Raw genomic sequence first — 56535 nt, 5'->3', positions numbered from 1 at the left:
GGAAGTAGATGTCGGGGTACTCGGCGTCGTCGACGACGTAGGCCGCGCCGGACGCCAGGAGTTTCTGCACGAATTCGACGACTTCGTCGACGGATTCGACGGCGCCGATGTAGTCGCGCGGCGGCACGATGCGCAGCGCCGACATGTCCTCGCGGAACAGGTCGATCTCGGCAGAGCCCAGGTCTCGCCAGTCCACGCCGTCGCGGGCGGCCCGCTCGAAGAGCGGATCGTCGACATCGGTGACGTTCTGCACGTAGTGCACGTCGTGGCCCGCGTCTCGTAACACCCGGTTGACCAGGTCGAAGGTCAGGTAGGTCGCGGCGTGCCCGAGGTGGGTCGCGTCGTAGGGGGTGATCCCGCAGACGTACATGGTGGCTGTCGCACCGGGGGTAACCGGTCGCACCTGACGGTCCGCGGTGTCGTACAACCGCAACGGCGGCCCTGCTCCGGGGACGGTCGGAAGGGCGGTATCGGACCAGGACTGCATGATTACGAGGGTAAGGGTGTGGTCGAGATCATCCGCCCCCGGCCCGGCCTCGCGCCGCGCGGGAGTCGTCGGGCGGCCGGTGCCGAGCTGCGTCTTCCAGCGAATCGTGGGATGTCAAGGTTTTTGGTTTCGCTGAATCAGCTGTCGGCGCGGCAGGTGGGATCGGTGATCGTGTTCCGGGTGATCGCGAATGTCCCGTCCAGGTCCGGAATGTCCGGGTCGGTGTCGGCGAGGGCGATCTGGGTGAACTCGCCGCGAGCCACGTCGAACTCGAGTTCATGGTAGGCGACCGTGTCGCCCCAGTCCGGTGAGGGCAACGAGATGAACCGGATGGTGAACCGGCCCGAGTCCACCGACCCCTCGGTGAGGACGTAGACCCCGAAGTGGTTCTCCCCCTCCGAACTGAGCCAGTAGATGCCGTTGTCGTAGAGATGCAGGTCGGTGTCGGGGTAGGGCTTCTTGTCGTAGAGATGCACGTAGTGCAACGCGAATTTGTAGGTCGGCGCGCCGATCCCGATCTGCACGGTCGGTGCCGCACGGTCTCCGGTGGAGTGGGTCATCGGGTTCTCCTCGTCGTCGCGCCGAGCATCGAAGCTCAACTGTGCCAGGAATTCCGCGACGGCATCGCCATCGCCGCGGAATCGGCCGGCGAGGTCAGAAGGCAGGCCACGGGATCGGTCGTGCCGTACGCGGCACGGGCATCACCGGGTCGTCGAGCACCCGCCGGGTGCGTTCGGTGAGCGCATCGATCTCGGCGTCGGTGATGTGTTCGCTGAGCGTGTCCGCGAACGCGCCAGGCAACTCTTTCGCGAATGCGGTGAGGTCGGCGATCAGGCCGTCGGAGATCGGCTGACCGGCCCACCCCCACAGCACGGTGCGCAGCTTGTGCTCGGCGTGCAGACAGATGCCGTGGTCGACGCCGTACACCTGCCCGTCCACGCCTTCCAGTGCGTGCCCGCCCTTGCGGTCGGCGTTGTTGAGCAGGACGTCCAGCACCGCCATCCGCTGCAGTCGCGGATCGTCGGCGTGGATCAGTGACACCTCGTTGCCTTCCTGGTCGAGCGCGCGCAGCACCTCGCAGAAACCCTCCGGTATCGCACCCGCCGGGCACAGGTCGATCAGGTCGAGCCGGTTACCCTGCTCGGTGTGGTTGTCCACGCCCTCGACCCAGCGTTGCACCATGCCCGGTCCGAAGGGCCCCTCCCGCAGGATCGTCTCCGGGATCAGGGCCCAGCCGATTGCCTCGGAGATCAGATACGACGCCACCTCGCGTCCGGCCAGGGTGCCGTCTGGGAAATCCCACAGCGGCTGCTCGCCACGGATCGGCTTGTACACCACCCGCAGCGGAAGGCCGTTCGCGTCGTCGGGGGCGGTGCCGATCACCTCGCAGACCAGGGTCACGTTGCTGGCGGTAGTCACCCGCCCGATCACCGTCAGCTCGCCGCTGCGGAATCGGTCCCCGGCCCCGACCACCGACTCACTCCTCTGCTTCGGCCGCGCCGAAGATGTCGCCGCGCTTGTATCCGTTGGTGCGCACACACATGTGCCCCCGCGCCGACAGTGGCTCACCGCACAGCGGGCACGGTGGACGCCCGGCCGCGATGACCCGGGTCGAGCGCAGCGCGAACTCGCGGGCCTGGATCGGGGTGAGGAACACACGCACCGCGTCGGGGCCCTCCTCGGTGTCGTCGAGTACCACCGACTCGTCGACCTCGGTTTCGGTGATCGCCAGCAGTTCCACCACCACCGCGCCCGCGTCGGCGTCCCAGCCGAGACCCATGGTGCCGACCCGGAATTCGGCGTCGATCGGGGTCACCAGCGGCGCGTTGTCGCTGACATCCTCGGCCTGCGGCGGCACCTCGGCGCCGAAGCGGCGGGCCACCTCGTCCAACAGCAGACCCATCCGGTCGGCAAGCACCTTGACCTGCTGCTTCTCCAGCAGCACGCTGACGACGCGCGGTTCCTGAACGGCCTGTAGATAGAACGCGCGATCGCCCGGCTCACCGACGGTCCCGGCGACGAAACGATCGGGGGTGCGAAATACATGGATTGCGCGTGACACATGCACCTCCTGATACGTGACCCTGATCGACTACCCGCGGCGCGCGGCTTCCATACAACGGTTGCTACATCGTTTACAAGGAATCTCAGCGCTCCGCATTCCCATTATCCGCACTTCCGGTACCACCAAGCTCCCCGCCGGGAACCGGCCCGGAGGCGTCGGCGGTCGCGGCGCCGGCGTCGGCGGCAGATGTCGGCGCCGAGCGTTGCGGTCCGGTCGCCGCGAGGGCGGAAAGATCGGTGCCGGTGTCGTTGAGCCGCCACACGTAGGGTGCGGTCGGGGTGTAGCGGATCACGCTGATCGAGGCGGGCTCCACCATGATCCGTTGGAAGCCGTCGAGGTGGATGCCCAGGGCGTCGGCGAGCACCGATTTGATCACGTCGCCGTGCGTGCACGCCACCCACAGTGCGTCGCGGCCGTGTTGCTCGGCCAGTGCCCGGTCGTGGTCGCGGATCGCGGCCACCGCACGGGTTTGCACCTGCGCCAGGCCCTCGCCCCCGGGGAATACCGCGCCGGAGGCGTGTCGCTGCACGACCTTCCACAGCGGTTCCTCGAGTAGTTCGGCGATCGGGCGCCCGGTCCATTCGCCGTAGTCCACTTCGATGAGTCGTTCATCGAACACCGGCTCGAGCCCGAACTTCTCCGCCAGCGGCGCTACCGTGCGCTGGCAGCGCAGCAGTGGGGAGTGCACGATGCGTTCGATCGGTAACCCGGCCAGTCGTTCGGCCACCGCCCTCGCTTGCTCGTCGCCGCGCTCGGTGAGCTCGACGCCGGTACTGCGACCGGCCAGAGTGCGGGCGAGGTTCGAGGTCGACGCCCCGTGCCGCAACAGGATCACCGTCATGCGGCCAGCCTAGCGATCATGTCGCCGAGACCACCCCGCCCGCCAGCAGACCCATGATGGTCAGGCCCAGCACGATGCGGTAGCCGACAAACCAGTCCAGTGAATGCCGCGCCACGAACCGCAGCAGCCACGCCACCGACGCGTAGCCGACCACGAACGCCAGCAGCGTCGCCACCAACAGTTGCGGCCCGCTGGCATGGAGTCCCTGGCCGGCGGGTTCGAACGCGTCCGGCAGGCTGAACAGGCCCGAGGCGGTCACGGCGGGAATGGCGAGCAGGAACGAAAACCGCACGGCCGCTTCGCGCTCGAGACCGAGGAACAGACCAGCCGTCGACGTCGCGCCCGAACGTGACACACCGGGAACCAGCGCGAGGCACTGCGCGAAACCCATCACGAGACCGTCGCGGGTGGTCAACTCCCCGATCGGACGCTCTTTGCGTCCGTAGTATTCACCGGCGGCGATCACCAGCGCGAACGCGATCAACATGAACGACACCAGCCACAGATTCCGCGCCCCCGTGCGGATCTGGTCTTTGAACAGGAATCCGAGCACGCCGATGGGGATGGTGGCGAGGATCACATACCAGCCCACCCGGTAGTCCAGTCCGCGGTGGGCCTTGTCGGCGAGGCCGCGGAACCAGGCGAGCACGATCCGCCCGATGTCCTTGGCGAAATACACCAGCACGGCGGCCTCGGTGCCCAGCTGGGTGACCGCGGTGAACGAGGCGCCCGCGTCGTCGCCGAAGAACACCGCCGACACGATGCGCAGATGCGCCGACGACGAAATCGGCAGGAACTCTGTCAATCCCTGCACCAGACCGAGCACCAGTGCCTGTACCCAGGTCATCGACTCAACCACGAACTACCTCTCCCTGCTGCCCGAAACCTTCGATCCGACTGGGCAATTGGTGTGCCGGCGGTTGCACCGACGTGATCATCGCCGCAATCTCGCAGCGACAGTACCGTGTCGGGCCGTTGCCGACATGTCGGGCCGTTGCGCCGCGACCCACGGTGCGCGTGGACGCCGACTCGAGGCGGCACACTCTAGGCTTGGCGCCGTGACGAATGCGCGGACACGGTGATGGAACAGCGGACGGTCGGACGCAGCGGCCTCCGGGTGTCCCGGATCGGCCTGGCGACCCACACGTGGGGATCGCACACCGACGCCGAGGACGCCGCGGTGCAGCTGGTGGCGTTCGTGGACGCGGGTGGCACGCTGGTGGACACCTCCCCCGCTTACGCGGGCGGTGGCGCGCAGCGGATTCTGGCCGAGCTGCTGGGGGATCTGGTGTCGCGTGACGATGTGGTGCTCAGCGGATGCGCGGGGATCGCGCTGCGCCGCGCTCCGGCACCGACCGGGCCCGCGGTGCCCGGGCCCGAGGTGGCGCGGACCACGGTGGACACCTCTCGGCGGGCGCTGCTGGGACAGTTGGATCGGACGCTGCTCGAGTTCGGCACCGACTATCTCGACATCTGGAATGTCGCGGTGTGGGATCCGCGGACGCCGCTCGAGGAGGTCGCCGCGACCCTGGAGCAGGCCGTGCGTTCCGGGCGGGTCCGCTACGCGGGGGTACGTGGGTTCGGGGCCTGGCAGCTGGCCAGCTTGGCCGCGATCGTGCCGGTGACCGCTGCGCAGGCACCGTATTCGCTGCTCGCGCGCGGAGCGGAGGCCGACTTCGTGCCGGCGGCCCAGCATCATGGTGTCGGTGTGATCGCCTCGGCGCCGCTGGCGGGCGGCATCCTCACCGGCAAGTACCGTGACGGTGTTCCGGCCGACTCTCGTGGCGCCGACGAGGCTACCGCCGCGGAGATTCGCAGCGGGCTCGACGACCGCGCCACCCGGGTGGTGGACGCACTGGTGACCGCCGCGGATGGGCTGGGCACCTCGCCGCTGGCCGTAGCGCTGGCCTGGATCCGGGATCGGCCCGCCATCGCAAGCATGATCGTCGGCGCCCGCGATATAGGGCAGCTCACCGGGGTGCTGGCTGCCGAAACGCTCGAACTGCCGCGCGCGATCGCGGCCGCACTGGACGACGTCAGTGCACGCACCGAATGAGGCGGATTAGCCTTGCCCGCATGAGCACTGCAGCAACCGTGGGTGGGCGTCTCCGTCGAGTCCGAACCGGGGGGTTGCGTGCCGTCTCGGCTGTGTTCGCGGTGGGCGTGCTGGTCGGTGCGGTCGCGTGCGGTGCCGACAGTGGGACCTCGCACGCGGGACACGGGCCGTCGACGGCGACGTTGAGTGATCTGGACCCGGTGCCGATCGGGTCGGAACCGACGCCCGCGCTGCCGGTGACGGTGCGCTCGTTCGACGGCACCCAGGTCACCGTCAGCGACGTGGGCCGCATCATCGCCGTGGACCGCTACGGCACCCTCGCCCAGATCGTCTACGCGCTCGGTTTGGGACCGAAGCTGGTCGGGCGTAGCACCTCAGCCGCGTTCCCCGCGGTGCGGGATGTTCCCAACGTGTCAGGCGGCAACGGGTCGCTGAATGCGGAATCGGTTCTCGCGCTGCGGCCTTCGGTGTTCCTGACCGACACCACCAGTGCCGCGCCCGCCGTGCGAGAGCAGCTGCGCGCGGCCGGTGTCACGGTCGTCTACTTCGATCCGCAGCGCACGATGGAGGGGGTGGTGCCGCAGATCGAGGCTGTCGCGGGCGCGCTTGGCGTGCCGGATCGTGGGCAGGCGCTGGCGCAGCGCACCCGAGACGAGATCGCCGCCGCGAGCGCCGCAGTGCCCGCCCGGGATCCGCGACTGACCATAGCGTTCCTGTATCTGCGCTCTACCGCCATTACGATGCTGGCCGGGCCTGGGTCGGGCGCGGACGCGTTGATCGCCGCGCTCGGCGCACGCGACGCGGGAACCGTCGCCGGGTTGGCCGAGCCGTTCACCGCGATCACCAGCGAGGCCATGATCGGGGCGGCGCCGGATGCGCTGCTGGTGATGTCGGACGGTTTGAAATCCGTCGGCGGAGTCGACGGGCTGCAAAAGGTGCCCGGCATCGCCCAGACCCCGGCCGGCCGGGACAAGCGCGTGGTGGACATGTCCGATGCGGTGCTGCTGAGCTTCGGACCCAACACCGGGCGGGTAATCGCGGCGCTGAGCAAGGCCGTGTACGGTACCGAGCCCGCATGAGCTCCTCGGCCACGAAGCCGGCGGGGCCCACGGTCACGGCTGCGCCGAAGTCGCGGCGCCGCTCGCGGGTGACGATCGTGTTCATGGTGGCAATCGCCGGGCTGATCGTGCTGGCGCTCGCGTCGGCGGCGATCGGTCAGGTGCCGACGACACCGGCCGAGGTGGCCGGCAGCGTTCTGCACCGTATCGGGCTGGAGTGGGGGCCGATGCCCGCGCATTCCGCCGGGGAGGTGACGCTGTGGCAGGTGCGGTTCCCGCGGGTGGTGCTGGCGATGCTGGTCGGGGCCGCGCTCGCGACAGCGGGTGCGCTGTTGCAGGGGGTATTCGCGAATCCGCTCGCCGAACCGGGGGTGATCGGGGTATCGGCGGGCGCGGCGGTCGGTGCGGGAACGGTGATCGTGGTCGGCGGCGCGTTCGTCGCTGCATGGTCAGTGGCGGCGGCCGCGTTCGCCTCGGGGTTGGCGACCACGTTGCTGGTGTATGTGCTGGCGCGTTCCAACGGTCGCACCGAGGTCGTCACGCTTGTGCTCACCGGTGTGGCGATCAACGCGTTCGCGGGCGGGTTGATCGCGTTGTTGTTGTTCGTCGCTTCTCCGGCGGCCCGCGACCAGATCGTGTTCTGGCAGTTGGGGTCGCTCAACGGCGCCAGGTGGGAATCCGTCGGCGTGGTCGCGTGCCTCACTTCCGTCGGTGTGGCCGCGTCAGTGCTCATCGCGCCCCGGCTGGACCTGCTCGCGCTCGGTGAGTCCGCGGCGCGCCATCTCGGTGTCGATGTGGAGCGTTTGCGCCGCAACGTGATCGTCGTCGTCGCTGTTCTGGCCACCGCCGGTGTCGCGTTCACGGGAATCATCCTGTTCGTCGGCCTCATCGTCCCGCATCTGGTGCGCATGCTTGTCGGCCCCGGCCACCGTGTCCTGATCCCGCTCAGCGCCATCGTCGGCGCCGTTGTCCTGCTCGCCGCCGACGTCGCCGCGCGTTCCCTGGTCGACAACGCCGATCTCCCCCTGGGCATGCTTACCTCCCTGATCGGCGGCCCCTTCTTCTTCTGGCTGTTGCGCCGCACCCGAGCCCGCTCCGGAGGCTGGGCGTGACCGCCCGCGCTCTCCGTCGAGTGGCACAGAGCTGCGGCAAACGCCGAGTAAGCCGCTCCGTGGTGTACCCCTCGATCGGTGGCATTCGTGCGGAAGGTGAGCGGTGAGCGGGGTGCGGCACGGGTTGGGCGGGGTGTTCGCTCGAGGGCAGGAAGTGCCGGTGGCGCCGGAACGCGGGGTGGTGACGGTGCGCGCGGTCGGGGTCAGTGTGGATCGGCGCGGCGGCGGTGGGGCGCACAGTCGGCGTGTTCTCGAGGGGGTCGACTTCGACGTGGCCGCGGGGCAGGTCGTGGCGCTGGTGGGCCCGAACGGTGCGGGCAAGTCGACGCTGCTGGCCGCGCTGGCCGGGGAGTTGACGCCCAGCGAAGGAGTGGTCGAGCTCGACGGGCGGGCGTTGGCGCATTGGTCGCCGTTGGACATGGCGCGGCGGCGGGCCGTGCTGCCGCAGAGCCACACCGTCGGATTCCCGTTCACCGCACGAGAAGTGGTGGCCATGGGCCGCGCGCCGTGGGTGCGCACCGAGCGCCGCGAACGCGACGAGGTGCAGATCGCCGCCGCGATGGCCGCCACCGACGTGGAACACCTTGCCGCCCGGGCGTTTCCGACGCTGTCCGGCGGTGAACGCGCCCGTGTGGCGCTGGCCCGTGTGCTCGCCCAGGACACCGGCACCCTGCTGCTGGACGAGCCGACCGCCGCACTGGACCTCGGCCACCAGGAAGCCGTGCTGCGTCTGGCCACCGCTCGCGCCGCCGCAGGCGCCGCCGTGGTGGTGGTCCTGCACGATCTCGGTATCGCCGCCGCCTATGGCGACCGCGTCGCCGTCCTCGAATCCGGTCGCATCGCTGCCGACGGCCCACCCCGCGACGTCCTCACGACTGCCTTGCTCACTCGCGTCTACCAGCACCCGGTGGAGGTCCTCGACCACCCGGTCACCGGCGCCCAATTGGTCCTTCCCGTCCGCCGATGAATGTGCCCCACGGCGGCCTACGCGACGTGGAGCTACCGCCAGATCATTTTCAGGACGGCGGGCGTCAAAAGCATGCGGATAACGGTGGCATCCAGGATCAGTGCCGCGATCATCCCGTAGGCGATGTATTTCATCAGCACCAGGTCGGAGAATCCGAACGCGCCGGTGACCACGATGAGAATTGCGGCCGCGGAGGTGATCACGCCGCCGGTGTGGGCGATGCCGTAGCGGATCGCCTCCGGCGCGTCGGCGCCTCCGGCGCGCGCCTCCGACACCCGCGACAGCAGGAACACCTCGTAGTCGGTGGACAGCCCGAACAGCACTGTCACGATCAGCGCGAGCACCGCGAACATCAACGGTCCGGGCGTGAAATGCAACATTCCCGCGCCATGCCCCTCGACGAACACCCAGGTCAGCACGCCGAGGGTCGAGATGAGGCTGAGTGCGCTCATCGCGACGGCCTTCAACGCGAGCACGACCGACCGGAATGCCGCGTAGATCAGCGCCAGCGCCGCGGACACCAGGATCGCCAGCAGTGTCGGCAGACCCTTCAGCAGACCGTTGATGCTGTCGCGTTCCAGCGCGGGCACCCCGGCGACCATCACCTCGACCCCGGGTGGTTCGGGCAGAGCCCGCAGCGCCGCGATCACCCGGTCCGCTTCGCGTTTGTCGGCGAGCCCGGCGGCGAGCACGTTGATTCCGTCTGTGGTCGGCGCGGAGGGCTCGAACCGTCCGGTCAGCCCGGCGACCTGGTTGGCGGCGAATCGGATGTCGCTCAACTGCTGCGGGTCCGCGCCCACCACGACGAGTTTCAACGGCTCGGTACGGAAGCTCGGGAACAGCTCGTCGAATCGTTCCTGCGCCACCCGCGCCGGATTGTCGTCGGCGAGATACCGCTCGCTGAGTCCGCCGAACTCGATGTGCCGCAAGGGGATACTCAGCGCGAGTAGCCCGAGCGCGATCGAGACCACCACCGCGAGCGGGCGCCGCATCGCCCACAGCGCGAGCCGGGAGAAGAACCCGGCGTCGATCTGCGCCTCGGTCCTGGTTCGGGAGAACCGCTTCCACCCGAGGAAGTCGATGCGGTGTCCGACGATGCTCGAGGCCGCGGGCAGCGCGGTCACCGACAGCAACGCCGCCAGCAGTACCGAACTGATGCCGCCGTAGGGCACCGAGCGCAGCACCCCGATCGGGAAGATGAACAGCGCGCCGAGGCTGATGGCGATGATCGCCGCCGAGAACAGCACCGTGCGTCCCGCGGTCGCGACGGTACGCGCAGTGGACTCCTCCACCGTGTGTCCGGCCGCGAGCTCCTCCCGGAAACGGGTGACGGTGAACAGCCCGTAATCGATCGCCAGTCCAAGACTCACCAAAGTCATGACAGCGTTGGCGAAGACGTTGACGTCGATGTAGTCGGTCAGCAGTCGCAGTCCGCCCTGCGTGCCCAGGATCGTCATGCCGCCGATCAGCACCGGTAGCAGCGCCCCGATGACGCCGCCGAACACGAAATACAGCAGGATCGCCACGATCGGCAAGGCGATGATTTCCGCGCGTTTGATGTCGTGCTGCATGCCGCTGTTGATGCCTTCGACGACCGGCTGCAATCCGGCCGGCTGCACCGTGGTGCCGCCGGGGCCACCGCCGTCGCGCTCGGCGCCGAGATGGTCTTTGATGGCTGTGTAGTTCTCCACGGTCGCGGTGCCCGCGCCGCGCAACCCTATGCTGGCGAACGCGTGGGTGTGCGAGGCGTCGGTGGCCTGTGTGGAAAACGGGCTGTCCCAATAGCTGTCGATCTTCAGGATGCGGTCGGGATAGGTCGCCAGCAGGTGTGCGAGTTGTTCGGTCACCGGTCCGCGGACGGTGGGATCGTCGACCGTCTTCCCGTCTGGAGCGGTGTAGAGCAGGATCAGGTCGCTGTCGGTGTCGCGCCCGAAGGCGTTGTCAGCCAGTTCGGCGGCCGCGACCGATTCGCTGTTCTCGTCGAACCAGCCCTCCTGGGTCAGCCGCCCGGACAGGTCGCGGCCGTACCAACCCGACACCAGTACGAACAGTACGAACGCGGCCAGCACGAGATAGCGGTTGCGGTGGACGAACCGTCCCCACCGCAGCGATCCGGATCTCAGCATCGAGTCGCGGAGCCCGGTTCAGCCGCAGGCCGGTGTGCGGTAGTCGGCGGAGCGCAGGATGCCGCACAAGTCGGTGCGCGAGATCTTCCACTTGCCGTCGACGAGCACGAAGTGCATAACGGTGGTGCGCACGGTGGTGCCGGTGCCGTCCTTGTCCAGCCGCATGGTCGCGGTGAGCGTGCCGTCGTGGTTGTCGAAGACGGGGTCGGTGACGCCGTAGACGGCGCGGGGGTTGTCCTGCAGCGCTTTGTACATGTCGGGGATAGCCTGGCGGAAGGCCTCGCCGTCCTCGATCAGGTCGGTGCGTTCGCTGTCGGGCAGTGCCGGGTCCAGTGCCCGTTTGATGTGGGCGTCGAGCTCGGCGGCGGTGGGTAGCGGCCGGTGGGCGGCGCTGGCCGAGGCGGTGACCGACGCCGACAGCGATGCGTTCGCAGAGGAGCGCGCGGCGTCGACGGCGGCCTCGTCCGGGCCGGTGCTGCAGGCCGCGGCGACGGCCACCCACAGCAGGCCTGCCGCGATCCGGGCGGCCCGGGCGAGCGGTGTGTCAGTCATCACTGTCTACATACCCTCGATTACGGCGCTGATTCGTCCCAGCAGGGCTCGCACGGTCGTGACGTCCCGGTCCGCGGCGGCTTCGACCGGTGCGGCGTCGGGGATCATATCCCGCACCAGCGCGATGACACTGCGTTCGTCCTCGAGGTCGATGTCGGTGACTCTGGCCTCGGCGACCGCCACCACGTCTTCCGGGGCCGGGACGGCGCTGTCGAGGTCGCGGCGGTAGATCTCGAGCATCAGGGTCGAGCGGATCGTGCGGAACGCGTAGGGGCGGCCGTCGGCCGTCGTGCCGAACCCGTGCGCGTAGCCGCCGACGGTGATGTCGTCGATGGTAAATCCCGACGGATTGTCGGCTTTCAACCGGAACTCCCTGATTCGGACAGTGTGTGGAGTCCACCGTAACCCCGATCACCGACATTCTGCTCGAGTAGAGACCCGGTCGGTCGGTCGGTTACGTCATCATGGTCAGATGGTTCGGTTGCGGAAGATTCGTCGGTAGAAGGAGTTCGGTGGATGCGCCCTCGTGGCTCGGTCTGCTCGGCATTCGCAGGTGTGGCGTTGCTGGTGCTGCTGGCCGGATGCTCCTCCGGCACCGGCGGTGACGATCAGCCGACCAGGGAACCGGCCACTGCCGCGGTCGCGCCCGCCGCGAGCGCGCGGCCTGCGGGCGAGGTCTTCGCGCTCGCGACTCCGGTCGGCGGACTGCTCGCCGAGGTGGGCACCGGGCAGCTCGTCGCGCTCGACGCGAGCAGCGACACCACCGCCGTGCTCTTCGTCGTCGATCCCGCAACGCTCACCCGCGTCGGCCGCGGAGGCATTCCGGATCCCGGCGTGCGCACCCTGCAGCTGCCCGCGCACGGGGCGGGTCTGGCCCAAGGCAAGCCGGGGGAAGTCCTGGTGCCCGCGGCGAACCGTGTCATCCGTGTGGACCTCATGACCGGCGTGATGAGCGAGATACCGGTCGACGGCGACGCCGAGTCGGTACAGCAGCGCCAGGACGGGTCGCTGATGGTCGGCACCGCGGACGGCAGGGTCCGCACCGTCTCCCCCGACGGTAAGGTCGCCGCGACCGTGTCGGGACTTGCCTCCGCCGACGCGGTCGCGCTCACCGGTGAACACGTCTCTGTGCTGGACCGCCGCCAAACCTCTTTGACCCAGCTCGACCTCGGTGCAGACCGCCTCGGTCCGGCGCTTCGCGCGGGCGACGGCGCCACCAACCTGGTCACCGATCCGTTCGGCCGTATCGTCGTCGCCGACACCGCAGGTAACGAACTGCTGGTCTATAGTGCTGGACCGCTCGTGCTGCGTCAGCGGTTCCCGGTAGGATCGTCGCCTTACGCGCTCGCCTACGACCAGCGGTCCGACACCGTATGGGTGACGTGTACGCAGAGCAACGAAGTCGTCGGATTCGACCTGTCGACGGGTATACCGGAGGAAGTGGGCCGCTACTCGACCGTTCGGCAGCCGAACTCGGTGGCCATCGAGCAGCGCACCGGTGACTTGTTCGTGGGGTCCGCGACCGGCGACGGTCTGCAACGGATCGGTGCGAACGATCGGAAGAGAGGGCACTGATGGCTCGGACACCGCGCGCGGGCGACGATTCCGCGGCATCTCCCGATCCGGCGGCGCACCGGGCGCGTCAGCGTGCCCTACCCGCGGGCTGGGAGACCAGCAGCGACGATTACGAGTATGTGCCGCTGCGCCTGCCACCCGACGTGACGCGGGTGACCGCGTCCATGCGGCTGACGATCCAGGCCGAGTTCGGCGGCTGGGAGCTGTCGCGGGTGCGGGCCTACACCGACGGCAGCAGGCGGGTGCTGCTGCGCCGACGAAAATCCGCAATACCTCAGCCCGAACCCGGAATGTGAGCCGATGTACGCCCTGCTACTACGACTGATGTTCCTGGTCCCGCCGGAACGCATCCACCACTTGGCCTTTGCCGCCATGCGGTTTGCCGCCTGGTTCCCGCCGCTGCGCTGGGCGATGACCGAGCTACTGACCACGAATGACCCCGTCCTGCGCGGCACTGCGTTCGGGGTCGAGTTCCCCGCGCCGCTCGGCCTGGCCGCCGGTTTCGACAAGAATGCCGACGGCATCGACGCGTGGGCCCCGCTCGGGTTCGGTTTCGCCGAGATCGGTACCGTCACCGCCCAGGCCCAGCCGGGCAATCCCGCGCCGCGGCTGTTCCGGCTGCCTGCCGACCGTGCCCTGATCAACCGAATGGGTTTCAACAACCACGGGGCGGCCGCTGCCGCCGAACAGCTGCGCAACCGACGCGGGGGCGTGCCGATCGGCGCCAATATCGGCAAGACGAAGATCGTCGAACCCGACGACGCTGCCGCCGATTACGCGACCAGCGCCGCCCTGCTCGGTCCGCACGCCGACTTCGTCGTCGTCAATGTCAGCTCCCCCAATACCCCCGGCCTGCGTGACCTGCAGGCCGTCGAATCGCTGCGCCCGATTCTGCGTGCGGTTCTGGACCGTGTGCGCGTGCCGGTCCTGGTGAAGATCGCCCCGGATCTATCCGACGAGGACATCGACGCGGTGGCCGATCTCGCCGTCGAGCTCGGTCTGGCGGGCATCGTGGCCACCAACACCACTATCCGTCGCGATGGGCTGCGCACAGGTCCCGCCGAGGTTGCCGCTATGGGCCCGGGAGGCCTGTCCGGCGCACCAGTCGCCGACCGTTCCCTCGAGGTTCTGCGCCGCCTGTACCGCCGCGTCGGCGACCGTCTCGTGCTCATCTCGGTGGGCGGCATCGAAACTGTCGACCAGGCATGGGAACGCATCCTTGCCGGTGCCACCCTGTTGCAGGGCTACACAGGCTTCATCTACGGCGGCCCGTTCTGGATGCGCAAGATCCATCGTGGTCTCGCAGATCGGGTGCGCGCCGATGGATATCGCAGTATCAGCGAGGCCGTCGGCGCGGAGCACACCGCCGACGCCTGAGTCGCGTCGGCAGCGCGGTCGATCTGTCAGCCGTGCACGAATGGCGGTTCGATGCTGTGGGTGCGCAATCGTCGGGTACGCGGGCCGGGCCCCGGCGGCGCTGTGTCGCCTTTCGCTCGCTGGTCGTGGCTCAATCTCGCCGCCATCCGCTTGGCCAGCAGGATCACGGCGTGTTCGCGCAGTATGCCCAGTTGGTCGGCATAGGTGTCGGCGCGGGCCTGGATCATCCGGTCGTGTACCCCGTGCGGGTCGCTGAGCAGTTCGTCGAGTTCCATACCCGCCTGCGCCTGGGCGCGGGTCAGTGACCGGTTCGGCAGCCAGCTCAGCCGCCATATGTCGGTGCCCTCGATGTCGCGGTAGGCCGACTCCGGGGTGATGTCACTGGTCATCGTCCATTCGGTGGTGTGAACGGTCATTGTTGTCTCCGGTGCAACAGGTGGAGTGAGGCCGGCTCCAGGGGTGCTGGGATCGATGGTCACGAATGCCTCCTGTCGTGCATCTGCTGAGCCAGCGCGGTCGATTCGTGCTGCAGGGTGATTCCCTTTGCGTCGGCGCACTCGTGGGCCGACAGGTCCGTTGCCGAGCCGAAGGCGCTGAGCAGTTCGCTCAGGTCCATTGCGGCTCGTGTCTGTTCGCGGGTGAGGCGAGGAGTGCACCAATTCAGTCGCCATGCCTGTTCCTCGCTGCCTGCCCGCCCGCCACGCCCACTTCGCGTAGGTCGCCACGGCTGGCTCCGTGGCGGACGAGTTGGCCGAGGCGCACCGATCGCAGGAGGCGGTGCTCGGCCCGGCGGACGCACAGGCGACCTGTGGGCGCTTCTTCGCTGCGGTGGAGCGGACGGCGGCCAGGCGGATTGCTGCGGGTGAGTTGGGCGGCTCGTTCAGTCCACCACCGACTTCGCCACCAGCTCGGTCTCTGGTCCGGCGGGGCGGTGTTGCCGTCGCCGTCGAATCTGCCATATCAGGAGAATCACTTTCATCACCAGCCCTCCCGAATGCCTGGTGCTGCGATGGGGATCGCCACATCCAGTGTGGCATTTGCCGTTCCCCGCGCGCAATTGCCGTTGTAATTTGGTAATTGACAGTTCGTTGGTTGACTAAACCCGAGTGGCTGACGTGAGCGCGGCGCACCGACGGCGCGCCGATCGAGGAGGGGGGCATTCGCCATGGTTGTCCCGCAGGACTCGGGAATGGTTGCCGTTCGCAATATCCTTACGCGGTTGTGCAAACGGTCCGGGCTGAGCTCGGACCGCTTGCGCAACACCGAAATCGACGTGCTGCCGCTGCTGGATCTGCTCGCCGTGCGCCAGTACGCGTGGCGTGCCGACATCGCACGGGAGGAGGCGGTGCTGCCGCTGGTGCAGGAGCTGGTACTGCGGTTGGAGCCCACCCACCGGCTGATCGTCGATGCGGAGCTGTCATTGGGTCTGCTGCGCGAGCGTCCGCCGAACGGCGTGGACCTCGACCGTCTGTACGCCTCGGATTTGGGTGAGCGTCGCGAATATCTCACCCAGCGCTGGGATGTGCTGCACGAAGCCATGGGGGCGCAACGGATTCCCGCCGCGCCGACGGTTCGGTCGCTGCGTGCGGCGCCCGAGCACCGTGCGTTCACCGAACTGGCCTCCCTGCTGGCCACGGCGTCGGTCTTCGACGGCGCGCACGCCGTCGATGCCGTCATCGGTGCGTCGGAAGTTACCGTGCGCCAGTCGGTTTCGGCGAAGTCCCGCGGTGCGGTGACCGTGATCGGTGACGCGGTCATCGACCACATGTACCTGGTCGACCGGATTCCCGGCCCGGGCGGCACCGCCCGGGGCAGCTATGAGGAGCATCCCGGCGGTAAGGGCCTGACCCGCGCGGTCGCGGCCGCCCGGCTCGGGCTGGACGTGCGCCTGATCTCGGCGGTCGGCGACGACGACGCCGGAAGTCGCATTCTGGAATATCTGCGCAGCGAACGGGTCGACACCGAACTGGTCAAGGTGGTGCCTTACGCGCCGACGCCGGTCACGTCGGTGATCATCGCCGGCACCGGCGCGGCCAGCACGATCGGATGCAAGGATGAGCGAATCCGGTTGAGCGCCCAGGATTTACGCAGTGCGGGCATCCGCAACGCGCTGGCCGGCTCCGATGCAGTACTGCTCACCTTCGAACAACCGACCGGGGTGATCGAGCAGATCATGGCGGAACTGCGGTGCCTGGGAACCCGGCCGCTGGTGGTCGTCCATCCGGCGCCGCCGCTGGACCGCCCCCAGTATCTCTACCAGTACCTCGGCGCAGTGGACTATCTGGTCGGCGCGGACAAGGAACTGGGGGCGCTGGCGATGCTGCCCGACGGCGCCACCGGCTCCGGTGCCCAGACCGCAACGCTGCTGCGTGCGCTCGGAGTGCGGTCGGTGTGCGCGATCCAGGACTTCCGGTGCGCGGTGTGGTCCGACCAGGTCAGCGCTGAATTCCAGCCGTTTCCGACCGCGCTGGAGGACTCGGTCGGCGCTCACGCCGCCTTCTCCGCCGCGCTGGTATATCGTCTCGTTTCGACGCGCCGCCCCGCCGAACGCAACGACTACGTCTGGGCGACCGCCGCGATGGTGGCGACGCAATCGGTCGGGGATGTCCCCGGCGCAATGCCACTGGTGAGTGAGGTCGAACGGATATTCCGACTCGCTACGGAGGAGCATTGACCAGAATTGTCTCCGGCCTTGCCGATACCGATCATCGGTTCGGTCGCAAGGGGCATGATTTGCGAGTTCGTGTGGTGGAACTGAACGAGGACAACGAGCGGGGCCACCTGTTGATGTTCGGTGCGGTAACCGACGGATGCCTGGTCAGGGTGCACTCGCGTTGCCTGTATGGTGAGGCGTTGCGATCCGATGACTGCGACTGCGGGCCCGAGCTGGACAAGGCGCTCGATCTCATTCAGGCTGCGGGTTGCGGGGTGCTGGTCTATCTGGAGCAGGAGGGCCGCGGCGCGGGACTGATCGCGAAGGCGCTCGGATACCGGGAGAGCGAACTGTCGGGCACCGATACATTCGCCAGCTATGAGAAGCTCGGCTACCCTGCCGACGCCCGCACCTACGTCGCGACCGCGCGCGCTCTGACGGATCTGGGCCTGCGTTCGGTGCAGTTGCTCACCAACAACCCCGGCAAGGTCGAAGCCCTGCGGCAGGCCGGTTTGCAAGTCACCGCGGTGCCGTTGCGGACCAAGGTGCACAGTGAGCGGGCCCGCGACTATCTGGAAGCCAAGCGCAGGCGTCGCAAGCACTGGATTCCCACGGATTCCGCGCCGTGGGCGGTCGAGCCGGATACTGGGCAGCTCCCCGTGCCCGCCGACGACCCTGCGGCGGTGGTCCCGAGCGTCAGTGACGTGCCGTTGGCTGTTGATCCGGTCGTCATCACGCCGGGCGAGACCGTCCACGCACGGCCGGGCTCCGCATCGGCCACAGATCTCATCGGCGCGTAAAGGTCTCGACGTCCGAGGAAGGCCAACCACAATTCCCGCAGGTAGCTACGATGATCGATCCGAGCCACCGCTCATAGGCACTCTCGGATACCCTTCCGGGTCGTCCGTCGTTACCTCAACCACGTCGTACCAGTGCCGCGCGCGCCCGCCTTACCAGTCGGGCGCCGTGCCAGAAAACCGAGAGGTGGACATCCATCTCGGACGGATCGGGATTTCTCACCAGCGGTCAGCAGACGGCGTCGGAGGGGATACCAAGAGGTCGGCGTACTACAGCTGCGCCGTGGCGAAGCCGATGAGTAGGACACTGAAGCCTCCGATCTCACCGACGATCAGAGCGGCTAGCACGAAACGCATCGAGGGCGGTGGGTTGCGCATCTGGTTGTCGGTCTCACGCCGCAATCCGAGCCGGATATAGTTCGCGATCGTCACCACGAACAGCAGGATCATCGCCGCAGCCGCAGCGAAGTTCACCGCTGACGGCCAACCGGAAAGTTCGACGAACACCGCGATCAGCCCGGTCGCGAACGCGTACAGCAATGCGGCTCGGTGGGCGATATCGACGTAGGGGTGTGCCAAGCCATTCGGCGAGTTGGTCATCGCCTGCCATTTCCACACACCGAGAACCAGTGCCCACAAGAAGATGAGCCCGGCGAAGAACAGCACAAAGGCCGTTTCCGTGCGGATATTCACTTCGTTCCCTCATCATTCCATCAAGCAGCCCGCGTGGGTCGCCGTTCAGCGGTAGCGTACCGCCTCTGGTCGGCAGGGGTACCAGCGTTCAACTGCCGCTACGCTATCGGCCTGACCAGACCTGATTGTCCGGCCCTCAGGTGCTGGTCGGCAAAGCCACTCACGTCTGCTGTCGGCCGGTCTCTCGATCGGCTACGCCGTGAATGTGAGTCCGAAATGCGCGCCCAGCCGATTGAGCGCCTCGGGATCGCCGAAGACGGCTTCCCCGTTCACGTCCTCGTCCCCGGGATCCACGGCACAAAAGCGCTCTGGGGAGTTCGCGGGGATCCCGGTGAGGTGCGTGGCGAAGACAAGCCCGGCTTCGAAAGCCTCGTCCTCATCCCCGGGATACACCGGCCACGACTCGGTCTCGCCGTTACAGTCGAACTGGAGCCGCCAGTCCGCATCGTTCTCGACCAGTCGCACGTTGGTGATGTTCGCCACGCCGCGGCTGCAGGAGGCGATCGACTGCAACTCTTCCCGATACCACTCCAGCCGTTCGTCGTCGTCGGCCTCGTGGATGCCGCGAAACGTCTTGTAATCGAACCAGTATCGAATCTCCAGTTCGCTGAGCAGACTGAGCACGGCCTCCTGGGCCGTGTGTCCGAAGTAGCTCAGTGGCTCGTCGAGTACGTCCGGCTCGAAGCTCTCCGCGGGTATGGACCGGTCGACAAGACCGAGCTCGATGATCATGTCCACCACCTCGCGGACAGTGCATTCGGAACCCATCAGTCCTCCTCTGGGTCTTCTCTTGGCGCGGTGACAACGGACAGAAGGATATCCATATCCCTCGAAACGCCTCCCGCCCCAACCCGTCCCCATCTCTGAGGGGTCTATCCCGCCTGGGTAACCCATGTCATGAATGGCGACCAACTCGAGTAACGGCGGTATGCAGATGGGCGGATGCATAGGAGAAAGCATTGTGGCCCTGAGCGTTTCGCCCAGGACCACAGCTCGTGTCCGAGTTCTACTTCTGCTCGTAGGTGCCGATCAGGGTGGCGCGGGCCAGCGTGTGCGAGAACAAGGTGAAACCGAGGTAGGCGGGTGTGGCGTTTTCATCGATGCCGAGCCTTTCGACGTCCACGGCGTGCACGACGATGAAATAGCGGTGCGGGCCGTGACCAGGCGGCGGTGCCGCGCCGACGTAGCCGTGGAAGCCCCCGTCGTTGCGCAGCGTGATCGCCCCGGACGGCATCGCTCCGCCCTCCTCCCCGCTGCCCGCGCCGCTGGAGAGCGAGGTCACGCCAGCCGGGATGTCGGCGACTACCCAGTGCCAGAACCCGGACGCGGTGGGCGCGTCAGGGTCGTACACCGTGACCGCGAAGCTCTTGGTCTCCGCAGGGGAGCCCGACCAGGACAACTGCGGCGAGATGTCGTTGCCTCCCGCGCCGAACACGCCGCTGACCTGGTCGTTGCCTAGCGGCTGCCCGTCGGTGACATCGTCGGAGGTGAGGGTGAAGGACGGCAGCTGAGGAAGCGCGTCGTACGGGTTGTCAGTCATGGAACCTCTTTCGGATCGGTTCAGCTGTGCAGTAGGAAGTGTTCGAGCACGCGGGTGCCGAATTCGAGAGCCTCCACCGGAACCCGCTCGTCGACGCCATGGAACAGGGCGGTGAAGTCCAACTCCGGCGGCAGCTGCAGCGGTGCGAAACCGAAGCAGCGAATCCCCAAGCGGGCGAACGCTTTCGCGTCCGTGCCACCGGACAGCATGTAGGGCACGGCGCGGCCACATGGGTCGTGGGCCAACACCGCGTTGTTCATCGCGTCGACCAGGTCGCCGTCGAAGGTCGTCTCGTAGGAATCGAGTTTGGTGATCCACTCGCGTTCGACGTCCGGGCCGATCAATTCGTCCACCTCACGCTCGAACGCCGCCTGCCGTCCTGGGACTACGCGGCAGTCGACCACGGCCTCGGCGGTCTGCGGGATAACGTTGGCCTTGTAGCCCGCTTGCAGCATGGTCGGATTCGCGGTGTCGCGCAGCGTCGCGCCGATGATGCGGGAGATGGTGCCCAGCTTGGCCAGCTGGCCCTCGATGTCGGGACTGGACGGGTCGAGCTCCAACCCGGTCTCCTCGGCGACGGCGGCCAGGAACTCGGCTACCGAATCCGAGAGAACCAGCGGGAAGGTGTGTGTACCCAGTCTCGCCACCGCGGCCGAGAGGATGGTCACCGCGTTGTCCTCATGCAGGAACGAGCCGTGACCGGCGCGGGCCTTGGCGCGCAACCGCATCCAGCCCAGACCCTTCTCGGCCGTCTCCACCAGATACAGCCTGCGTTCGGTGCCGTCGGGACGCGGGACCGTCAGCGAGAAACCACCGACCTCCCCAACCGCCTCGGTGATGCCCTCGAACAGGTCGGGCCGGTTGTCCACCAACCACTGCGAACCCCACTTGCCGCCGTTCTCCTCGTCGGCGAGGAAGGCGAACACCAGATCGCGCGGCGGCACCGTGCCCTCGAGCTTGAACTGGCGGGCCAGCGCCAGCATCATCCCGACCATGTCTTTCATGTCGATCGCGCCGCGACCCCACACGTAGCCGTCGCGCACCGCGCCCGAGAACGGATGCACGCTCCAGTCGGAGGCCTCGGCGGGCACCACGTCCAGGTGCCCGTGGATCAGCAGCGCACCCCGGGTGCGATCGGCGCCTTCGAGCCGCGCGAACACGTTGCCGCGCCCCGGCGCCCCGGATTCGACGTACTCGGTGGTGTACCCCGCCTGATTCAGCTGATCGGCCACCCACTGCGCGCACTCGCACTCGACCTTGGTAGTGGCCAGGTCGCCGGTGTTGGAGGTGTCGAAGCGGATCAGCGTGCTGACCAGCTCCACCACTTCCGACACCGCGCGTGAGCTTCTGTTCGGATCAATTCCTTCGCCAGTTGCGGACACGTCCCCTTTCCTACCACCTGACGGACGAGCCTCAGTGCACTCTCCACCGAGCCAGGGCCGCGCGCACTCGGCTGTGGTGGGTAATCAGCCTGCTCGAGGCTCTGGGCGGATCCGCATCATCCTGATCGTAATCGGTGCCCTCCCCCGGTACCTTCTGCAGGAACGTCTTGTTTACGCGGCAATGACCTCGTCGGTTCCCGCCGCGGCCGCATGGCCGGTGATCGGGCTGATGGTGTTGGTTGTGGCCCTGCGTTTGCGCTGGTTTCGCAGCACGCCCGCAGAGCGGTATCTCAACGCCACTCTCGTTCTGATCATCCTTCCGCAACTGTTGCGGGAGCAGGCGATACAGAACTTTGTCGCTGCTCGGTCGCCATTGACCGCCACGATGCTGCAGCAGCTGTCCCTGTGCGCCATCCTCGTATCGATCGTGCCGTTTCTCTGCGTCATCAGCCTGTTGTCGGGAGCGAATCCGGCTATAGTGCGGCGCAAACAGATCCTGTACTGCGCGGCCGCCGGCATGCTTTCCCTGGTGATGCTGCTGGCCGGGGCAACGGCCCGCGCCGAGCAGGTACCTCTCGAGGTCTGCGGCGGGTGGGATGGCGTGCTCGTCGGGGTGGCGTTCTCGATCTTGCCGCTCGTGCTCGCAGTCCGTATGGCGACGCGATGCTCCGCGGAGTTCCAGCAGCAGGACGCGACGCTCGGCGAGCGAGTGATGCTGGGCGGAATCGCGGCGTCGTCGGCGGTTATCGCGGCGACGACCTCGCTGGCGGTGGGGCTCGCCTTTCTGCAGGAGCTGGGGCTTGTCGAGTCGGTGGCCTTCCGACTCCGCGTGAACGCCGGCAAGGACTTATGGATCGCTGCCGCGATCTCTGCGGTGGCGGCAGCACCCCCGGTGAAGGCCGCGATAGGTGCCTTCGGCTACGACGCGACAGGGCGGCGGTGGCGACGGCTTCGGTCGTTGTGGGAATCCATGGCCATTGCGTTCCCCGAGAGCATGTTCCCCCTCGAGGCGGCATCCGGCACCCGGCGGATCACCACACTGCGGCTGCATCGTGGGGTCGTGGAGATCCGTGATGTGCTCTTGCGGCTGCGGCCCTACCGTGGCGCGGTGGATTCGCAGATACTGGCCCGATTCACAGCCAGGGAGGGGATTCCCGACCGTGAACGCGGATCCGCGGAGGCCGCACTCCAACTCGCTTTCGCCTTGCGTGATCGCATCCGCGTTCCCGAGACCGCGGATCAGGCTCCTACGGCAGCGTCCGCGTCCGAGACTCTGGACGACGAAGTCGCGGACCTTCTCCGACTTGCCCGATGGTGGCTCGCGGCCTGTCGGTTCGTCACAGCCGAATGAGATCACAGTCGCACCGACCGCTGTTCGGGCGCACAACGATAGGCGAGTCAGTCCGACTGGTGCACGCGCGCCGCGCCGATTCGATCTATGCGGTCGCGACCCCAAGCGCCCAGTGGTTCCAGAGCGGCGTTGAGCGCGATCCCGCGAGCGGTCAGGCGATACTCGACCCGTGGCGGCACCTCGCGATAGACGACCCGGTTTACGATCCCGTCCTCCTCCAGCTCCCGCAGCTGCTGAATCAGCATCTTTTCCGAGACGCCCGGCAGGCCCCGGCGCAATTCGCCGAAGCGCCGCACCAGGTGGTTCGCCAACTCCCACAGAATCAGCGCCTTCCACTTGCCGCCGACTACGTCCATCGCGGCGTCGATACCACAGAAATACGGCCCTGATCGCTTCGCGCCCATCGTCCGACCTCTCTACCTGTTTACACACCGTTTGGTAAGTACCAGACAAAATAGTAGGTACTTGCCGGTCCGCCGGGCAAAGGGCAACCTTGGGTTCAGCGCGCTGACCACGTTTTCAACCTTCCAAGGAGTTGAACCGCAATGGCGGAGACTACGAACACCCCGGTCGCGATCCTGGGGCTGGGCGCGATGGGCAAAGCGCTGGCCGCGGCCTTCCTGAAGGCGGGCCTGCCGACGACGGTATGGAACCGCACACCCGGCAAAGACGCCGACCTCGTCGCGGCAGGAGCCGCCGGTGCTGCCACCGTCGACGAAGCGATCCGCGCCGGAGGGCTGATCATCACAGTCCTGCTCGACCACGCCTCGGTACACGCCACCCTGGACCCGGTGGCCCACCGGCTGTCCGGACGGCAGCTGATCAACTTGACAAGCACCGCTCCCGGCGAGGCTCGTGAACTCGCGGCCTGGGCGGCCGAGCACGGCAGCGCTTACCTCGACGGCGGAATCATGGCGGTGCCGTCCATGATCGGTCAGCCGGGCGCCTCGATCCTCTACAGCGGCTCACATGAAGTCTTCGACGCCCACCGCGAGACCCTCGAATTGCTCGCTGCCGCAGAGTACTTCGGCGACGACGCGGGACTCGCGTCAACCTACGACTTCGCCCTGCTCGCGGCCATGTACGCGATGTTCGGTGGCTTCTTGCACGGCGCAGCAATGATGCGTTCGGTCGGCGTCTCGGCCGCCGAGTTCGGCGAACGGGCCGCCGCGTGGGTCGCCGCGATGACCCAATCACTTCCATACCAAGGTCGCGTCATCGACGCCGGCAACTACGCCGACCCTGTCCAATCCATCGCATTCCACAAATCCGCACTCGATGCGATCAACCGCGCCAGCCACGACGCGGGCGTCACCCTCGACTTCGTGGCTCCCCTCCAATCCCTCCTCGACCGCCAGGTAACAGACGGCCACGGCACCCTCGCCTTCGAACGTACCTTCGAAGAACTCCACTGACACCCCCGCGGGGCGTGCGCCCGAAACAAAACCCTTCGGTCGCGCGGCCCGCGCGGCGTCGCCGCCGAAGCCGCCCCGAGTATCGCCAGGTCCAGGCGCGATTTGGTCCACGAGGAGTGATCCGATAATCTTGCTGAGCACCACCGGTCCGGGTGGCGGAATGGCAGACGCGCTAGCTTGAGGTGCTAGTGCCCTTTATCGGGCGTGGGGGTTCAAGTCCCCCTCCGGACACAAAAACAGGGCGAATTTACCCAATCCACGTGTCAGGGCAATGCCCTGACAACCACCTCTTTCCCATCCTCGCTGACCTGCGGTTTTCCGCCTGCGGGGGTGGTTCGTGTGACTGAGAACACGCTCGCGCCGGTCATCCCGCTTCTCGTGCCCGGCACCACCGGTCGGTTCCCTGCGGGGCAGTCGGGGTCCGGTCTGCCGCTGCCGCGGATTCGTGAGCGCCACGCACAGACCGGCTTCTACTCGATACGCCCGATCGATACGAATGGGCGGGTGATGGACCGGGCACTACTCGATGTGCTCGCCTGGAAGCCAGGTGATCGGCTGCGCTGGCGCGTGCACGAGGACCTGATCATCATCTCCCGCACCGGCTACGGAACGGTCGGTGTCACCAAGCACGGCCATCTGCGGCTGCCCGCGGAATCCCGCCACGCGGTGGGTCTGGTCATCGGCGCCCGGGTGCTGCTGGCCGCCGACCCGACCCACGGCATCCTCGTCGTCTACCCACCCGAGGTCCTCGCTGAGATGGCCGCCTGCCGCTTCGCCGGCGCCGACGACGGAGACCTGCCGTGAGCGCCGGCGCGGCCCGCGCGGCCGACATCGCGGCGGCGCTGCGGGTCTTGGACGGGCTCGGCCTGAACCCCGCCGACCTGCACACCACACCGCCACCACGCCCGCCCGCACCCACCTTCGCCGAATTCATCCCAGCCGTCCACGACGCAATGCCCGCCGGACGGACCCGCGATCACTACAAGACCTACTGGGACAAACTCCTCCAACAAAACGGGTGGCCCGAGCGCCGGATCGATGAGGTGACCCTCGCCCAGCTCGAACAACTCGCCGAGAAAATTAAGGCCTCGCGCGTGCGACGCCGCAACGGGCGCGACGGCCGCAAAGTCGTCCAGCACGTCATCGACGCACTGCGCTACCTCTACCGCCGGGCAGAACACGACGACATCATCGATCCCGCCGACAATCCGACCGCCAAACTGGACAAACCCCGAACCCTGCCCTCGACGCGGCGCGCCTTACCAGCGGCGCTGCTGGCCGAGATCGGCCGGGTAGCTGCTACCACCGGCAATGACCCCGAACTCGACACATTATTGCTGCGGCTGCATACCGATCGGGATCAAGCTGTCCCACGACATCGAGACCCTCGAGACGCGCAGAGGTGGCAAGCCATTCCGCGCACGATTGCGGTGGACCGATCCGGGTACCAAGGAGCGGCGTTCCAAATCCGAGAGCTTCGCGACCAAAGATCTCGCCGGGACTGGATCGACCGGATGCTGCACCTGTCCGCACGCGGCATCGACCCGGTGCGCGCCAACTGGTCGCTGGCCGACTACGGCGAGGCCAACATCGAGCTGGCGCTCAAGGGGCTGGAACTGAAGACGACCGACCCCTATCTGTGCGGATGGCGCAAACGAGTGCTGCCCACCCTCGGACACCTCGCGGTGCCCGCGATCACCAACGGCATCGTCGACCGCGCAGTCGTCCAATGGATCGAAGAAGACGGCTGCGGCAAGCCCACCATCAAGAACACCATCGCGGTCCTCGTACGCCTCATGGAACAAGCCAAACGCGACGGCCTGGTCGATATCAACTACGCCCGTGTACGCGGCTGGCAAGCTCTCTACAAACAGGTCGAAGACGAGCTCAAAGACCCATGCGCACTTGCTTTCTCGAACTGGCACTCCCTCGTCGAGATGTGCGACGCGGGGGTGGTTTGGCGGCGCACAGTCCAGATCCAGGTGTTGGTGTCGATCTCCCGGACGCGCCATCCAGATACTTCGCCGATGCGTATGGCGATGCACAACGCCGACCACGCCGTGTGGGACACCATCTCCTCCCCCGATCGCCAAGCCGACAGTGAATGGCATCGAGCCTGCGAAGCTCAACGTGAAGCTCGCCACCGATTCATCGACGAAGCCCGCCGATCCCTCCATCTCGGGCCGGGAAGATCGATCGCCCGTTACGGGGGGCCCGCCAATTTAGCCCTCGGGCCAACCCGGCGACTCCGGTCACGCCGTCGGACGACCAGAGCGAGCAGTACGGTCGCATGGCACGACGCCGCAGACTCATGTGGGGCTGATTTTCACGGGGCAGAAGCCCTTCCAGCGATGGACCAAGTGTGCCCCCGTCCCCCAGAACCGTGAGCCCGGCAGCCGGCCTCGCAAGCGAGAAACCTCACCCGATGAGTATCAACCGCTCACCACAGGCTATAGTTGATCAAAAGCGTGACATGTCACGCCAAGCGTCGTAGATCGCATTCGCTTCGCAACCAGCGCTTGCCGCATCCGCTCTTCTTACGGCGATCGATTTTGCCCATCGGCAATCTCGCCATTCGTGCCCCCGGTGCGGACCCGGAGGTCCGCAGACGGCTCGGGCACCACCTGATGCCCGAAAGGCGCCGCAATACCTATGACTTCTGCTGACATCTCTTTTGCCGCGCTCGGCGTGAGCGCACCCCTTGTGAAGGCGCTGACTCGCGCCGGAATCACCAAACCTTTTCCAATTCAAACCGACACCCTGCCCGATTCGCTGGCCGGACGCGATGTGCTGGGCCGTGGCCGAACCGGCAGCGGCAAGACGCTCGCGTTCGCCATTCCGATGGTCAACCGTCTCGGCGGCGGCCTCGCCGGTAGACGCGCACCCAGCCGCCCCACCGGTCTCGTGCTGGCGCCGACTCGGGAACTGGCCACCCAGATCGCGGCCGCGCTGGAACCCCTCGCCGCGGCCTATCGGATGACCGTCACCACCATTTTCGGTGGCGTCCCACAGAACCGGCAGGTCCGGGCGCTGCGCGCCGGCGTCGACGTTGTCGTCGCCTGCCCCGGCCGGCTCGAGGATCTGATGAACCAGCGCCTGATCTCGCTGGATGCCGTCGAGGTCACCGTTATCGACGAGGCCGACCACATGGCCGACCTCGGCTTCCTGCCCGGCGTGACCCGCATTCTCGCGGCCACCCCGAATGATGGTCAGCGCCTGCTGTTCTCGGCCACTCTGGACAATGGCGTCAACAAGCTGGTCAGTCGCTTCCTGCCGGATGCCAAGCTGCATTCCGTCGATGAGGCGAACTCCCCGGTCGCCGCCATGACCCATCACGTTTTCGAAACCGCGAGCGTCGAAGCCAAGCGCGAGATCGTACACAGGCTCGCTTCGGGCTCCGGCCGGCGAATCCTGTTCATGCGCACCAAACATCAGGCTCGCAAACTGGCCAAGCAGCTGACCCTCGCCGGAATTCCGGCTGTCGACCTGCACGGCAACCTCTCGCAGGGCGCCCGCGACCGCAACCTCGCGATCTTCGCCGCCGGTGACGCCCGGGTGCTGGTGGCGACCGATGTGGCCGCGCGTGGCGTGCACGTCGACGATGTCGAGCTGGTCGTACACGTGGACCCGCCCGCCGAACACAAGGCATACCTGCACCGTTCGGGCCGTACCGCACGGGCCGGCAACTCCGGTGAAGTGATCACCCTGGTGCTGCCCGGCGAACGACGCGACCTGGCCGACCTCATGCGCAAGGCCAAGATCACTGTCACCCCGCAACGGGTCACCGCCGATTCGCCCGTGGTAGCCGAGATCGTCGGCACGATTGCCTCATTCGTCGCCCCCTCATACAGTGAGCGGGCAGCACGTGAAGACGACCGCCGCAGCAGCGGTGGACCGCGCCAAAACAGCGGCGGACCTCGCCGGAGCAGTGGCAGACCGCGCCAAGGCGGCGGCCGTCGCAACGGCAGCGTGGCACAAGGCCAGTCGCGCGCCAAGCCGCGCGCTCACTCCGCGCGCCGAGCGGCCGCATAGGGCCGACTTCGACAAAAGTACTGCCCCCGCGAAATGCGCCACCGCTTCTTCCTGAGCATCGCGCCACGTGAACCAACCGGGTATGTCCTGCCAGCGCTGCACGGGGACGTCGGCATCTTGTTTGCGCGGATTCGCCTGCATGTCACGACATTACGGTGTGCCCGAAACCCAGCGCGGCACATCGAGCATGTCAGCCTTCCGGTCATGTCGCTGCGCGAGGGTTCTCGCTTCAGATCTGGCCGGCCGACCAGGTTCTCTAGCTCGGGCATCCAAGCTCTACCAACACAGTGCATCAGCCGTCTCAGGGTAGGCGTTGGTGATGTCGCGATTCACCGAAGTAGCCGCGCCGACCTCCAGAATCACACACTTCGTCAAGGGCTATCAATCCAAAAACCATGCTGCACCGACCATCTCGCGTGTGGTCGTCATTCCGGACGGTGGCGGAGGAGACGCTGAGTCGTTGGGCGGCGGGCGGGCGCGCTATACGCCGGTGGCGACGGTCAAGGCGCGAAGGGCTTGCGCCTTGACCCCCGTCTGGCGCCGCCGGCGTAGCTGGAGTGCGCCCACCGCCCAACGACTCATTGCGAGGTCCGGGACGGCTTGAGCGCTCGCAGTCGGCGGGCGGCGACGAACCGAGGGATTCGGTTTGTTCGCTCCAATCTTGTTCTCAGCGAAGGAGTGTCCGGTGTCTCCTAGTGGTGATCCCGGTGATTTTATTGCCGCTGTTCCGGCAATGCTCGGCTTGGTTCCTGAGCGGTCTCTCGTCGTCATGATTGTGGCCGATTCCGCGTGCAGGGGACCGGTCCACCCGGCCGCAGCACCGGGAAGGGCATGCGTCCCGGTGCCGAGCACGTTTGCCCGACATACAGACCGTACGTACTTCGCGGGGTGCTGTGGCGACAGGTTTCACTGCGGCTGCTCGTCATTGACTTCGGGCGGAACTGGACGAGTCGTCGCACAGGGAGGCTTGTCGGTCCTTGACCCCGGGTTCCAATTGCGGCCTTAGCGTGCCTGCTTTCGGTGATGCCTCGATTCACGAACTCGCACGCCGCTTATTCGCGAAATACACCGCCGGTTCCCGCGTGATCAGCCCGTGCCCGCCATCCGGAGTCGCCGCGAACGGAGCGGGCAGATTCAGCACCGGCAGCACCTCACCGATCAACGGACGCTTCTCCCGCGCGATACGATAACGGATCTCGGCCACCTCGGGCACATCATCATCCAAAATCTCACCGCCGTCGCGCCGGACGTACCGATACGGTTCGAGCCGCACCGTCCGAATCGCCGTCCGCGCCCATCGGAACAGCACACACTCGCTCGCCCCGGCCGCGCGTACTCCACCAACCCCACACCATCACACCAGAAGACGAACTGCTCATCCTTCACCGAGCTGTGATACCCGGCCTCCACACTCCACTGACCGATAATCTCGTCACCACGCATCGAGCGATTGAACCATCGCACTTCGCACTCTGCGGCAATTGCGGTGACGATGACGGCGACCGGGTCCACAAGCACACTTCCCCCGACAAGACCGCTGGCCGGTATCGGCCATTTGCCGGAAGCCGACCGCCGCCGACCCTGTTCGTCTTCGACGAACCCAGTCGGCAGAGGTGTTGGTCGGCCGAGTCGGCAGTGATTGCGGTCAGAGTCCGATATCGGTCAGCCACTCGCTCGTGGTGCGGGGAGTGACGCCGAGCAGCTTCTGCGCGGAGGTCTCCAGTGCGATCGACCGGTCCGCAAGGGTGCTCATGGCTGTGTAGAGGGCGGCGACGTCGGTGGCGGGGCCTTCGCCGATCGTGGGCGCGATGGAGGCCCGCATCTGTTCTGGGGTGATCGGCTCGAAGACCACGTTCTTGCCGAAGTGGGCACCGAACGCCTCGGCCAGGTCAGGTCCGGTGATCGACGGGTACTGGCCGACCGCGATTTCGCCGCTGATGTCCGGCCGGTCGAACAGGGCGACTACAGCGTCGGCGATGTAGAGGTGCGATGCCCAGGAGACGGGAAGTCGGCGCGGATCGGGTAGGGCAGCAGGTTTCACCTCACGCCGCGATGTCGAACAGGGTCAGTTCCTGCGCCTGTTGTGCAGCTGCGGCGCGTTGTTCGGTGCGCTCGCGGATCGCGCAGGTCGGTCCGATCCTTTGGGCGACCGATTGCGGCGACAGCAGCCAGCCGTGGCAGCGGCGGCAGTGCGCGACCAGTCTGACCGTGGGACGGTCGTCGGTGGCGGCCATTCGTTCTCCTCTGGCCAGAGCAGCTCCGTCGGCAAAAGTGTGGCATGCCGGGCTGACAACGAACCAGGAACGCCCGCACCGGGGTGTCCGAACTTGTCTGCAGTGAGTTGCCGGTGTCGCGAACGGTGATGGGCTGGGTGTGGCGCACAGCGACGTCGCAGCACGCTGCGTGCGGTCGGCCCACCGACTACCAGCCCATTTCCCGGTGCCCTCCCACAACAGCTAGCCGGGGATGATCGACTTACGGGGATGTTCTATGTACCTCTGCCGAAACACGCGACCTAAGGAGTGGGCATGTCTGAGCGCCAGTCCGGCACGGTGAAGTGGTTCAACGACGAGAAGGGGTTCGGCTTCATCACTCCCGAGAGTGGTCCTGACCTCTTCGTGCACTTCAGGGCGATCCAGGGCAACGGCTTCAAGAGCCTCAAGGAAGGCCAGAAGGTGACCTTCGTCGCGGTGCAAGGGCAGAAAGGTATGCAGGCGGACGAGGTCTTCCCGGAGGACTGAACCGCAATCACGGCGACGTCGCACAACCGGGCAGATCCGGGGCGCCCCGGATCTGGTGCTGGGCCTGTTGTGAAGTCGCGTCCGTTTGGGGTACACCCCAGAACGACACCTGTGACCGGGACGAACAACGTCAGAATAGGGTCGACTTTCTCGTTTCTGGTGTCGATGTTCGAAGTTGGCTGCACTGATTTCCGAAGTCGTGTGCACTTCTGACTCGGTTGGACAGTGTCCGCAGCTCCTACCGGGCGGGAGAGTGTCAGATCTCAGGTCGGGTGGCCCAGGGGTGAGATTCCCCTGGGCCACCCGACCTCAGACAGTCCCCGGCGCCCGAGCATGGCGAGGCCTCCATCATGGAGCAGGGCTGGGGTATACGCGCTGGGCCGCTGGGCCTTCTCGGAGAGTATGGCGATGTCGACCGGCCCGGGGTCGGCGCCGTCAGGGTTGGTGGTGTTCTGCCCAGTCGGCGAGGGCGGATCCGCTGGTGATGTGGTCGAGGCCGACCGCTATGGCGCCGTGTAGCGCTCCGTCGTCGCGGTGGCGGGCGTCGAGCACCGGCGGTGGTTGGCTGCGGTGGAAGTGCATCAGGCCGTCGGTGTAGGCGGCGTCGAAGTCGGCGGGAGCGGTGGCGCGTAGCGGTCCTGCGAGTCCACCGAGGGTGACCAGGTCAGGGTCGTGGGCGTTGACCAGGCCGGCGATGCCTGAACCGAGCGCGGACACCACGTTGCCGATGGCTTGTCGCGTGGCGGCATCGTGGGGTGCCCGGTCCAGGACGCCGTGGGTGTATGTGTGAGGATCCGCTGGCGGCGGGTCGCCCAGATGGCGAGCCAACGCGCGACCGTCGACGTCCAGATCCCAGCATCCGCGAGCGCCGCAAGGGCACTGCAGGCTGGGGTCGGCGAAGGGGAGATGACCGTATTCGCCGCCTGCGCCGCCGGTGCCCGTGACGGGGTAGCCGTCGACGATCAGCGCTCCACCGATGCCCACGTCGACCAGGAGGTGGAGCGCGGTGTGGGCGTTCGAGGCGCATCCGGTGCGAGCCTCGGCGACCCCCGCCAGCGTTGCATCGTTACCCAGCAGCAGCGGCAGGTCAGGGTCGGGGCTGAGGCCGGTGAGGTCGACCTGTCCCCAGCCGAGAGTGGCGGCTTGAACAAGATGCCCGTCGCTGACAGTACCTGCCACCGCCACCGACACGGCGCGAACTCGGTGCCCGAAACACCGCCGGGCACGAGCAACGGCTTGACGCAAGTCGGACAGCACACGGCCAGGGTCGAGGCTGTCGTGACGACCGGACTCGAGCAGGTGCGGATCGGCGTCCACCGTTGCCATTGCACACCGCCAATCCTGCTGGCGTAGCTCGATCGCCACGACGACAGGGCCTTCGGGATGAGGTCGCAGCACGCTGGTCGGGCGGCCCCGTCCAGAGACCGGTGCTGGAGTTTCGGTGAGCAGGCACAGCTCACGCAGTCTGGCGCAGATCTCGGTCGCGGATCCGGTGGTGAGGTTCAGCCGTCGGGCCGCCGCGGCCCGCGTGATGCCCGGTTCCCGGCGGACCAACGCCAGTAGCCCGGCCGCGCTGCGCCAGCGTGTGTCGCGTGCCCGCTCGGGTTGAGGTCTTGCCATCACAGAGCCTCCAGGGTGATTATGCTCGTGCAACGAGGATAATAAAGGGACGGGAGCCGCTGTGGATTTGAGTCGTATCAAGGCTGTTCTGTTCGACATGGATGGCACGCTGGTGGATTCCGATGCCGCCGTCGAGCGGGCCTGGACCTTGTGGGCCGATGAGTATGGTGTGGACGTAGCGGCGGTGCTGGCGATTGCGCACGGTAGCCCGGCCGAGGCCACGGTCCGCCGGCTGCTGCCCGAGTTGGACGAGGTGGCCGTTGCGGTGTCGGCGGCCCGCCAGCACATGCTGCAGTACGAGGATCTATCGGACGTCGTCCCGGCGGTGGGGGCTGCCGGGCTGCTGTCGCAGTTGTCTCGGTGGGGACTGCCCTGGGCGGTGGTGACCAGCGCCGATGCACGGCTTGCCGAGGCGAGACTGAAGGCAGCGGACATCGACCCGCCGCTGCTGATAACTGTTGAAGACGTCGCGGCAGGCAAGCCCGACCCCGAGGGGTACCTCACTGCGGCCGCCCGGCTCGGTGTGGACCCCGCCGATTGCCTCGTGGTGGAGGACACCGTGGCCGGAGCGGCGGCGGGGAAGGCGGCGGGCGCGACGGTCGCCGCGCTCAAAGGGGTGCCCGCCGACATGCAGATCGGCGACCTGGATAGGCTGGCGTACCTGCTCGGCCGGGCGCGGATGCGGCCGTGGTGGCGGGACGCGGTCGGTTACCAGATCTACCTGCCGTCATTTGCCGACAGCGACGGTGACGGCTGGGGAGATCTTCCCGGCGTCACCAAACGCCTGGATCATCTCGTGGATCTGGGGGTCGACCTGCTGTGGCTGACACCGTTCTTCGTCTCCCCGATGCGGGACCACGGCTACGACATCGCCGACTACCGCAGCGTCGACCCACGCTTCGGTGGTGACGATGCCCTCGATGAACTTCTCGATGCCGCGCACGCGCGTGGTCTGCGGGTGATCGGGGACTTGGTGGTCAACCACACCAGCGACGCTCATCCATGGTTCGTCGCAGCCTCCTCTTCCCGGACCGACCCCTACCGCGACTACTACATCTGGCGCGACCCCGCCCCCGGCGGTGGCCCGCCCAACAACTGGCTGTCCCATTTCGGCGGCCCTGCCTGGACGCTGAGCCCGGCCACCGGCCAGTACTACCTGCACCTGTTCCGTCCCGAGCAGCCGGATCTGAACTGGCGCAACCCGGCCGTCGTCGACGAGGTCGACGCCGTCATGGAGCACTGGTTCACCCGCGGGCTGGACGGATTCCGCATCGACACCGCCGCCTATCTGATCAAGCACCCCGACCTGCCCGACAACCCACCACTTCCGGACGGGAATCTCCACCCCATCCGCGGCGTGACCGACGATTGGCGACGCCAAGACCACCGCTACGACATCCACCAACCCGACGTGCACGCCATCCACCAACGCTGGCGCCGCGTCGCCGACCGCTACGGCGCTTTCCTCGTCGGCGAGGTGTACGAACTCGACCCGCATGCCCTGGCCGCCTACGTCGACGAAGAACGCCTGCACTCGTCCTTCTGGTTCGGGCTCGTGGATACCGACTGGGACCCCGACCGCATCCACGACATGGTCACCGCCGCGGCGCAAGCCTCACCGCGGCTGTCCTGGGTACAAGGCAACCACGACCGGCCCCGCGCGGCCACCCGCTACGGTGGCGGCGACCTCGGCCGCTCTCGTTCCCTGGCCCTGCACGTCCTCATGGCCGTACTGCCGGGCACTATGTGGCTCTATCAAGGCGAGGAACTTGCCCTTCTCGATGGAACCATCCCGGCCGGTCAGGGACAGGACCCACTCGGCGCCGCCCAGCCCGACCAGAGCCGGGACACCGCCCGCACTCCGATGCCATGGGCACCCGGCCCTGCACTCGGCTTCACCACCGGACACCCGTGGCTTCCCGAAGAAGGCCGCGAACCCGCCGACACCGTCACCGAACAACTCCTCGACCCATGCTCACACCTCAACACGCTCCGCCGGTTGCTGACCACCCGCCGATGGATACACCTGCAACGCCCCCACGACACCGGTGACAGTGCACTCGTCACCGAAAACCCGACTATCACCTGTGCAGCGACAAAAACCCCACCCGATCACGCCCGACCGGCACCGGTGATCGCCTACCAGCGAAGTGGGCTATGGGTAGTCCTGAACCTCAACGACAACACGACCACCGAAATCGACCTCCCCGCACCCGCCATCTTCGACACCCACGACCCCACCACCACCCCCGACCACCCCCGAACCGGCCGGATAACCCTCACACCCCAACAAGCCCTCCTCCTCGCCGCGCCACCCGACCAAAACCCAACCCGCTGGGACCCCCACTCACATCGCCCCAAGAATGCCATAACGACGGTTGGGTAACCTGAAGGTCCGGCACCGGGTGCACACCAGACAATGCCGCACCGACATTTTCGTCCCCGATGCCGCCAGCTACCTGCGGGTGCTGGTGTCGCGTCGGCGGCGGGCTGCGCGGATCTCGTCGTCGGCGATCTTGTCGGCGAGCAGGGTGTAGATCTGGGTGGTCTCGGTAGAAGCATGACCCAGGCGCTTGCGCACGACTTCGATGGAGACCCCGGAGTTGATCAGCTCCGTGGCGTGACTATGGCGGAGTTGATGGATTTCCACCGTCACCCCGGCCACGGCACAATAGGTCTGCCAGCGGTTATGCGCGGCCGAGTAGGACAAAGGCCCGCCATTGCCGTTGATGGACGCGCGGAACATCGGGCCTGCGGTATACCGGGTGCGCGCCAGATACAGCTTCACCAGGGAGACGTAGCCGCGGTCGTCGAGCAGCACGGTGCGCACCGTGCCGCCCATGCCATGCACCCGCACATGCTCATCGTCCAGAGTCAGGTCGAAGTCCTCCACGTACAGCCCGCACGCTTCACTGGCGCGTGTGCCGCACTGGTAGGCGGTCTCGAACAGCGCCCGATCCCGCAGCACGTCTACGGCGATGTCTTTGCGCGGGCGGCGGGAGCAGATCGTATCGAGGACCCGGTAGATGTCGGCGGCCGGTGCCGGGCGCGGCAGCGTCTTGGGCACGGTGACCGTGTCCACCTTGTCGAGGGGGTTGGTGGGCATACGGTCGTGGCGCACCGCCCACCGGCAGAACGCGGAGAGGGCAGCGCGCTTGCGTTTGCGGGTGGCCGCGGCCTGGGCGGTGATCGCCGACAGGAACGCCCGCACCGGCTCCACTCCCATCACGGTCAGGTCGCCGTCGTAGTGGTCGGCGAACCCGGTCAGGTCTCCGCGGTAGGCGCGGATCGTGTTCGCCGGTTTGTTCGCGTTCCGCAGATCGGTGAGGAAGTTCTCGATGTGCACCGCGAGCGGAACGAACACCTCCGATTCGGTGCCGGTGGCCGCCGTCATGTCGTCAGTCGTGCCGGTCGTCATCACCCGTCCCCCGAAGTTGCCCGATAACCAGGAAACGAACGGTTCGCGCCTGAAACCGTTCGCGCAGGTCACTTCCCGGCATTCTAGGTCGTGTTGCCCGATAACGAAAGTTATCTGGCAACCCGACGCCGCGGCGTATATAGGGCGTTTATAGAAGGGTGACGGCCCGGCCTACCCGTCACAGTCGGAGCCGGGCGCGCAGTTGGTGGATGTCTTCGGTGGTGAGCCGATACTCGTGTACATCGACGGGTTCGAGGCTGTCGGGGTCGCGCAGGGGGATCTCGTCGAGGTATTCGTCGACGGCCAGGCGGACCTCGTCCCGGTCGTATCCCTCGGCCGCCAGCAGGGCCACCGCGACGCCGGGGGTGTAGCAGCGTTCGGGACCGGGCAGCGGAAGCAAGTACAAGAATTCGGGCGGGACACCGACCTCGCTGATCAGGTGCTTGCGTTGCTTGGCGTAGTTGGCGGGGGTCGGGTCGAACGCGGTCAGCAGGGCGAACATCTGCCGGGCGGTGTTCTCATCGGTGCGGGCCTGACGCAGCACTTTCTGCGCCAGGGCCGTGATGCTGTTCATGTCCTCGGCTTTGCGGATGCGCGGGTCGTCACCGCCGTAGACAGGCGTGTGCCGTTCCTCGACCAGCGCCGACGCGAACATCCCTTCCCCGAAGATGCGGCGTTCGGCGACCAGGTGCAGCGCGACCGCGGCGGCAGTCAGCAGCTGCTCCTGGATCTCCCACGGCAGACGCTCGTACGGCTGCCACACCGACAGCCCAGCCCGGACCGGAAGGCCGGTGGCCTCCCACACCTGTTCGAGAACCCGGCGCGGCCGTGCGCTCAACGGCGTTGCGGCGAGGCTGAGTTCGTCGAGCAGGCAGCGCAGCAGCCGAAACCACACACCGGCGTGGACACCCCGCCCAGGCAGGTTCACCCGGCCGTCGGCGAGCGCCCGATAGGTGTAGCTCTCCAGTGTCGCCAAGGGTTCGGTGATCGGAACCGGTTGCAGTGGTTCGCCCTTCAGCTCGGCCATCGTCACGCGGTCGAGCGGTTCGAGGCGGCACCGGTGTTGCGGGCAGCCGAGGGTCAGCGGCAGCTCCCACAGCCACGAGCGGCGAGCCTGCGGCCCGGTGACGCCGCACATCGGACACGCCCGCCGGGTGAACTTGCCGTTCGCGATCCAGGGGCCGCGCCAGTTGCGGCGCGGGCGGGGGCCGCTGTGGGTGTGGGCCCGCAGCAGCACCGAGCCGCCGCGCACGTAATGACGGAACACCGTCTCCGACTCCGATGCCGTCACCGGCAAGCAGTCGAACAGCCACGGCACCCACCCCGCCAGGGTGGTTGCCCGCACCCGCCCCAGCTCCACCCCGGTCCGCTCCGCCAGGGCGGTCAGCACCTCGGCCGGCGGGTCGTCGTCGATCACCGCTGGAAGCTGTGCCACGACACCGAGATTCGGGCCGAGCAGTTGGTTGACCGGCAGGTCGTAGAGCCGGGCGAGCCGGTCCACCCACGACGACAGCGACTCCAGCGGCCCCGGCGGTGGGTGCAGCGGCCACCGCGCAGGTGGTCTCATGCCAGTTCGCGTTCAAACATCCGCCGCCGCTCGGTCGGCCCCGCATACGGTGCCAGCAGCAGCGTGCGCTGATTGATGGCCTCCTCGCCGGATTCGATCGCCGCGATGGCACCATCGGTGAGCAGCGCGGTCAGCTCACCGATGGTGCCTTCCGAGCGGGTGAGCAGGTAGGTTGCCATCTCCTCGGTCGCGATCGCCGACGGCCGGCGCAGCGGGAACGACGTGGCGAAGCTGGCCAGCAGCGCGCACGCCTGCTCACTCGGCTCCCACGTCGGCAGGGTGAACGGCGCGAACCGGTTCTCCAGCTGCGGATCGGACCGGATCGCCAGGTAGGCGTCGCGGGTGCCGACCCCGACCAGGGGAATGCGCAGCTCGTTACCCAGGAACCGCAGCAGGTTCAAGAACTCGCGGCGCGCGTCACCCCGGCCGCCGAGCACGTTGTGTAGCTCGTCGATCACGAGCATGCGCACCCCACATGCCCGTAACAGCCGCAGCGCAAGCTGTTCCACCTCGGCCAGTCGCGGGGTGCGCTGGCGGATCGGTGCGCCGAGCGCGGTCAGCAGCGCAACATAGAAGCGGATCGGCGCCGGTTCCGATGGCATCTGCATCGCCAGCACCGGGATCTCCTCCCGGCCCGGGTGCGAGATCGGTGGGTGGTCGCGGCGGAACTTCTCGATGATCATCGACTTGCCGTTGTTCGTGGCACCGATCAACAGCAGATTCGGCATTCTCTGCTTTCCGGGCGTGGACAGCAGCTCCTCCAGCCGGGCCAGGGCCTGCGTAGCGCGGGTGTAGCCGATCCACCGATCCGCCCGCACGTACTGGATCCGCTCCGGATCCGGCAGCATCGCCAACCGTTGCGCGGACGTATGCAGGTGCGACAGGTCCACCGGTTCACCGATCGTCACCACTGCTCGATCACCTCGAACGGCGCCGCCGTCACCGCGCCGGCATCGACGGCGGGCGGCTCCGGCACGTTCACCCTCGGCCGGGTACGTGGCGGGGCAGCCTTGCGGCGCTCCATATTCCGGCGGGCTTTGCGGCTGGCCGCCGCGGCGGTGTCGGTGATGTGGCGCATCTGCTCCACCATCGCGAACAGTGCGTTCTCGTCGATCTCGGCGCGGCCCTGCTCCCGTAGCCGGGCCACCGCCGCGCGCTGCTCCCAGAGGGAAATTGCCGGACGGGACCACATGCGATATGGCACTTCCAGGTATTCGCCGGTGTCCTGGTCCAGTACCCAGATGCGCGAGAGGTCGCGCGGGTCGCGGCGCAACACGATTCGGTCCAGCTCCTCGCGCCGGGTGATCAGCGGCTTGAGCGCGTCGCTGTAGTACTGGACGTGGTCGACGGTGAACCCGGTGCGGGTCAACACCCTTCGGATCACCGGCAGGAAATCGACCAGGAATGCCGCCTCGTTGGTCACTGTCGGTGGCGTGCCGTGTTCGGCCACCTTCTCGGCCCACACCCCCGCTGGGGTGCGGCCGCCGAGACCGGCGTGCGGTTCGCCGTGGTAGCAGGCCACCGCCAGGGCCATCCACCTCTGCAATTCGGCAAGGGTGAGAACGGCTTTCGCGTCACTGTCGTAGTCGCCGCGCTCGCGGGTGTTGGAGAAGGTGGTGCCCGGCAGCTCATGGGCCATCCGCATCATGGTGCCGATCAGCCGCTCCACCACACCGCCGTAATGCGGCTGCCCGGGCAACCGGTAGTCGATGCCGATGCCATGCTGCTCGCAGCCGCGGCGCAGTGCCTCACTTTTGAACTCGCTGGCATTGTCCAGGTACAACTCGAGCGGTTTGCCGCTCATCGGCCACACCGCCTGGACCCCGATCCGCTCCAGCCAGGCACGTTTGTCGATCGCCATGTGCGCCAAGCACAGTCCGACCGAAGTCGCCGATGGTGCTTCGAGCGTGACCACGAACCCGGGCACACACTTGGTGGCCTCATCGATCGCCGCCGTCACATAGGGCCGGCAGATCGGCAACCGGTGGTGCTCATCGACCACGATCACATCCGCCGGGGTGTGGTCGATCTGCACCCGCTCCAACACCCCGTCCACCAGAGGCGGTGCCCCACCGGCGGACTTGCGTGCCCGGGCAGAGGCCTCGCCCTCCCGGGCACGGGCGGCCTTCACCGGGTCCAAGCGGCCGATCCGCCGCTGCACCGACGACCGCGACGGCGGCGGCAGACCCCGCATCTTGCATTCCCGGTCGATCTCTCGGCAGATCACCGCCACCGAACGCCGCTGCCGAGTCAGATACCGCGTGCGCAGCACCTTCCGCACGATCGTCTCCACCTCGTCCGACAGCCGCTCACCACCCCGGCCACCGGACGAGCTGCGCGGCAACAGATCCGAAGCCACACCGTCCCCAGCCCGCCAGCGACGCGTCCCCGCGGGATTCGGCCGGGCAACGCCGTCACTCGACTTTCGCAACCTCTCTCGAACGTTCATTCGATCACAGATCGCAGACGCCTTCCCGAGCGACCTATATGCGGCATGAGCGAGCGGTCCGGAACCTGATGGAACGGGCTTCTGGACCACTCGATCAGCGGCATTGCGGTCGTTCGATGTCGGCCGGGCGTATGGCAGGGCTGGACGATCGAAAGTGGTCGGCCCATTTGATCTTCAGGGTCCGGCCGGTTGGTCGGCCCATCGCCTCATGCCGAGAGGTCGGCGTGGCCGGTTTCGTTGCCTCGCCGGGGATTGCCCGGTTCGTATTCGACGGCCTGCTGCAGGAGCGATTTTGCCGGTATCTGGTCGTCGACCAGGTTGAACACTGTGCGTGCTGGACGGCCGCCGAACAACTGGGCGATGATGATCGCGGCGGTGGCTTCCAGGTACTGCGCATGCCGCAGATCGCCGGTCGGCAGTGGAACGCCACCGACGTCCGCGATGAGCCTGGTGGCGACCCATAGCGCTGTCGGGTTGTCGCCGCAGAAGGGCACGCTGAGCGGGCGGCCGTCGAAAGTCATTGTCGGCATGCGCCATACATCGGCGTGGCAGAGGTTGAAGGCCTTGACCACGTGTCCGCCGGTCGTTTTCGCGATGTGCTGCGCCATCGACTTGCCCGGTGGGGTCGTGAGGGTGAATTCCTCGATTTCGACCGGGTTGTTGCAGTCGAGGATGGGCTTATCGTTCAGGCCGTCGCCAATCCGGTCGAGGGTGTAGTCCATACCGTGGTACAGCACCGCGATCAGAGCAGCCTCGGCGTGCTGCGCCGCCTCGGCGAAGCTGCCTGCTCGTGCGTTCAGACGTTCTGCCAAGGCAGCGGCCTTCTCGGGAGAGCGCCCGGTAATCATCAGGTCGTGCCCGTGTGCGGTCCATTTCGCGCCCAGAGCCTCGGCCATATTGCCGGCTCCGAAGATCGAGATTCTCATGCTGTCGAAGGTAGGAAGCCGTGGGGCACCAGCCGGTGCCCCACGGCAGATCAGCCTTGCGGCCCGGATGCCAGTTCCTCGGCATGTTCCTCCGCCCAGCGCGCGAGTAACGACACCGGTTCGAGCAGGCTCTTGCCGAGCGGGGTGAGGGTGTATTCCGTTCCCGGTGGCGCGGTGGCCAGAGTGCGACGCTCGACCAGCCGGGAGGCCTCCAGCCTGCGCAGGGTCTGCGTCAGCATCTTGTTGCTGATGCCCCCGATGCGGTCACGCAACTCGCTGTAGCGCTGTGGTCCCGAACCGAGTCCGAAGACCACCACGACAGACCACGTGTCGGCCACGAGAGCCAGCGTGGTCCGCGCCGGACAATCGGCTAGGAAGACGTCGTATTCGCTCATGACGCAGTCCGTTCACTCCGTTGACCGATCCGGCGGCCGCCCGACAGCACGCTCATGAATCCATTCAGCTCCCGGTGGCATCCAGCACCTCGCCGCGACGAACATTGTTGTAATCAGGATACCGGCGTCCGGCGACTTCTCCTGTCGCATCAATCGGCCGTGGCCGATCCAGGTGTCAGTGCGTCCGGCCAGCCTCTGATCAGCTCGGCGGGATGCGTTCCGGCCGTGTTTCACCACTCCGACGTTCACTACATTCGTCACCCTGACGATCGGGTTGATCGCCGCCCCGGCCCGGCGGACGGTGTGTGGCATGCTCACCGCCGCCCGGATGGGTCATCACGCTCGCGCGCACCGGTTCTTCGCCACCGCAGCTTGGAGCCTCGACCAGGTTGGACTGGCGATATTGGTCCTGGTCATCGGCTGGCTCACTCCGGCCGGTGCGCCGCTGCTCATCGCTATCGATGACACGCTGTTCCGGCGCAGCGGCAAGAAGGTGCACGGCGCGGTGTGGGCCTATGACGGCTCCCGCCAGGTCGCCAAGGGTCAGGCCAAACTTTCGCGCGGCAACACTTTCGTGGTTGCCGCGGTGGCGGTCGAGTTGCCGTTCGCGGACCGCCCGATTGCGCTGCCGGTGTTGTTTCGGTTGTGGCGTCCCGGCGGGCCAACCAAAACGATTCTCGCTCGCGAGCTGATCGGCCGGATCGCCGCCGCACGCCCCGACCGTGTCGTCCATGTTGTCGTTGACGGCGCGTATGTGTGCAGCACGCTGCGGCAGCTGCCCGTGAACGTGACGTTGACCGGGCCGCTGCCTCGCAACGCTGCCCTGTACGAGGTGCATCCCGACCTGGACAACCCGCCGAATATGCGGGGTCGGCGAGGTCGGCCGCGTACCCGGGGCGCCAGGATCGGCACACCGTCCGAGCTGGCCGCTGCCACCGCGGGCGTGCAGATCACGGTGACTCGCTACGGCCGCACTGCCACCGTGACCGTGCATGAACGACGCTGCCTGTGGTACGGCGCCTTCCGCTCCCAACCCGTGCGGGTGTTGGTCGTACGCGAACCACGTAGACCGACACTTGCGCTACTTACCACCGACACCACCACCGCGGCAGCCGAACTCATCGCCCGGTATTCCGCCCGCTGGTCGATCGAGGTCGCATTCTTCGACGCCAAACACGTCACCGGCGCCGGCGAGGCCCGTAACCGCACCCGGTTGGCGGTGGAGCGCACCGTCCCGTTCGGGATGCTCACCCAGACCCTGGTGATCCTCTGGTACCACTTGGTCGGGCACTCACCCGCGGTCGTCGCCGAGCACCGCACCCGGGCCCGCTGGTACACCACAAAAGCCCATCCCAGCTATCCCGACATGCTCACCAAGCTCCGGCACACGCTGATCGCCGCCCAATATCGTGCCGACCTATCCGGCGACCCCACCCCCGAACAAATCCACACTATCCGGCTGACCTGGGCAAACGCTGCGGCCTGACCGCGAAACACGAAGCCGTCACCGATGATCGCGAATCGAACGCATGTGCTTATAACGTCAGATCCATCTCCGGGGGGAGTGTCCGATTATTGGCGGATCCGACCTCGGCGTTGGTTAGTTGCCGGTCGGGGTGATCCGGCCTTCGAAGGTGATCGCGAACGCGTTGAGCGCTGGCTTCCACCTCATTGCCCATCGTGCCTTGCCACGTCCGGTGGGGTCCAGCGATCGGGTCACCAGATACAGGCACTTCAGTGCGGCCTGCTCGCTGGGGAAGTGCCCGCGGGCGCGGACCGCTCGCCGGTAGCGGGCGTTGAGGGACTCGATCGCGTTGGTCGAGCAGATCATGCGCCGGATCTCGACGTCGTAGAGGCTGTTGCAGAATCGATTGCTGCCGAGGGGGTTTGGCTGGGATTATGGGGTGTGGCAAAGTCGTATCGTCCGGTGCTGCGGGATCAGCCGATGTTGCTGCCGATCGATATGCACGAGTGGTTACCGCAAGATCACCTGGTCTGGTTCGTGCTGGACACCGTCGATGTCCTCGACATCTCCGAGTTGGAACAGACCACCCGGCGCCGCGGGCGAGCGGGCGCGCGAGGCTATGACCCGCGAATGTTGCTGGCGCTGTTGGTCTATGCCTATTGCCAGGGCGTGCGGTCGTCGCGGCAGATCGAGCGAATGTGCGTTACAGACATCGCGTTCCGGGTGTTGTGCGCCCAGGACGGACCAGACCATTCCACGATCGCCAGGTTCCGCACCGAGGCGCGAGATGCGTTCAGCGACTTGTTCTCTCAGGTGTTGATGATCGCGGCGGAAGCCGGTTTGGGCCGGTTCGGCACGGTCGCGATCGACGGGACGAAGATCGCCGCGAATGCCTCGATCGATGCCAACCGCGGCAAGCAGTGGTTCGACCAGCATGCGGCCGAGATGGTCGCCGAATCGGAGACCATCGACCGCACCGAGGAGGCGGCACCGGGCATGCACGACGGACAGGATCGTGTGCCGGCTGGACTAGGTGACCGGCCCCGACGAGCCGAGCGCATTCGGCAAGCGGCCGAGGATTTGCGCAGTCGCCACCGGCAACAAGCTGACATCGACCAGCAGCGCGAGGCTGCGGCGATCGCCCGTCGTCGTCGGTCCGAGCAGGGACTGCCGGTCGTCGGGCGGATTCCGGACGGCCCGCACCGGTTACCCGAAGCGCGGGCGCACCTGGCACGGGAAATCGCCGTGCATCAGGCCAAGCTAGACCGCTATGCCGCCCTGATCGCTGCGGGGAAGAAACCGATGGGCCGCCCGCCGGTGCCGATGGAAGACAGCACCCGAGTGCAACGAGCACGACGAGTGGTCCGCAACGCCGAGAACGCCGAACAAGCCGCTGCGGATGATGACCGGACGACTTCCCAAACAAAGTCGCTGCCGAAAGTGGTAGCCAATATCACCGATCCGCAGTCGCGGATCATGCCGACCCGAAAAGGGTTCCTGCAGGGCTACAACGCCCAACTCGCGGTGACCGGTGATCAACTCATCATCGCTGTTCACCTGGGCCAGTCGACCAACGATCAACACTGTTTTCTGCCGATGATGCGCGCCGCGCAGTCCACTGCCGCGCGGATCCATGCCGTCACCGGCAACACCGATCACGTGATCGGGACCGTGCTGGCCGACGCTGGTTACAACAGCGATACGAACATGACCGCGCCAGGACCGGACCGGCTCATCGCGATCGGCAAAGATCGCGATCAATCCATCGCCGCGACCAAAGACCCAGCTCAAGGGCAGCTACCGGCGGACGCGACGGCGCGCCAGATCAACAACCACAGGCTGCGCACTCCAGAAGGCAGAGCGCTTTACAAAAGACGAGGCGCGACCGTCGAGCCCGGCATCGGCAACCTCAACCAAATCATCGACAGGTTCTCATGCCGCGGTCTGTCGAACGCAACAAGCGAACTGCACCTGGCAGCAACGGCTTTCAACCTCATGAAGGTCCACCGAGCAACCACTGCGGCCTGAACCACGGCCCGGGAGAACCTTGCTGCGCCCAATATTTTGCCTGGGAACGCGATACGCGGTGTTACACATCGACACCGAAGCGATTCTGCAACAGCCTCTACGACGTCGAGATCCGGCGCGTGATCTGCTCGACCAACGCGATCGAGTCCCTCAACGCCCGCTACCGGCGAGCGGTCCGCGCCCGCGGGCACTTCCCCAGCGAGCAGGCCGCACTGAAGTGCCTGTATCTGGTGACCCGATCGCTGGACCCCACCGGACGTGGCAAGGCACGATGGGCAATGAGGTGGAAGCCAGCGCTCAACGCGTTCGCGATCACCTTCGAAGGCCGGATCACCCCGACCGGCAACTAACCAACGCCGAGGTCGGATCCGCCAATAATCGGACACTCCCGCACAATCCAACCGTATGCACCGGCAGGCCCAGCGAAGAACCACTGGTGGGTCCGCTGTCGGTAGGGATGCGGGTCTTGTCGGCTGCCAGGAGGAAGGGTTCTGACGCAGATAGCGTGATTACTTCGAGGGCCGCCGGATTTCCGAGGTGGAGCCGGACTCGTTGTAGCTGAGTAGTATTCGCTTTCGGAGCAGGTCCAGGTTCGATCTACCAAAGCACTGCCTCTTGAGGGCCTTGACCTTGTTCACGGTGCCCTCAGTTGGACCATTGCTCCAGGGCAGGGTGAGTCCGGCAGTGACCGCGGCGAAGTCGTGCTCGAGGCCGATAGCGAACGAGTGCAGTGCGGGCAGGTCATCGGCACGGACGCTCGCGATCCACTCCGGGAGGCGGTCGCCGCGCCGGTCGCGCATGAGGACCGCGAACGTGCCGACGTGACGGCGGGTGGCCGCGAGTTCGGGACAGCAGGTCAGAATCGTGGTGAGCTGGTGTGTTTCGGCGTCGGGCAGGGTGTCGGGGTGACGCGTGATCCAGCCGGTCACCGCCCGGATCTTCGGTTTCGGTGCTGGGACTGCCGGTCGAGCCGATGGCTTGCTGGCCTGGTAAGGCCGGAGGAAGCGGTAGACGTTGTTGGGGCTGCCGCGATAGCCCAGTTCGCGCAGTTCGGTGATCAGGGCGACGATATTGGTGTGTCCGGCGTTCCAGCGGGTGAGCAGATGCGGCACGAACTCATCGATCATCCTGGCGCGAGACGTCGCGGCGGCGATGACGTCCTCAGGGCTGGCAGCGATAGCGAACCGGCGAGCGGTTTTCCGATCGATATCGAGTTCTTTGGCGATGGTGCGCAACCCTTTACCCTCAGCGCGCAGCCGTTGCACCGCCTCGTACCGTTCGGCGGTGCGCGCACGCAATCCCGCGTTTCCGCCACCGCGATGGCTCTCGAGCAGCAGCGCCGTGCCTTCGGCGGCCTGTCCCGTGGTGGCCTCACCCGTGACCGCTCCAGGAGCATGGTGGACAGCTTCACTGGGATCGACACTGGCAGTTGATGATCTGGTGAGACAACCACGGTGCGCCACAACTGTCTTCTCCACGGCTTGGCACAGGTTCTGCCACAAGTGCCAGCGGTCCGCACATTGGGTGGCCTGCGGTGCGCCGCGGCGCGCGGCCTCGCTGTAAGCGCCGGAACGGTCACGGGTAATCACCTCGATTTCCGGGTGCTGCGACAGCCATGCCGCCAACGGGTCGGCCTCGCGCCCGTCGATGACGTCGATGGGTCGGTGGGTGGCCATGTCCAGCAGGATGGTGGCGTACTTGCGGGAGCGTTTGACGGCGAAATCGTCGACCCCGAGCACGGTGATCACACCGACTGGCGGGTCAGGCAGCGCGCGGATCAACCTGAGCAGCGTATCGCGGCTGCCCGGCAACCCCAGCTGAGCCGCCAGCCGTGCCCCGGCACGTCCTGCCAGCGCCACCGCGATCCTTGTGAGCATCACGGTCAGCTGATCGGTCCGCCGTGACCGTTTCACCGTGAGCCCGTCGACCTGTTCAGCGAAAGTCTTTGCCCGGCAGTCAGTATTCACACAGAAGAACCGACGCACCATCAGCCGCAAGACCATCTTCCGCCCGGCGACAGCGGCGTCGGCGAGCCGGCGGCGATAACGGGAATGCACACGACTGGACAGGGTTCCGCATCCGCTGCACCGGGCCGTTGGGGTGGCAACCACAGCATCCACGAGCACTCCGCCGGCCTCGGTCCGGACATCCTGAATCAGCAGATCCATCAAGTGCGGCAACAACATTCGAACCAGATCAGCGCACGCCTGCCACCTTCACCCATACCGAGCCGGATCTTGCGGAGACACGCCGACCAGCGCGATCACGCTATCTGCGTCAGAACCCATCACCCTGGCAGACGACATCGAGTTCTTTCAGCTCTTCCTGGATGGCCGTGAAGTCCGTGTGGACGACCTCCCACATCTTCGGGTTCGGGAGGTCGAGCCGCCAGCGGACGACCGCCAGCACCTCGGTGACCTGCTCGTCCGGCACACAGGCGCGCAGCGCACCATGTCCGACCATGCCGGATGCTCCGAAGACGACAACGCGCATGACTGTTCCGGGTGGGTTGGGGCGAAACCGAGGCGTAGTCGCGAATGCGAAGGGGTCCGGCTTGTCACAACCAGGGCGACGATAGCGGCCTTACGGTCCCCTGCGGTGCTGTGAGAGAGGCACTGTCAGTGACTTCCCTCAGGACGGACAGGGCGCCCTAGGTGGTTGGTGTTTTTCGTGCGGTGCGGGCCTGTCTCGAGCAGAATGCTTCGGGTGACGTTGGGGCGTGTACCGAGTCAGGGTGATCTGCTGCGGTCGACGGTCGAGTTCTGCGCCGGGCGGGTGGGTGAGGACTCGATTTATGGTGTGTTGCACCGGGAATGTGTCCGGTTGTTCCCGGATGAGATGTTCGCTGATCTGTTCACCGATGTCGGGCGGCGGTCGGTGCCGCCGATGATCGTGGCGGTGGTGATGGTGCTGCAGCGGGTCGAGGGGCTTTCGGATCGGGAGGCGGTGGAGCGGTTCGCGTTCGATGCCCGTTGGAAGTACGCGGCCGGGGGCCTGGATTTCGACTATCCAGGGTTTGTGCACACCGTTCTGGTCGATATGCGGGCCCGGCTGGCGCGTTCGGAGCGGCCGAACCGCATCTTCGACACCGTGCTGCAAGTCGCGCACCGGGCAGGGCTGGTGGGCCGTCGCCGGGTGCTGGACTCGACCCCGTTGTATGACGCGGTGGCCACGATGGACACCATCACCCTGGTCCGGTCGGCGATCCGGGGCCTGTTCACCGCCGCCGATGCGGAGCTGGCAACGATGTTGCGGGCGCGGGTCAGCAGCGGTGACGATTACGCCAGCGCGGCCAAACCGGTGATCGATTGGGACGACGAAGCCGCCCGCGCCCAGTTGATCGATTCCCGCGCCGGTGACGCGATGGCAATGCTGGCGGTGCTCGACGGGTGTGAACTCGAAGAGCCGACGGGCAGGGCCGCGCAGCTGCTGGCCACCGTGGTGGGCCAGGACATCACCGAAGGCGATGACGGCTGTTTCCGTATCGTGCGGGGTACCGCCGCGGACCGGGTGATCTCCACCGTCGATCCCGAGACCCGTCACGGGCACAAGACCTCGGCTCGCGGGTTCGACGGTTACAAGGGCCATATCGCCGTCGATCCCGACAGCGAGATCATCACCGCCACCACCGTCACCCCCGGCAATGCCGGTGACGCCGACGCCGCTGAGGGCCTGCTCGCCGATATCCTGCCCGCCGAAGCCGAAGCCGAAGCCGAAGCCGAAGCCGAAGCCGAAGCCGAAGCCGAAGCCGAAGCCGAAGCCGAAGCCGAAGCCGAAGCCGGTGGGGTGGCGGTGTTCGGTGATGCCGCCTACGGCGCGGGTGAGTTGCTGAAGCGGTTGGACGACAACGGGATTGGCAACCGGATCAAGGTGCAGCCCTCGCCGTCGGTGAAAGGGCATTTCGCCAAGGACCGCTTCACCATCGACCTGGACCGGCGGACGGTGGCTTGCCCGGCAGGGGTCACCGCGACGATCGGCGCCCGCACCGGGCGTCGGACCGGCACCGCCTGTTTCGGCGTCGCCTGCACCGGGTGCCCACTGCGCGCGCAGTGCACCACCGCGGCCGGTGGCCGCACGATCACGGTCGGTGCTTTCGAGGAATACCTGGTCACCGGTCGCGAGCGCCAACGCGATCCGGCTTGGAAGGCCGACTACCGTGCCACCCGGCCCAAGGTGGAACGCAAGATCGGGCACCTGATGCGCCGCCGCCACGGCGGACGCCGCGCCCGCATGCGCGGACGAGTCAAAGTCGCCGCCGACTTCGGACTGCTCGCCGCTGCGCACAACCTCGCCCGCCTCGCAGTCCTCGGCATCGCCCACACCACAGGCGGTTGGACCGCAGCCCCCGCCTGACACCCACCCATCGAGCCCGAACGCCCGACACCATGAGCCCGAACATCAACAGCCACAACCAGACTCGTCCGACTACCGCCAGCAACCACCGATACCGGTCGACTGATAAGCCCCCACCAACCAGCTCACGTCACCGATGAAACACACCCATTCGACACCAACCACCTAGCATCCCAGTGTTGCCGTCGCGCGGGTGCGGTGAGCTGTGCTGCCTCCCGCGGGAGATCATGAAGAAGGAGGAACGATGACCACTGTCGCCATTATCGGCGCCGGCCGCGGAGTCGGCCTTGCCGTGGCCCGCCGGTTCGGCCGCGAGGGATTCGGCGTGGCGCTGCTGTCGCACCGGCAGACCAGCGTGGACGAGCTCGCGGGCATGCTCGAGTCCGAGGGCGTCACCGCGCGCGGTTTCGCAGCGGACGTGCTCGACCGGAGGGCCTCCAGGTCAGCTACAACGGCGTCAAGTGCAGGACAATGAGGAACGGCCGGTTGCGCAGCCCGGTGGCTTTGGCTCCTTCGAATACAGTCCTCCACGCAGGCGTGTTGGCGGTGAAGCACCGCAGCAGGGGTCGCCTTGGCGAAGGCGGTATCCGGCGAACGCCGGTAGAACAGATGAGCCGACGGCGGTCGGTCAATATGTTCCGAACCTGGTGTGGCGTGATCAAATCCATGCGAACCAGGGCAGATACCGCGAGCGGACGCTGCCCTCCGCCATTCGCTTCTCCAATTTGGCCTTCCACCGCTCGCCATAGGGCGCGTCGAGGAAACCTCCAGGCACGATCAAGCGCCAAGCCGAGTGGAGCGTCATCCAGTAGGGCACGATGACGTCGGGCTCGACCTTCCGCATGAAGTCGAGTCGGTCGGGGACTGGAAGCTGCGGACGCCCCGGAAGCGGGTTCGCGACTGCCTGATCGACATCAGCGAACCGCGGCCGGGCCAGCTCGTGGAAGCCGACGCCAACTCCAGCATGGTCACCACCTGGACGGTGCTTGATCAAGGAGGTGGTCGTAGCTGTGTCCGCGTGGAGACGACCTGGCAGGGCGCCACAGGGATCGCCGGACTCTTCGAGCAGACCTTCGCACCAATGGCAATATCGACAACGGATGCTCGGAAAACTCGCCGATTACGGCTAACAGGCATCGTCAAGTCCCGTTCCCCGGCCAATAGGGTCTCTAGTCTCTGTGGCCCTCGATCGAAAACTGCGAGAATGAGGCTCGAGATCGAACATATTGGGGTCACATGGATAAGGACCGTGATACCGGGTTCGTGCCCAGGGGAGGGCACGGCGGGATCGCGCGGCTGCAGTCGAAGGCTGAGGCGCGACTTGGTCTGCTGGCTGCGGGGATGCGTGAGTACGCGATCTTCGTGCTCGATGCGGCTGGCCGTGTGGAGAGCTGGGATGACGGGGCAGAACTCATCACGGGCTATCGCGGCGAGGAGATCATCGGGAGGCATTTCTCGGTGTTTGCCCCGGCGGAACCCGGCACTGCCGGCCACGCGGACTGGCAGCTGGCTCAGGCCGCCGAGTTCGGCAGGCATGTGGACGAAGGCTGGTGCCTGCGCCGCGACGGCACCCGGTTCTGGGCCCATGTCGTGATCACTGCGCAGAAGTCGCCGGGGGGCAGCGTACGGGGTTTCATCCAGGTCACCCGTGATGAGACCGAAGCCGGCACCCGGCAGCAGCGGTCGAGCCGGCGGTTCACCGACCTGTTCGACCTCGCCCCGGCCGGTATCGCGTTGTTCGACGAAGCCGGGCAAGTGCTGGACGCCAACGAGGCGCTGTGTGGCCTGCTGGGCTACCGGCTTCCTGAACTCATCGCCATGCCCGCCGTAGGCCTGCTGCACCCGGACGATCGTGGCCCGAGCCTCATCGCGGATGCGGCATCGGCGGAGGCGACGTTGAACCAATCCCGCGTGCACCAGCGGACGCTGCTGCGCTCGGATGGCCAGCCGGTGCCCTGCGATGTGCACAGCGCGGCGTCGGTGGCCGACGACGGAAGCCGGTTCTGGGTGGTGGTGTTCCAAGACATCACCGACCGGTTGCGTCAGACCGAAACGCTGCGCTTCCAGGCCACCCACGACGATCTGACCGGGCTGCTCAACCGCACCGGCCTCAACGAGCTGCTCGGCAGCCTGCTGCACGGTGGCGCTGTACAGGTCGCCGTGCTGTTCTGCGACATTGACAACTTCAAACGGGTCAACGACGCGCTGGGCCACGAGGCCGGCGACGAACTGCTGAAGGCGCTGGCGTGGCGCCTCACGAACGGGCTGCCGCCAGGGTGCACACCGGCCCGGCTCTCGGGTGACGAGTATCTGATCATTTGTCCGGACGTCGACGCCGTCGGTGGCCTGGAGCCCTTCACGACCTGGGTGGCGGGACTGCTGTCCACGACCGTGCCCGTGCGCGGGCGGCCGGTGGTCGTGTCGGCTTCGGTCGGCGCCGCAATGCTCGACCAGGACACCGTCGGCGCGGATCTGCTGCGTTACGCCGACGCGGCGATGTTTCATGCGAAAAGCCTGGGCCCCGGCCGCGTGTCGCTAGCCACCCCCGCCCTGATCGCCACTGTGGAGGCACAACTCGGCCTGGAAGAGCAACTGCACGCGGCAATAGACACCGACTCCCTCGTCCTGCACTACCAGCCGATCATGACTCGCGACCATTCCGTCGCGATGGCCGAGGCGCTGGTGCGCTGGCCGCATCCCGAACGCGGCCTGCTCTCACCAGCGGTGATCCTGCGTGTGGCCGAGCAAGGAAACATGCTGCGCGCACTGGACCGCTGGGTGCTGCGCACCGCCTTACACGAGGCATCCAGCTGGCCCGAGCCGGACGGGCACCCCGTGGCCATCGCGGTCAACCTGTCCGAACTGCTGCCCCACGATCCGGAATTCGTCGACGCGATCACCGCGGTCATCACCGAATGCGGCATCGACTGGCGCCGCGTGGTCCTGGAAATGGTGGAAACATCCCTGGTCGACCTGCCCACACGATCCCGGGAAGCCATGGTCGAGCTGGCCGAACGCGGCGTGCGCTTCGCCTTGGACGACTTTGGCACCGGCTACTCCTCGCTGGCCCGTCTCAAATACCTACCCACACAGATCATCAAACTGGACCGCCAGTTCGTCTCCGGCGTGGAAACCGACGCCGCCGACCTCGCCATCGCCCAAGCCATGACCGGCATCGGCCGCGCGATGGGACGCAGCTGTGTCGCCGAAGGCGTGGAAACCACCGGCCAGTTCCAGGCCCTCGACCGACTCGGAATCGACCTCTACCAAGGCTGGCTGTTCTCCCACCCACTCTCAGCCCACCAGCTCCGCGCCTTCCTCGAAAACCCACGGAGATAGAACGCACCAGCACACCGAGCTGCACGACGAGACGACTCCGACGACGGTGACCTCAGCAGTTGACTGGGCCCCGATTGCAGGTCCACCTGATCTGGCCCCCGCTCCGGGATCCGCAGTTTTGAGAGTTGAGGCAGACTGACCGCAGGAGGTCACGATGCCGAAATCCTTTCCGCCGTCTATGCGCCGGCAGGTGTGTGCTCGATTGCGAGCTGGCGAGCCCGTCGCCCGGATAGCGGAGGAGACAGGGATCTCGCCTGCCACACTGTTCCGCTGGAAGGCACAGGTGCTCATCGATGCAGGAGTCCGAGAAGGTGTTCCGAGCGTGGAGGCCGACGAGCTGGCCTCAGCGAAAATGCGAATTGCCGCGCTGGAAGCCGAATTGAAACTCACCCGCGCCGCCTGCGAATTGTTCGATGCGCAGGCGGTGGTGTTCCCAAAAGGCGGATCGCGGTCGTCGAAGGGCTGATCGCGCTCGGATATTCGGGCCGGTCGGCTTGCCGGGTTGCCGGAGTGAATCGATCCACCTTCCTACGACACCGGCGACGACCGTTGTCCACCCGAAAGATTCGTAGGATCGTGGTCGCCGACGAAATATCGCGGATCCATGTCCAGTCGCGCGGAACCTATGGCAAGCGCCGGATCAGGGCCGCGCTGCTGGCCGAGTGCGAGATGATCGTCAACCACAAACTCGTGGCCTCGATCATGTCCGACCTTGGGATCTTCGGCCTTCCTAGACGCAAACGTCGCGGTCACCCGATGCTCGGAGTGAGCACTCCCGCGGATCTGGTGAACCGCGCCTTCACCGCCGCTCGACCCAACGAGCTGTGGTGTACCGACATCACCGAACATCCCGCCATGCCAGCGATCGACGAAAGAACTTGCCGATGCGGTGAAAGTCGGTGAAACCGCCGAGCGTGTAGGCGTGCGCGGCGACGTAGGGCCGGACCGTGCCGTCGATCCACCCGGGCCAAGCGTTCTCGAACTCCATGTGACCGGTGCCGATGAGGCGCAGCCAGTCCTCGGCGGACCATGCCCAATACGATGTGCCGTCCTCCAGGCACCGCCGCAGAACCAGCCCGACCGCATCGGTGACCGAGCGGCGGTGAGCTTGGGTGTCCGGGCACCAGCGCAACGCCGCCCGCGCATCGTCGAGCGGAGCCATAAGCCGTGAAATCACCTGCCATTCAACGCGATCGCGGTCGTATCCACGACGACGGCGCACTTGCCAGTCCAGGGCGTCGAGAGCCGCGTGCTCGCGGTCGGTGAGTTCGGGGCGTCGGTCGTATCGGTCCAAGTCGATGGGCCATGGCCAGACTGGAGCCGCAGCCGTCGAGGAGACGGCCGCCGTGGAAGTGGTGATCACGACCTGATCGCCTCCGCCCCGTCCTCGCCGAGGCGCGCGAGCATCTGCACCCGCCAGCCGTGGATCTGTTCCATGCCGCGGTTGAGCTTGTCGGCCAGGTCGCGGCCGGAAAGATGGATGTAGGTGAGAGTGGACTCGGTGTCGCGGTGACCGGCAAACGAGGCGATCGCGTGCAGTTCCCAGCCCATTCGGGCAAGGTCGGTGAGGCACAGGTGCCGAGTGGGAGATCATCTGTCCCACGGTCAGATTCCACGTACCTGATAACTATCTGGCATCGGAAGAACTCAGAAGAGAGATCAACGGCGGGTTGCAGGTGGTGGAGAACTGGAACTCCGCCAACACCGTCGTGTTCTACGGCAAGGACTCCCAACTCGTGGGCGCCGACCGCGAACACGCCGAGGTATCGATGCTCGCGCTACACCTACTGCAATCGGCGATGGTGTACATCAACACCCTTCTGTTGCACGCGGTTCTGGAGGACCCGGAGTTCCACGGCCTGGTCGGCGACAACGAGCGCCGCGCACTGAGCCCGTTGTTCTGGTCGAACATCAACCCTTACGGCCGCGTCCGGCTCGACATGGATACCCGCCTGGACCTGTCCCTGGAACGAGTTGTTGGATAAAGCCCTGCTCGCTGCTGTCATTTGCCGCGTTGCGGTTCTTGCCAGTCGTGGGGCCACCGACAGCAGGTGATCCGCTGAGAGAACATGTTCCAGATCCGCTATCCGGATCGATCATGGCGACGGAAGTTGAGCCGTCAGGCCTGCACGGGTGCGCGGCGCGCGATGATCTTCCGGTGGCAGATGCGCCAGCCCTGCGGTTCCCGGCGGAGCGTGTCCTCGTAGATGACCGTCCCGCTCGTCCCGTCCGCATTGACCGCGAGCCCCTTGGAACGCGCACGCACCCGGACGCCATCCTGTGCGACCAGAACGATGTTGGTGACGTGATGCCCCAGCGGCTGGGCCGGGTCGTCCTGGTTGTCGCGAGCCACTTTTTGTAGCGCCGCAATGCCGCGGGCCGTGCCGAGCCCGAAGTCTTCCAGGTCCAGCACCAGATCGTCGGTGTACAGCTCGCCCCACCGATCCCAGTCACGGTCATCGGCCACATGTCCGTGCAGCGCGATCGTCTCGTGTATCGCGATTCGATCCGCCGCGGTGATGTCCAGCATTCGAAGACCTCTCATCAGTGAAATGGGGAATTCCCCGTTTATTCGCCGCTAGACTAACCGGGGATTCCCCCACTTTGCAAGGAGAAAGATGGTCGACCGACCACGTCGCGCCGATGCGCGCCGCAACTACGAGCTAGTGCTGACGGCCGCGAGGGAGGTATTCGACGAGCTCGGCGTAACCGCCCCGCTGGACGAGATCGCCCGGCGTGCAGGGGTCGGGAATGCGACGATGTACCGCCATTTCCCTACTCGCCGCGACATGGTCATCGCCGTCTACGCCGAGGAGGTCACTGCGCTGGGCGAGCTGGGCCGGACCTTGCTCGGGGATCCCTCGCCTGCCGATGCGCTGTTTGCCTGGCTGCGCGCGTTCATCGCGCACGTCTCCACGAAAGGCCAACTGCCCCTGTCTATTCCGGATGACGAGGCCGGACAGCGGTCCGCGCTGTACCGGGAATGGCACGAGACGATGCACACTGCCGCGGCCGATCTGCTGCGCCGGGCGCAGGAAGCGGGCGCGATCAAGGCCGACCTCGACGTTGCCGACCTGCTCGCTTCGGCCAACGGAATCGGACGCGCCGCAGCCGACGTTTCCCAGGCCGACCGGTTGCTGGCCATCGTCCGCGATGGCCTCGCGCGCACGTCGCGAACAGGCAACTCACCGAAATAGACTCGGTTCCGACAGCCCAGTTTGAGGCGAGGACCCCCGAGGGAAACTGCGACGCCAGGACGGTTACCGCCTGGCGCCTTCTGCGTGTTTCATAGACGGGTCACCTATGAAACACCAGCTGAGTTTCCCCCAGTTTCCTCACGTGAGTTCCAGTGGCGCGAACGACCGCGCACGACGCGGACCCGGAACCCGGCCTGGTTCTGATCGCCAATCGCGACATCGTTTGGTCGCCAATGTCGCCACCAACGCCTTTCGTGGCGGGTCTGCCGGGCCGTCAGTTGTCCTCTGCCAGTGAAGTTGGACTTTTGCCATCGATGTTGGCCCATCGTGGAGTCTCTGCCATTGCAGTTGGCCCGTTCTGGTCGAGTTCTATTGATGGGAGCGGGATTCGGCCTCGGATCCGGCGGGGTCCTGGCTGGATCCCACAAACCCTTCCTGCTGCACCGCGAGCTCGCGGGCCCGGCAACCGGCCTCAGGCGAAAGTGATCGTCCCTACCGTGTAGACACCGTCCCGAGCCCCGCCGTGCAGGCCAGGACTTCGGTGGCGGTTCGGCGGCCGCCGCAGGCCCGGACCGGCGGTCGGATCGGGAGGCTACGTCGATTCGGTCTGCACGCTTCGCCGTATTGCCCCGGGAGGTTCGAGAGAAAGCCCCCGAAACCCGATGGGCGTGAGTGTCAGGATTTCGGGGCCCCGCGCTCCTGGAACCAGTGCCCGCGGACGCCCTCCGCGGCGGTGTGGAACGGGTGCTCCTGGTCGGTCATCTGCCGGAACAGGAACTCCGTGGCCGTGCACTCGAACCGGCTGCCCTCGTCGAGGCTGTCCACGGCGTAGACGGGCCACCGGTCGGGATCGGGCCCCTCGGTGATCCAGGAGTACGTTTCCTCGTGCTCGTTGTTCGACCAGGGGATCAGCCCGCCCGGGGCCGGGAACGGCGGATGCTCGTCGCCGAACGTCCAG

At 66.7% G+C, this 56535-nt stretch carries 58 protein-coding genes, 1 tRNA gene and 3 pseudogenes (2 of these 62 running past the window's edge); 28 read left to right on the top strand and 34 right to left on the bottom strand.

What is annotated here, in order from left to right; translation table 11 throughout:
* The 6 genes from mshC to OH799_RS07840 form a co-directional block, all read right to left on the bottom strand.
* On the bottom strand, positions 1-487 hold the start of the coding sequence (gene mshC, locus OH799_RS07865; RefSeq protein WP_406277172.1) for a cysteine--1-D-myo-inosityl 2-amino-2-deoxy-alpha-D-glucopyranoside ligase. It extends 752 nt beyond the left edge of the window; 487 of the gene's 1239 nt are visible here — the first part of the coding sequence; it begins with the start codon at positions 485-487; its stop codon lies beyond the left edge, outside the window.
* Between the two features lie 137 nt (positions 488-624).
* A complete protein-coding gene (locus tag OH799_RS07860; protein WP_406277169.1) occupies positions 625-1047 on the bottom strand; it encodes a hypothetical protein in 423 nt (140 codons plus the stop codon).
* A 94-nt stretch (positions 1048-1141) separates the two neighbouring features.
* Positions 1142-1960, bottom strand: coding sequence for an SCO1664 family protein (locus OH799_RS07855; RefSeq protein ID WP_406277166.1), 819 nt, complete (start codon positions 1958-1960; stop codon positions 1142-1144).
* A gap of 4 nt (positions 1961-1964) precedes the next feature.
* Positions 1965-2549, bottom strand: coding sequence for a DUF3090 domain-containing protein (locus OH799_RS07850; RefSeq protein WP_327117022.1), 585 nt, complete (start codon positions 2547-2549; stop codon positions 1965-1967).
* Positions 2550-2634: 85 nt separating this feature from the next.
* A complete protein-coding gene (locus OH799_RS07845) occupies positions 2635-3393 on the bottom strand; it encodes a histidine phosphatase family protein (RefSeq protein WP_406277162.1) in 759 nt (252 codons plus the stop codon).
* Positions 3394-3409: 16 nt separating this feature from the next.
* The gene (locus tag OH799_RS07840; protein WP_406277159.1) at positions 3410-4252 is read right to left on the bottom strand and encodes an undecaprenyl-diphosphate phosphatase; all 843 of its coding nucleotides are present in this window, start codon (positions 4250-4252) and stop codon (positions 3410-3412) included.
* A 222-nt stretch (positions 4253-4474) separates the two neighbouring features.
* Between OH799_RS07840 and OH799_RS07835 the strand changes: the two genes are divergently transcribed.
* The 4 genes from OH799_RS07835 to OH799_RS07820 all read left to right on the top strand — a co-directional run bounded on the left by OH799_RS07835 (position 4475) and on the right by OH799_RS07820 (position 8586).
* Positions 4475-5449 (top strand): aldo/keto reductase, encoded by a 975-nt coding sequence (locus tag OH799_RS07835; RefSeq protein WP_406277156.1) that lies wholly within the window; start codon positions 4475-4477, stop codon positions 5447-5449.
* Between the two features lie 20 nt (positions 5450-5469).
* Entirely contained in the window at positions 5470-6528 is a 1059-nt protein-coding gene (locus OH799_RS07830; protein WP_406277153.1) for a hemin ABC transporter substrate-binding protein, read from the top strand.
* An 83-nt stretch (positions 6529-6611) separates the two neighbouring features.
* Positions 6612-7619, top strand: coding sequence for a FecCD family ABC transporter permease (locus OH799_RS07825; RefSeq protein ID WP_406281902.1), 1008 nt, complete (start codon positions 6612-6614; stop codon positions 7617-7619).
* 103 nt (positions 7620-7722) lie between these two features.
* Positions 7723-8586, top strand: coding sequence for a heme ABC transporter ATP-binding protein (locus tag OH799_RS07820; protein WP_406277151.1), 864 nt, complete (start codon positions 7723-7725; stop codon positions 8584-8586).
* Positions 8587-8618: 32 nt separating this feature from the next.
* Here the strand turns inward: OH799_RS07820 and OH799_RS07815 are convergent, their stop codons facing one another.
* The 3 genes from OH799_RS07815 to OH799_RS07805 are packed head-to-tail and all read right to left on the bottom strand — an operon-like array spanning position 8619 to position 11627.
* Complete coding sequence (locus tag OH799_RS07815; RefSeq protein ID WP_406277149.1) at positions 8619-10712, bottom strand: MMPL family transporter; 2094 nt, start codon at positions 10710-10712, stop codon at positions 8619-8621.
* An 18-nt stretch (positions 10713-10730) separates the two neighbouring features.
* Positions 10731-11264, bottom strand: coding sequence for a hypothetical protein (locus OH799_RS07810; RefSeq protein WP_406277147.1), 534 nt, complete (start codon positions 11262-11264; stop codon positions 10731-10733).
* A gap of 6 nt (positions 11265-11270) precedes the next feature.
* Complete coding sequence (locus OH799_RS07805) at positions 11271-11627, bottom strand: hypothetical protein (protein ID WP_406277145.1); 357 nt, start codon at positions 11625-11627, stop codon at positions 11271-11273.
* Positions 11628-11780: 153 nt separating this feature from the next.
* Here OH799_RS07805 and OH799_RS07800 point away from each other — a divergent pair, with 153 nt between their 5' ends.
* The 3 genes from OH799_RS07800 to OH799_RS07790 are packed head-to-tail and all read left to right on the top strand — an operon-like array spanning position 11781 to position 14216.
* Complete coding sequence (locus OH799_RS07800) at positions 11781-12839, top strand: YncE family protein (protein WP_406277143.1); 1059 nt, start codon at positions 11781-11783, stop codon at positions 12837-12839.
* Positions 12839-13135 carry a DUF5703 family protein gene (locus OH799_RS07795; protein WP_406277141.1) on the top strand — a complete coding sequence of 99 codons (297 nt, stop codon included), beginning with the start codon at positions 12839-12841 and terminating at the stop codon, positions 13133-13135. The genes OH799_RS07800 and OH799_RS07795 overlap by 1 nt, the downstream gene beginning before the upstream one ends.
* Before the next feature lie 4 nt (positions 13136-13139).
* A complete protein-coding gene (locus OH799_RS07790) occupies positions 13140-14216 on the top strand; it encodes a quinone-dependent dihydroorotate dehydrogenase (protein ID WP_406277139.1) in 1077 nt (358 codons plus the stop codon).
* A gap of 26 nt (positions 14217-14242) precedes the next feature.
* Here OH799_RS07790 and OH799_RS07785 read toward each other — a convergent pair whose 3' ends face one another.
* Complete coding sequence (locus OH799_RS07785) at positions 14243-14632, bottom strand: hypothetical protein (RefSeq protein WP_406277137.1); 390 nt, start codon at positions 14630-14632, stop codon at positions 14243-14245.
* Between the two features lie 59 nt (positions 14633-14691).
* Complete coding sequence (locus OH799_RS07780; RefSeq protein ID WP_406277135.1) at positions 14692-14832, bottom strand: hypothetical protein; 141 nt, start codon at positions 14830-14832, stop codon at positions 14692-14694.
* 549 nt (positions 14833-15381) lie between these two features.
* Between OH799_RS07780 and OH799_RS07775 the strand changes: the two genes are divergently transcribed.
* Together OH799_RS07775 and ribA are read left to right on the top strand one after the other, a co-directional pair.
* On the top strand, positions 15382-16890 hold the full coding sequence (locus OH799_RS07775) for a PfkB family carbohydrate kinase (protein WP_406277133.1): 1509 nt from the start codon (positions 15382-15384) through the stop codon (positions 16888-16890).
* A complete protein-coding gene (gene ribA / locus OH799_RS07770; protein WP_406277131.1) occupies positions 16887-17669 on the top strand; it encodes a GTP cyclohydrolase II RibA in 783 nt (260 codons plus the stop codon). The genes OH799_RS07775 and ribA overlap by 4 nt, the downstream gene beginning before the upstream one ends.
* Before the next feature lie 267 nt (positions 17670-17936).
* Here ribA and OH799_RS07765 read toward each other — a convergent pair whose 3' ends face one another.
* The 4 genes from OH799_RS07765 to OH799_RS07750 all read right to left on the bottom strand — a co-directional run bounded on the left by OH799_RS07765 (position 17937) and on the right by OH799_RS07750 (position 21281).
* Positions 17937-18353 (bottom strand): hypothetical protein, encoded by a 417-nt coding sequence (locus tag OH799_RS07765; RefSeq protein WP_406281899.1) that lies wholly within the window; start codon positions 18351-18353, stop codon positions 17937-17939.
* A gap of 198 nt (positions 18354-18551) precedes the next feature.
* Entirely contained in the window at positions 18552-19127 is a 576-nt protein-coding gene (locus OH799_RS07760; RefSeq protein WP_406277129.1) for a hypothetical protein, read from the bottom strand.
* Between the two features lie 238 nt (positions 19128-19365).
* Positions 19366-19899 carry a YbhB/YbcL family Raf kinase inhibitor-like protein gene (locus OH799_RS07755; RefSeq protein WP_406277127.1) on the bottom strand — a complete coding sequence of 178 codons (534 nt, stop codon included), beginning with the start codon at positions 19897-19899 and terminating at the stop codon, positions 19366-19368.
* 20 nt (positions 19900-19919) lie between these two features.
* Complete coding sequence (locus OH799_RS07750; protein WP_406277125.1) at positions 19920-21281, bottom strand: M20/M25/M40 family metallo-hydrolase; 1362 nt, start codon at positions 21279-21281, stop codon at positions 19920-19922.
* 34 nt (positions 21282-21315) lie between these two features.
* Here OH799_RS07750 and OH799_RS07745 point away from each other — a divergent pair, with 34 nt between their 5' ends.
* Entirely contained in the window at positions 21316-22632 is a 1317-nt protein-coding gene (locus OH799_RS07745; protein WP_406277123.1) for a DUF6545 domain-containing protein, read from the top strand.
* Positions 22633-22679: 47 nt separating this feature from the next.
* On the opposite strand, the gene OH799_RS07740 is transcribed toward OH799_RS07745, so the two are convergent.
* On the bottom strand, positions 22680-23036 hold the full coding sequence (locus tag OH799_RS07740; RefSeq protein ID WP_406277121.1) for a winged helix-turn-helix transcriptional regulator: 357 nt from the start codon (positions 23034-23036) through the stop codon (positions 22680-22682).
* Positions 23037-23177: 141 nt separating this feature from the next.
* Here OH799_RS07740 and OH799_RS07735 point away from each other — a divergent pair, with 141 nt between their 5' ends.
* The 6 genes from OH799_RS07735 (at position 23178) to OH799_RS07710 (ending at position 29085) form a co-directional block, all read left to right on the top strand.
* On the top strand, positions 23178-24047 hold the full coding sequence (locus OH799_RS07735) for an NAD(P)-dependent oxidoreductase (RefSeq protein ID WP_406277119.1): 870 nt from the start codon (positions 23178-23180) through the stop codon (positions 24045-24047).
* A 146-nt stretch (positions 24048-24193) separates the two neighbouring features.
* Positions 24194-24278, top strand: a tRNA-Leu gene (locus OH799_RS07730).
* Positions 24279-24386: 108 nt separating this feature from the next.
* Positions 24387-24851 carry a hypothetical protein gene (locus OH799_RS07725; protein ID WP_406277117.1) on the top strand — a complete coding sequence of 155 codons (465 nt, stop codon included), beginning with the start codon at positions 24387-24389 and terminating at the stop codon, positions 24849-24851.
* Complete coding sequence (locus OH799_RS07720) at positions 24848-26434, top strand: hypothetical protein (protein WP_406277115.1); 1587 nt, start codon at positions 24848-24850, stop codon at positions 26432-26434. Before OH799_RS07725 ends, OH799_RS07720 begins: the two co-directional genes overlap by 4 nt.
* Before the next feature lie 265 nt (positions 26435-26699).
* Positions 26700-28079 carry a DEAD/DEAH box helicase gene (locus tag OH799_RS07715; RefSeq protein ID WP_406277113.1) on the top strand — a complete coding sequence of 460 codons (1380 nt, stop codon included), beginning with the start codon at positions 26700-26702 and terminating at the stop codon, positions 28077-28079.
* Between the two features lie 685 nt (positions 28080-28764).
* The gene (locus OH799_RS07710) at positions 28765-29085 is read left to right on the top strand and encodes a DUF4192 family protein (RefSeq protein ID WP_406277111.1); all 321 of its coding nucleotides are present in this window, start codon (positions 28765-28767) and stop codon (positions 29083-29085) included.
* 27 nt (positions 29086-29112) lie between these two features.
* On the opposite strand, the gene OH799_RS07705 is transcribed toward OH799_RS07710, so the two are convergent.
* From OH799_RS07705 to OH799_RS07695, 3 genes are all read right to left on the bottom strand, one after another.
* Entirely contained in the window at positions 29113-29352 is a 240-nt protein-coding gene (locus OH799_RS07705) for a hypothetical protein (protein ID WP_406277109.1), read from the bottom strand.
* A 372-nt stretch (positions 29353-29724) separates the two neighbouring features.
* Positions 29725-30120, bottom strand: coding sequence for a hypothetical protein (locus OH799_RS07700; RefSeq protein ID WP_406277107.1), 396 nt, complete (start codon positions 30118-30120; stop codon positions 29725-29727).
* 1 nt (position 30121) lies between these two features.
* Complete coding sequence (locus OH799_RS07695) at positions 30122-30313, bottom strand: DUF6011 domain-containing protein (protein ID WP_406277105.1); 192 nt, start codon at positions 30311-30313, stop codon at positions 30122-30124.
* A 294-nt stretch (positions 30314-30607) separates the two neighbouring features.
* Here OH799_RS07695 and OH799_RS07690 point away from each other — a divergent pair, with 294 nt between their 5' ends.
* Entirely contained in the window at positions 30608-30820 is a 213-nt protein-coding gene (locus OH799_RS07690; RefSeq protein WP_406277103.1) for a cold-shock protein, read from the top strand.
* A 435-nt stretch (positions 30821-31255) separates the two neighbouring features.
* Here OH799_RS07690 and OH799_RS07685 read toward each other — a convergent pair whose 3' ends face one another.
* Complete coding sequence (locus OH799_RS07685; RefSeq protein ID WP_406277101.1) at positions 31256-32440, bottom strand: ROK family protein; 1185 nt, start codon at positions 32438-32440, stop codon at positions 31256-31258.
* Positions 32441-32501: 61 nt separating this feature from the next.
* Between OH799_RS07685 and OH799_RS07680 the strand changes: the two genes are divergently transcribed.
* On the top strand, positions 32502-34826 hold the full coding sequence (locus OH799_RS07680; protein WP_406277099.1) for an HAD-IA family hydrolase: 2325 nt from the start codon (positions 32502-32504) through the stop codon (positions 34824-34826).
* A gap of 69 nt (positions 34827-34895) precedes the next feature.
* Here OH799_RS07680 and OH799_RS07675 read toward each other — a convergent pair whose 3' ends face one another.
* The 6 genes from OH799_RS07675 to OH799_RS07650 all read right to left on the bottom strand — a co-directional run bounded on the left by OH799_RS07675 (position 34896) and on the right by OH799_RS07650 (position 41195).
* Positions 34896-35858 (bottom strand): tyrosine-type recombinase/integrase, encoded by a 963-nt coding sequence (locus OH799_RS07675; protein WP_406277098.1) that lies wholly within the window; start codon positions 35856-35858, stop codon positions 34896-34898.
* A 178-nt stretch (positions 35859-36036) separates the two neighbouring features.
* Positions 36037-37425 carry a TniQ family protein gene (locus OH799_RS07670; RefSeq protein ID WP_406277096.1) on the bottom strand — a complete coding sequence of 463 codons (1389 nt, stop codon included), beginning with the start codon at positions 37423-37425 and terminating at the stop codon, positions 36037-36039.
* On the bottom strand, positions 37422-38273 hold the full coding sequence (locus OH799_RS07665) for a TniB family NTP-binding protein (RefSeq protein WP_406281896.1): 852 nt from the start codon (positions 38271-38273) through the stop codon (positions 37422-37424). Before OH799_RS07665 ends, OH799_RS07670 begins: the two co-directional genes overlap by 4 nt.
* A gap of 56 nt (positions 38274-38329) precedes the next feature.
* A complete protein-coding gene (locus OH799_RS07660) occupies positions 38330-39784 on the bottom strand; it encodes a Mu transposase C-terminal domain-containing protein (RefSeq protein ID WP_406277094.1) in 1455 nt (484 codons plus the stop codon).
* Positions 39785-40080: 296 nt separating this feature from the next.
* Positions 40081-40851, bottom strand: coding sequence for an NADPH-dependent F420 reductase (locus OH799_RS07655; RefSeq protein ID WP_406281893.1), 771 nt, complete (start codon positions 40849-40851; stop codon positions 40081-40083).
* Entirely contained in the window at positions 40851-41195 is a 345-nt protein-coding gene (locus tag OH799_RS07650) for a winged helix-turn-helix transcriptional regulator (protein WP_406277092.1), read from the bottom strand. Before OH799_RS07650 ends, OH799_RS07655 begins: the two co-directional genes overlap by 1 nt.
* 229 nt (positions 41196-41424) lie before the next feature.
* Here OH799_RS07650 and OH799_RS07645 point away from each other — a divergent pair.
* Positions 41425-42681 (top strand): annotated as a pseudogene (locus OH799_RS07645) (transposase); the annotation flags it as partial.
* 114 nt (positions 42682-42795) lie between these two features.
* On the opposite strand, the pseudogene OH799_RS07640 reads toward OH799_RS07645, so the two are convergent.
* Positions 42796-43047, bottom strand: a pseudogene (locus OH799_RS07640) (transposase); the annotation flags it as partial.
* 54 nt (positions 43048-43101) lie between these two features.
* On the opposite strand from OH799_RS07640, the gene OH799_RS07635 reads away from it, so the two are divergent.
* Both OH799_RS07635 and OH799_RS07630 read left to right on the top strand, forming a co-directional pair.
* Positions 43102-44688, top strand: coding sequence for a transposase (locus OH799_RS07635; RefSeq protein WP_406277090.1), 1587 nt, complete (start codon positions 43102-43104; stop codon positions 44686-44688).
* Positions 44689-44786: 98 nt separating this feature from the next.
* Positions 44787-45038 (top strand): annotated as a pseudogene (locus OH799_RS07630) (transposase); the annotation flags it as partial.
* 159 nt (positions 45039-45197) lie between these two features.
* Here the strand turns inward: OH799_RS07630 and OH799_RS07625 are convergent.
* Positions 45198-46874, bottom strand: a complete 1677-nt coding sequence (locus tag OH799_RS07625) for an ISL3 family transposase (RefSeq protein ID WP_406277088.1) — start codon at positions 46872-46874, stop codon at positions 45198-45200.
* 91 nt (positions 46875-46965) lie between these two features.
* Positions 46966-47181 carry a hypothetical protein gene (locus tag OH799_RS07620; protein WP_406277086.1) on the bottom strand — a complete coding sequence of 72 codons (216 nt, stop codon included), beginning with the start codon at positions 47179-47181 and terminating at the stop codon, positions 46966-46968.
* 213 nt (positions 47182-47394) lie between these two features.
* On the opposite strand from OH799_RS07620, the gene OH799_RS07615 reads away from it, so the two are divergent.
* A complete protein-coding gene (locus OH799_RS07615; protein ID WP_406277084.1) occupies positions 47395-49041 on the top strand; it encodes an IS1182 family transposase in 1647 nt (548 codons plus the stop codon).
* A 244-nt stretch (positions 49042-49285) separates the two neighbouring features.
* A complete protein-coding gene (locus OH799_RS07610; protein ID WP_406277082.1) occupies positions 49286-49516 on the top strand; it encodes an SDR family NAD(P)-dependent oxidoreductase in 231 nt (76 codons plus the stop codon).
* A gap of 183 nt (positions 49517-49699) precedes the next feature.
* Here the strand turns inward: OH799_RS07610 and OH799_RS07605 are convergent, their stop codons facing one another.
* Positions 49700-50035: a hypothetical protein gene (locus tag OH799_RS07605; RefSeq protein ID WP_406277080.1), complete on the bottom strand. Its 336-nt coding sequence runs from the start codon at positions 50033-50035 to the stop codon at positions 49700-49702.
* A 242-nt stretch (positions 50036-50277) separates the two neighbouring features.
* Between OH799_RS07605 and OH799_RS07600 the strand changes: the two genes are divergently transcribed.
* The 3 genes from OH799_RS07600 (at position 50278) to OH799_RS07590 (ending at position 53283) form a co-directional block, all read left to right on the top strand.
* Positions 50278-52380: a putative bifunctional diguanylate cyclase/phosphodiesterase gene (locus OH799_RS07600; RefSeq protein WP_406277078.1), complete on the top strand. Its 2103-nt coding sequence runs from the start codon at positions 50278-50280 to the stop codon at positions 52378-52380.
* 154 nt (positions 52381-52534) lie between these two features.
* Entirely contained in the window at positions 52535-52846 is a 312-nt protein-coding gene (locus tag OH799_RS07595) for a transposase (protein ID WP_406277076.1), read from the top strand.
* Between the two features lie 44 nt (positions 52847-52890).
* Positions 52891-53283, top strand: coding sequence for an IS3 family transposase (locus OH799_RS07590; RefSeq protein ID WP_406277074.1), 393 nt, complete (start codon positions 52891-52893; stop codon positions 53281-53283).
* Here OH799_RS07590 and OH799_RS07585 read toward each other — a convergent pair.
* The gene (locus tag OH799_RS07585) at positions 53219-53743 is read right to left on the bottom strand and encodes a hypothetical protein (RefSeq protein ID WP_406277072.1); all 525 of its coding nucleotides are present in this window, start codon (positions 53741-53743) and stop codon (positions 53219-53221) included. The genes OH799_RS07590 and OH799_RS07585 overlap by 65 nt on opposite strands.
* Positions 53740-53955, bottom strand: coding sequence for a hypothetical protein (locus OH799_RS07580; RefSeq protein ID WP_406281890.1), 216 nt, complete (start codon positions 53953-53955; stop codon positions 53740-53742). The genes OH799_RS07585 and OH799_RS07580 overlap by 4 nt, the downstream gene beginning before the upstream one ends.
* A 14-nt stretch (positions 53956-53969) precedes the next feature.
* On the opposite strand from OH799_RS07580, the gene OH799_RS07575 reads away from it, so the two are divergent.
* Entirely contained in the window at positions 53970-54365 is a 396-nt protein-coding gene (locus OH799_RS07575) for a Tn3 family transposase (protein WP_406281887.1), read from the top strand.
* A gap of 134 nt (positions 54366-54499) precedes the next feature.
* On the opposite strand, the gene OH799_RS07570 is transcribed toward OH799_RS07575, so the two are convergent.
* The gene (locus OH799_RS07570) at positions 54500-54925 is read right to left on the bottom strand and encodes a nuclear transport factor 2 family protein (protein ID WP_406277070.1); all 426 of its coding nucleotides are present in this window, start codon (positions 54923-54925) and stop codon (positions 54500-54502) included.
* Between the two features lie 73 nt (positions 54926-54998).
* Here OH799_RS07570 and OH799_RS07565 point away from each other — a divergent pair, with 73 nt between their 5' ends.
* On the top strand, positions 54999-55577 hold the full coding sequence (locus OH799_RS07565) for a TetR/AcrR family transcriptional regulator (RefSeq protein WP_406277068.1): 579 nt from the start codon (positions 54999-55001) through the stop codon (positions 55575-55577).
* A 675-nt stretch (positions 55578-56252) separates the two neighbouring features.
* On the opposite strand, the gene OH799_RS07560 is transcribed toward OH799_RS07565, so the two are convergent.
* A protein-coding gene (locus tag OH799_RS07560) for an SMI1/KNR4 family protein (RefSeq protein WP_406277066.1) crosses the window boundary here: on the bottom strand, positions 56253-56535 show its final stretch. It continues 533 nt past the right edge of the window; 283 of the gene's 816 nt are visible here — the last part of the coding sequence; its start codon lies beyond the right edge, outside the window; it ends in the stop codon at positions 56253-56255.

Origin of the sequence: Nocardia sp. NBC_00881 (genome assembly GCF_045207455.1) — a bacterium.
Taxonomy (GTDB): Bacteria; Actinomycetota; Actinomycetes; order Mycobacteriales; family Mycobacteriaceae; genus Nocardia.
This window is presented reverse-complemented; position numbering and strand designations above follow the sequence as displayed.

Coding starts and splice junctions, on each gene's coding strand:
- OH799_RS07610 (WP_406277082.1), top strand. CDS start 49,286: ATGACCACTGTCGCCATTATCGGCGCCGGCCGCGGAGTCGGCCTTGCC.
- OH799_RS07650 (WP_406277092.1), bottom strand. CDS start 41,195: ATGAGCGAATACGACGTCTTCCTAGCCGATTGTCCGGCGCGGACCACG.
- OH799_RS07845 (WP_406277162.1), bottom strand. CDS start 3,393: ATGACGGTGATCCTGTTGCGGCACGGGGCGTCGACCTCGAACCTCGCC.
- OH799_RS07755 (WP_406277127.1), bottom strand. CDS start 19,899: ATGACTGACAACCCGTACGACGCGCTTCCTCAGCTGCCGTCCTTCACC.
- OH799_RS07570 (WP_406277070.1), bottom strand. CDS start 54,925: ATGAGAGGTCTTCGAATGCTGGACATCACCGCGGCGGATCGAATCGCG.
- OH799_RS07810 (WP_406277147.1), bottom strand. CDS start 11,264: ATGACTGACACACCGCTCGCCCGGGCCGCCCGGATCGCGGCAGGCCTG.
- OH799_RS07740 (WP_406277121.1), bottom strand. CDS start 23,036: ATGGGCGCGAAGCGATCAGGGCCGTATTTCTGTGGTATCGACGCCGCG.
- OH799_RS07835 (WP_406277156.1), top strand. CDS start 4,475: ATGGAACAGCGGACGGTCGGACGCAGCGGCCTCCGGGTGTCCCGGATC.
- OH799_RS07735 (WP_406277119.1), top strand. CDS start 23,178: ATGGCGGAGACTACGAACACCCCGGTCGCGATCCTGGGGCTGGGCGCG.
- OH799_RS07620 (WP_406277086.1), bottom strand. CDS start 47,181: ATGCGCGTTGTCGTCTTCGGAGCATCCGGCATGGTCGGACATGGTGCG.
- OH799_RS07600 (WP_406277078.1), top strand. CDS start 50,278: ATGGATAAGGACCGTGATACCGGGTTCGTGCCCAGGGGAGGGCACGGC.
- OH799_RS07860 (WP_406277169.1), bottom strand. CDS start 1,047: ATGACCCACTCCACCGGAGACCGTGCGGCACCGACCGTGCAGATCGGG.
- OH799_RS07785 (WP_406277137.1), bottom strand. CDS start 14,632: ATGACCGTTCACACCACCGAATGGACGATGACCAGTGACATCACCCCG.
- OH799_RS07825 (WP_406281902.1), top strand. CDS start 6,612: ATGGTGGCAATCGCCGGGCTGATCGTGCTGGCGCTCGCGTCGGCGGCG.
- OH799_RS07670 (WP_406277096.1), bottom strand. CDS start 37,425: ATGAGACCACCTGCGCGGTGGCCGCTGCACCCACCGCCGGGGCCGCTG.
- OH799_RS07690 (WP_406277103.1), top strand. CDS start 30,608: ATGTCTGAGCGCCAGTCCGGCACGGTGAAGTGGTTCAACGACGAGAAG.
- OH799_RS07775 (WP_406277133.1), top strand. CDS start 15,382: ATGGTTGTCCCGCAGGACTCGGGAATGGTTGCCGTTCGCAATATCCTT.
- OH799_RS07595 (WP_406277076.1), top strand. CDS start 52,535: ATGCCGAAATCCTTTCCGCCGTCTATGCGCCGGCAGGTGTGTGCTCGA.
- OH799_RS07565 (WP_406277068.1), top strand. CDS start 54,999: ATGGTCGACCGACCACGTCGCGCCGATGCGCGCCGCAACTACGAGCTA.
- OH799_RS07665 (WP_406281896.1), bottom strand. CDS start 38,273: ATGCTGCCGGATCCGGAGCGGATCCAGTACGTGCGGGCGGATCGGTGG.
- OH799_RS07715 (WP_406277113.1), top strand. CDS start 26,700: ATGACTTCTGCTGACATCTCTTTTGCCGCGCTCGGCGTGAGCGCACCC.
- OH799_RS07685 (WP_406277101.1), bottom strand. CDS start 32,440: ATGGCAAGACCTCAACCCGAGCGGGCACGCGACACACGCTGGCGCAGC.
- OH799_RS07780 (WP_406277135.1), bottom strand. CDS start 14,832: ATGGACCTGAGCGAACTGCTCAGCGCCTTCGGCTCGGCAACGGACCTG.
- OH799_RS07695 (WP_406277105.1), bottom strand. CDS start 30,313: ATGGCCGCCACCGACGACCGTCCCACGGTCAGACTGGTCGCGCACTGC.
- OH799_RS07760 (WP_406277129.1), bottom strand. CDS start 19,127: ATGGGTTCCGAATGCACTGTCCGCGAGGTGGTGGACATGATCATCGAG.
- OH799_RS07790 (WP_406277139.1), top strand. CDS start 13,140: ATGTACGCCCTGCTACTACGACTGATGTTCCTGGTCCCGCCGGAACGC.
- OH799_RS07830 (WP_406277153.1), top strand. CDS start 5,470: ATGAGCACTGCAGCAACCGTGGGTGGGCGTCTCCGTCGAGTCCGAACC.
- OH799_RS07625 (WP_406277088.1), bottom strand. CDS start 46,874: ATGTTGTTGCCGCACTTGATGGATCTGCTGATTCAGGATGTCCGGACC.
- OH799_RS07800 (WP_406277143.1), top strand. CDS start 11,781: ATGCGCCCTCGTGGCTCGGTCTGCTCGGCATTCGCAGGTGTGGCGTTG.
- OH799_RS07675 (WP_406277098.1), bottom strand. CDS start 35,858: ATGACGACCGGCACGACTGACGACATGACGGCGGCCACCGGCACCGAA.
- OH799_RS07795 (WP_406277141.1), top strand. CDS start 12,839: ATGGCTCGGACACCGCGCGCGGGCGACGATTCCGCGGCATCTCCCGAT.
- OH799_RS07815 (WP_406277149.1), bottom strand. CDS start 10,712: ATGCTGAGATCCGGATCGCTGCGGTGGGGACGGTTCGTCCACCGCAAC.